We start from the raw sequence: 57,671 nt of genomic DNA, 5'->3' as shown, positions 1-57,671 counted from the left end.
TCTGATGGTACTTGCTCAATGGCTGAGTAACCTGCAAGATGCCTGGAAAGTTCAACCATACCCTGAAGCTTATCGAGAAACCAACGATCAATTCTTGTGATTGCATTAATATCCTCCGCACTCCATCCTTGCTCAAATGCTTGGGCAATGGCAAAAATCCTTTGATCAGTAGGATTCTCAAGCATCTGTTTAAGGTCCGACGGGTTAAAATGCTGATTTGCTACAAGCCCATGCATTCCCTGCCCTATCATCCTAAGGCCTTTTTGAATGGCTTCCTCAAATGAACGGCCTATGGCCATAACCTCTCCCACGCTCTTCATAGCCGACCCAATTTGGCGCGATGCCCCCTTAAACTTAGCCAAATCCCATCGGGGTATTTTTACCACAACATAGTCGAGGGCAGGCTCAAAGAATGCAGTTGTTTTCTGGGTAACGGAGTTTTTTAGCTCAAACAGGCCATAGCCTAAACCTAACTTGGCAGCTACAAATGCCAGTGGGTAACCGGTAGCTTTGGATGCCAAAGCCGATGAGCGCGATAAGCGAGCGTTTACCTCAATCACTCTGTAATTCTCACTACTAGGATCGAGCGCAAACTGAACATTACACTCCCCTACAATTCCCAGGTGACGAACGATTTTAATTGAGAGTGCCCGTAATTTATGGTACTCGGAGTTTGATAGCGTTTGCGAAGGCGCAACTACTATGCTTTCGCCAGTATGAATGCCTAATGGGTCGAAGTTTTCCATATTGCAAACTGTTATGCAATTATCAAACCTATCGCGTACCACCTCGTACTCAACCTCTTTCCAGCCCTTTAGCGATTCTTCAACCAGTATTTGTGGTGCATAAGTGAGCGCATTGGTTGCTAAAGCCTTTAACTCTTGTGGATTTGAGCAGAATCCGCTACCCTGCCCTCCCAGAGTAAAGGCAGCACGAACAATAACCGGGTAGCCAATTTGTTGAGCGGCATCAACCGCTTCATTCACTGTATTCACGGCAATGCTTCGCGGAGTGCTCACCCCAATTTGGTTTAACTCTTTAACAAAGAGTTCCCTATCCTCAGTGCTGATAATAGTGCTAACTGGCGTACCAAGCACTTCAACATTGAAATCCCGGAGTGTACCATTCAGGTAAAGTTCCACCCCGCAGTTTAGTGCGGTTTGTCCACCAAAAGAGAGGAATATTCCATCAGGGTGTTCCTTCTCAATGATTTGTCGCACCGTTTCGGGTTTTACTGGTTCAAAGTAGATGGTATCGGCCACATCCTGGCTGGTTTGAACCGTGGCAATGTTGGGATTTACCAGGACTGTTGCTATTCCCTCCTCCTTTAGTGCCTTTAGCGCCTGTGAACCGCTGTAGTCGAATTCGCCGGCCTCGCCAATCTTAAGCGCTCCCGAACCAAGCACCAAAACTTTACTGTATTTGCGTACAAGTGGCATATAAATCTATTTTACTTGTTGTCAATTAGGTTAATAAACTCATCGAACAGGAACTCGGTATCGTTTGGTCCTCCCGAAGCCTCCGGATGAAACTGAACTGCAAAAAAAGGCTTGGCTTTATGCCTTAAACCCTCGCAGGTTCCATCGTTTAGGTTTTCAAACATCACCTCCCATTCATCGGAAAGGGTCGATGGCTCAATTGCAAAACCATGGTTTTGCGAGGTAACAAAGCAGCGGTCAGTTCCTTTAAGCCTCACAGGCTGATTATGCCCCCTATGGCCATAGGGAAGCTTGTAGGTATTTGCCCCTGAGGCCAAAGCCAAAAGCTGATTACCCAGGCAAATTCCCATTACCGGTTTATCCATTTCAATTAGCCGACGAATATTCTCAATGGTTTCAAGGTTCACCTTGGGGTCGCCCGGACCATTGGAGATGAGAACACCATCGAATTTCTGGCTCAAAAAGTTATAGTTGTAAGGCACGCGAATAACCTGTACATCGCGTCTTAAAAGGCAACGCAGGATGTTGTTTTTTACTCCGCAATCAACCAGAACAATTGTTTTCTTTCCATTCCCATAGGTAATTGGTTTTGCTACCGATACATGTGCAACCGGGTTATCGGCATTGGGATCGTACCAATCCGTATCGCCATCAACAATAATTTTTCCCAACATACAACCCTTTTCGCGCAATTGTTTGGTAAGCTTGCGGGTATCAATACCACTTATTGCCGGAATCTTGTTTTCATTTAGCCATTGCCCCAGGCTTTTGTTCGCATTCCAGTGACTATAATTTTGGCTGTACTCGCACACCACTAAACCCTTAATGTGAATCCTGCCCGATTCCCAATTCTGTTCAATTCCTCCCAAAGGATTAGGTTCGGGTACCCCATAGTTGCCAACCAAGGGGAAAGTGGCCACAAGAATTTGTCCGAAGTACGACGGATCAGTTAAACTCTCGGGATATCCATTCATTGCCGTATTAAAAACAACCTCACCCGATGTGTTACCGGCATACCCAAACGAGTAACCAGTATAAACTGAGCCATCCTCCAGCACAAGCTTTGCTTTTTGTTGTTGATTCATTCTAGAATAATTTAAGAGATTTATAGTTTGAAGTTCGATAAATCAACTTTAAACTGAACGTTTGCAACCCTTTTCTGTAGGGCAAAAAAAAACCTGCCAAAACTGGCAGGTTATCAATGGAGTTAGCTGAAAGTATTGTTTGTTCGAAACCTGTATGCTTTACTGACAGCAATATTTTTTTAAGTGGAATCATGTCCTGAATGTTCATACAAAACTACAACTTTTTTCTAAAAATCAAAACTTTACAAAAAAGAACAGAAAGAGTTTGCATAATACAACTTTTGATTTTTAAATTTGAGATTCAATTTGAATAAAATGGAGAACGAAGTTAAGCAGGCGTACCTGAAGTATTTTGAAAATTATGTTCAACGCAAGCTCGAAGATACGCTTAATGCGTTTTCTCCTGATTTTAACATGATTGGAACCGGAGTAGATGAGTTCAGCGTAACATATCAGCACTCAACTGAACTATTTCGTCGGGAATTCGCCCAGGCGCCCGAACCTTTTACCTATCAGTTTAAAACTTTAAAGGTATGTCCCATTACACCCGATTCGGCCTATGTAATGGGTTTAGTTGACATGAAGTTCCTGCTCCCAACCGGCGAGTTTGAATACACAAACAATAGAACAACTGCCATTCTACGTAAAGAAAAGGGTGAGTGGAAAATTATTCACGGACATTGGTCGCAGCCCACAGAAATGCAACAGGAGGGCGAAAGTGTGCCCCTATCGGCTGTACTCAAGCAAAACAGGGAACTTAAGAATCAGCTTATTATCAAACAACAGGAGCTGGAAAAGCAGAACCAGCAGCTAAAAGAAATGAACCAATCGCTTTCAAAACTTTTCTCTATTGTGTCGCACGACCTTAAAAGTCCATTCAACGCCTTCCTGGGAATAACTGACCTTATGCTGATGAACTTTGAGGACGACTTTGAAAACAAGGAGTATTTTCAGCTTCGCCTTCAGCTGCTAAACGACCTTGCCCACAACCTTTACGATTTAACCGAGAATCTTCTAAACTGGGCAAAGCTAAACTCCAATGCCATTGAGCCCAAATACAGGGAAGTCCCAATAGACTCCCTGATACAAAAGCAGGTAAACGTTCTGCGCCCCATTTGGCAAAAAAAACGAATCACGCTAACAGAAGAAGTTCCCAGTGAACTTATGGTAAACACCGACCCCGATATGCTGGCTGTCATCATTCGTAATCTGGTTTCAAACGCTATAAAGTTCACTTACCCGGAAGGTGAAATAAAAATCCAGGTTAGCAATGAGCCCACCATCCTTTCCATCAAAATTGTTGATAATGGTATTGGTATGACAGCCGAACAGCTTAAAAATCTTTTTAAGAATTATCAATCAAGCAGAGGAACCGATAACGAAAAAGGTACTGGAATAGGTCTGTTTACCTGCAAAGAGTTAACCAACAAGCTAAAAGGCAACCTTAAATTTATCTCCGAACCAAACAAAGGGACAACAGTAATTGTTGAATTACCCAAATAACCATTTCCAGTAATGGCACCGATTCCAAAAATTGTTCGGTGGATTGAACTGGTTGCCCTTTTTGTTGGGCTACCTGTAGCTTTCTACTTTAACAACCTGAAACTACCCAAAAGCATTCCGCTTTTAGTAGTGTTTTTAATTGCACTATTTTATTTACTCACCACCAAATCGTTTAGTAAAAAATCGTTTGGATTTAATGGATACAAAAGCTGGAGAACGCTTAGCTTGCGTATTCTCATTTCGCTACTGGCAATAAGTTTACTGAGTGTTATCTTTCTTCCTGGTGAGCAACTTTTTTACTTACCATTACATAGGACAGAGCTTTGGCTACTAATCATGATTTTTTACCCCATTTGGTCAGCCTTTACGCAGGAAGTTATATACCGTGGGTTTTTCTTCCACCGATACACCCCCCTTTTCAAAAACGATAAAATTGTTGTCACATTAAATGGGGTTCTTTTTGGATTACTCCATATAATTTTTAGAAACTGGATAGCTGTTGCTGGAGCTACCATAATCGGTTTTGTTTGGGCATACAGCTACTTTAAACATCGCTCAATACTAGTAGTATCATTAGAGCATGCAATTGTTGGCAATTTCCTATTTACCATTGGATTAGGCTACTTCTTTTATGTACCCGATTTTTAGTGCTATTATAGAACTAGCCATATTTAAAACCATCAATTCAAGCCTGCACTGAATAGTTTTTACCCCAATGAGCGGATTTTCCCGTTTGCCGGTAACTGAAAATCGTTATAATAACATTAATGTATTTGCTCAGGATTAAAAAGAGCATTTATCGCATAGTTTACAAAAGGATATGAACATTAATAGTTTTTGTTGAGGTTAACTAACTTTCATTTTTTAAAACCAAACACCTTGCAGCTTGTTAATAAATAAATGCCTAAGGCATTTCTATTTAACAAACAAAAAATTAACTTTACAAACAGATTACTATGGCGACAACAATCTTAAAACCAGGCGATTTGGCTCCTGAATTCACTGGGAAGGATCAGGATGGTAAAACCATTAAACTATCGGATTTTAAGGGAAAAAAGTTGATCCTTTACTTTTACCCCAAGGACAACACCAGCGGTTGTACCGCTGAAGCTTGCAGCTTACGCGATGGTTATGATGATTTACAGAGCTTAGGCATGGAAGTGGTTGGCGTTAGCCCCGATTCCGAGAAATCGCACAAAAATTTTATCCATAAATACAACCTGCCTTTCCGCTTAATAGCCGACGAAGACCATGCGATTGCCGAAAAGTATAAAGCATGGGGTGAGAAAAAGATGTACGGTAAAGCATACTTTGGTATTCTCCGCACAACATATGTGATAAATGAAAATGGCACTATCACACATGTTTTTAATAAGGTTGATACCAAGGAACACGTAAAACAAATACTATCCGAAATAAATAAGTAAATGGAAGCAACTGAAAACAAGGAACGCAAGGAAATTAACAAGGAAAAGCTAAAGGCCCTTCAATCGACAATCGATAAAATTGAGAAGGATTTTGGTAAGGGTTCAATAATGAGGCTTGGCGATAAAGCCGTATCGGAAGTGCCAGTCATCTCATCAGGGTCAATAGCGCTCGATGTAGCCCTTGGGGTTGGTGGTTATCCCCGTGGGCGAGTGGTTGAAATCTACGGCCCCGAATCGTCGGGTAAGACCACTCTTGCCATCCACGCCATTGCCGAAGCTCAAAAGCAAGGCGGCCTTGCCGCCATCATCGATGCGGAACATGCTTTTGACCGCACCTATGCCGAGAAGCTTGGCGTTGATGTGGAGAATCTACTTTTTGCCCAGCCCGATAACGGTGAGCAAGCCCTTGAAATTGCCGATAACCTTATCCGCTCAGGCTCAATTGACATCATTGTCATCGACTCGGTGGCTGCCCTTACCCCTAAAGCTGAAATTGAAGGCGATATGGGCGATAGCAAGATGGGCCTTCAAGCCCGACTGATGTCGCAAGCGTTGCGTAAGCTCACTGCCACCATCAGCAAAACCAACACCTGCTGTATTTTCATCAACCAGCTACGCGACAAAATTGGCGTAATGTTTGGCAACCCTGAAACCACCACCGGTGGGAATGCCCTCAAGTTCTACGCTTCGGTTCGTGTTGATATCCGTAAGCTGAACCAGCTTAAGGATGGAGAGGAATCGACCGGTAACCGCGTTAGGGTTAAAATTGTTAAGAACAAGGTTGCGCCCCCATTCCGCAAAGCCGAGTTCGATATTATTTTTGGTGAGGGAATATCCAAAACAGGTGAAATCATTGACCTTGGCGTTGAACTGAATATCATCAAGAAAAGCGGTTCATGGTTCAGCTATGGCGAAACTAAACTTGGTCAAGGCCGCGATGCTGTTCGCCAGCTCCTGCTCGATAATCCAGAACTATCAAACGAGATTGAAGCAAAAATCAGGGAAACGCTCAAAGCGCAGTAAAACAAAACATTAACCACACGATACTGCCTTAAAAAGATAAAGGGCAACCGTTTTGAACCTATCTCAGCATTGCGTTCAATACTTAGCCTGAACAAAAAAATCTTTTTGAGGCAGTTTTCTTTTATTATTGCATAAAATCACAATTTACCCAACACCTTTAGGTTTGAATCGAAAAATTACTTACATTTATTTTTTGATTACAAACAGTTTACAACATGAAGAAGATTGTAACTATCAGCGCATTGCTGCTTATAATCCTTAGCTCCTGCGATACCATTCTTAACCGCCACCTCATCAAAGGCAGCGATAAACGCAAAGAGGTTCATGCCCAATTCGAGGAAAGGGTCAAGCTAATTGCCACCTACGATTCATCCATTTTTAAAATAATCAACTCAGAACTTACCACTAAAGAGCGCGAGGGGTTTGAGTTTCTTTACGCATACATGCCACTAAGCGATTTAGCGATGCACTCACCAGAGTATGTTCTGAAGAACGTTCAGCTAGCGCTAAAAGCGGGGAAAGAATTTAAGTGGGCAAGGAAAGTGCCAGCTGATATATTCCTTCACTTTGTCCTACCTTACAGGGTTAACAACGAGTACACCGATAACGCCCGCGAGATTTTCTTTGAGGAGCTAAAGGAGCGCCTTCTGGGCCTCGATACATACCAGGCTGCGCTTGAGGTTAATTACTGGTGTCACGAAAAGGTTACCTACCAATCGACCGATGAGCGCACATGTGGGCCCCTAACAGCCGTTCGTTCAGCCTTTGGCCGCTGTGGCGAGGAATCGACATTTGCAGTAGCAGCCTATCGTTCAGTAGGCATACCAGCACGTCAGGTCTACACACCCCGTTGGGCTCACACCGACGACAATCACGCCTGGGTGGAGATATGGGTCGATGGTAAATGGCACTTCTTAGGCGCATGCGAACCTGAGCCTGAACTTGACCGTGGATGGTTTGCAGGACCTGCCAAACGAGCCATGATGACACGTACTTTTGTTTTTGGCAAATACAATGGCCCTGAGGAACAACTTAAACAAACCAACTATTACACTGAGATTAACCTTATGCCTAACTATGCCCCTACCCGTAAACTCACCGTTACCGTAACCGATAGCACCGGAAACCCGGTTGAGGGCGCAAAGGTTGAATACCAGCTTTACAACTACGCCGAGTTTTACCCCATAGCCACCCTGCAAACCAATGCAAAAGGCTTTTGTACTTTGACCACAGGGTTTGGCGACTTGATGGTTTGGGCACAAAAGGATAACACCTATGCCTTTTCCAAGGCCGACAGAAACCAAAACGATATCTACCTGACACTCAAAAAGGAAATTCCTTTTACAAACCTTTCATTAACCCTTACCCCACCCGACGAACAAACTATTCCACCATACGATGAAAGTACAGCCGATGAACACAACCGCAGGGTTAAACAGGGGAATGAAATTCGTAGTAATTTCATAAGCACCTTTATTGACTCGGCTTCAGCAGCCAATTTGGCCATGGAAAAGGGTATCAGCATTGATGAAACATGGAAATGGCTTTCAAAAAGCCGCGGCAACTGGAATGAGATTTACAACTACATAAAGAACTTGGACACTAAAGACATCTCAGTTGGAGTGGCCTTGATTTCAACTCTTCGGGAAAAGGATTTACGCGATATTACCACCGATGTACTTTTCGACCACCTTTCACGAATCGATTCTTTCCCTGCCCTGCTTGAAAGCCGCATGGTTAAAGAGTTTGACAGCTACATTCTTTCGCCCCGGATTGGCCGAGAATTTATTACACCCTGGCGCAGTTTCTTGCAGGATGCCTTTACCTTTGAGGAGATTGGTTTTTTCCGAAACAATCCTCAAAACATTGCCCAATGGATTAAAGAGTTTGTAACACTTGACACCGAAAGCAATTACTACCGTGTGCCGTTAAGCCCTGAAAGCGTTTACCGGATTCGCCGCGCCGATGAATATTCCATGGCTATTTTCTTTGTAGCAGCATGTCGCAGTTTTGGAATAGCTGCCCGATTGGAGCCAGCATCAAAAAAACCTCAGTACTTCATGAAAGGGAAGTGGATTGATGTAAATATCGCCGATGTAAAAGAGACACAGGCCACAACACCAACCGGGATGCTAATTATCAACCTCGATAAAAACTCGGCTGTTGAACAGCCAAAGTACTACACACACTTCACCATTGCACGGTTCGAAAAGGGAAAGTACTCAACCCTTGATTATGAGGAAAGTCCTTTATTCAACAAATTCCCTGCAGCACTTGAACTCCCAGAGGGTTATTACCGGATAGTAACCGGTAACAGGCATAAATCGGGAGCAGTTAACTGCAATGTTTACTACGTCAGGGTTGAAAGTGGCAAAAAGATACAATTTACACTAACCATCCCATCAACCCAAACCGAGAAAATGGTTTTGGGAACCATTACCACCGATATCACCATACCTTTTATCCAGAACCCCCAAACAATTGAACAGATTACCAAGGATAAACCAGCAATAGTTGCCATTATCGACCCGCTTGCTGAACCTACAAAGCATTTGCTTCGCGATATCAGCAGCCTATGTAGCGAGTTTAGTGGCATAGGAAATAGTATTGCCCTTATTCTGGCAAGTGGCAAATCGGCAAAAACCGATTTGACATCCATTTTCGATGGAAAGCCCTACCCCAATACCATTACCCTCGGGAACGATATAAATGGTCAATTTGAGGCTAAGGTAGGGCAGGCAGTTGGCAAACAGCTGGAATACCCTGTTGTTCTTGTTGTGAACAACAACGGAGAGATAGTATATCATTCATCGGGTTATAGCATAAACCTTGGCGAACAGCTACTTTCAGCACTAAAGCAGTAAACGATGTTTACCCTTGAGGTTTGCGCCAACTCTGTAGAGAGTGCCATTAACGCTCAAAAAGGCGGAGCAAATCGAATAGAACTCTGTGAGAACCTTTACGTTGGGGGTACCACCCCATCGTTTGGATGCATTGCCGAAACCCTTAACCAGCTAAATATTCCGGTTCACGTTCTTATTCGTCCCCGCCCCGGCGACTTTGTGTACTCCGATATGGAATTCCGTCAAATGCTCCGCGATATTGAGGCATGCAAAAAACTTGGGGTAAAAGGGGTTGTTAGCGGTATACTCCGGGCGAATGGTACTCTTGATAAGGAAAGAACTAAAGAACTGGTTTGGGCAGCCAAACCAATGACCTTTACCTTTCACCGCGCCTTCGACATAATGCCCGAACCTTTCAAAGCACTAAATGAAATTATCGAATGTGGATGCAATTTCCTACTAACGTCAGGGCAAAAAAACAAGGCTGTTGATGGTTTAGACCTGATAAGGCAGTTAATTGCCGAGGGAGGTAACAAAATAGCCCTAATTGCCGGAGGAGGGATTAATCACAGCAATATCTTAGAGCTAGCACAGAATGGTGTAAACCAGTTCCATATGAGCGGCAGCGAAATTGTAGCCCGGTACAATACCAACCATACCGGACTTTCATTTGTTTCGGCATTGCTTCCGGAAAATACCGTTCAGCAAACCAATGCCGAAACCATTGCCAGCACTGTGGCAAAACTAAAACAATACTTCAACAAAAAGTAAATACTAACCAATGACTAGAGAAGAACTTGTAAAGCATGCAAAACTATTCCAGCGAGAGGAAATTACAGGCTACCAGGTTTATAAGAATCTGGCTAAATCAACAAACGACAAAAACAATAAAACTGTTTTAGCAAAAATTGCTGGTGAGGAACTTAAGCACTACAATATTTTCAAACAGATATCGGGGGTTGATGTTGCCCCTCAAAAAACTGTAGTATGGTTTTTCACCATTTGCGGGAAAATACTTGGGCTTACATTCGCCTTAAGGCTTATGGAGCGACAGGAGGCAAAAATTCAGGATGTTTACGAACGAGTAATACCCTACATGCCCGAAGCCGAAGCCGTAAAAAAATCCGAAGAGGAACATGAAGACCAGCTAATTGCATTAATTCAGGAAGAGAGACTTGATTATGCTGGCTCAATGGTTCTTGGGCTAAACGATGCGCTGGTTGAACTAACCGGCGCTTTAGCTGGCTTTAGCCTTGCCATGCAAAACACCCGACTCATTGCAGTTGCCGGACTTATTACGGGTATTGCCGCTTCGCTCTCAATGGCAGCATCGCAGTACCTTTCCGTTAAAACTGAAAATGATGACCGACACGCGGGTAAATCGGCAATTTATACTGGTTTGGCTTATATATTTACCGTTGCAATACTGATTAGCCCTTTTCTACTGCTCACAAGCTACATGCTAGCCCTAGCAACAACACTTCTGCTTGCAATAGCCATCATTTTCGCCTTCAACTTCTACATTGCAGTAGCTAAAAACCTCAACTTTAAGCATAGGTTCCTTGAAATGGTTGTTATTAGCTTAGGAGTTTCAGCGCTAACCTTTGGTATAGGCTTGCTGGTTCGAAACTACCTGGGAATTCCTATTGACTGAATTAAACAAAAATTGATATGGAACCAAGAAATTACAAGTTCATTTCGCCTTTCGAGTTAAATGAAAACACCTTCGACCTGCTCGACAATCAATGGATGCTAATACTTGCTGGCAGCAAGGATAAACATAACAGCATGACAGCCTCGTGGGGAGGATTTGGAATACTATGGAATAAACCGGTGGCATTTGTATTCATACGCCCTCAGCGCTACACATTGCAGTTTGTGGAGCAAAACGATTACTTTACCCTCAACTTTTTTGAAGAGAAATGGCGTTCGGCACTGGAGCTATGTGGCAGCAAATCGGGTCGCGATATCGATAAAACTAAGGCAGCGGGATTAACCATTGCCGAATCGCTTAAGGCCATAGCCTTTCAGGAGGCCCGACTGGTGATTGAATGCCGAAAACTTTATATCGATGATATCAAACCCGAGAACTTTCTCGATAAGGAAATCATCAGTAAGCACTACCCTAAAAGCGATTTCCATAGGCTATTTATCGCTGAAATCACATCGGTATTCAAAAAAGAGGGTTGATGGCTTAAAGGAAATGTAACAATACAGCAGCGAGTAATAGCTTGAATCAAAAGACTCCTTACTCATTGGATTCATCGTCGGCATCAGGCTCAAAGCTATCCCAATCAAAGCCCCCGAAACCGGAATCGAATAGTTCATCAATCTCGCGACGTTCCTTTTTTGTGGGGCGGCCTGTTCCGCGTTCGCGGTGTATGTTGAATGCCATGAACGATGGGTCAAGTTTCTGTAACTCCTCGGGAGGAGTTAAGTTTTCCATATACGATTCAACCAACTTGGCGCCAAGCCGGTTTTTGGGTAGGTCTTTCACCCTGAATGTATAGGTCACCGGGGGTTTTCGAACCTTTAATGTATCACCTACATTAATATCCTGCGAGGGTTTTACCTCAATCCCATTACGGGTTACCCGACCTTTGCGGCAATACTCGGTAGCAAGGGTTCTTGTTTTAAATACCCTCACAAACCACAACCACTTATCAACCCTCATGGTCGGCATTCTATCGGCTATTGTAAAGGTTCATGGAGCGTTCAATACCAATTGTGCCAAAGGCAAGCACAGCCTCGCCGGCCAACGTTAGCCGTTCGGGCAGTACCTTCAGCTCCTCATCGGTCCACTCACCCAAAACGTAATCGACCTGGCGGCCACGACTAAATCCATTACCAATTCCAAAACGAAGACGGGCATAATCCTGTGTGCCCAGCACGTCGTTTATATTCCTCAACCCGTTATGGCCACCGTCGCTACCTTTAGGTCTTAACCTTATTGCGCCAAGGGGTAAGGCAATATCGTCAACTACCACCAAGAGGTTTTCCAATGGGATATTTTCCTTTTGCAACCAGTAGTTTACCGCTTTACCGCTAAGGTTCATGTAGGTTGAGGGTTTAAGGAGTACAAATGTCCGCCCTTTGTGCTTGAGCTGAGCAACAAAGCCGTAGCGGGCATCGGCAAAAGTAATGTTGGACGCCTTAGCAAGAGCGTCCAACACCATAAATCCTACATTATGTCGGGTGTTGGAATACTCACTTCCAATATTCCCTAACCCGGTAATTAAATACTTCAATTCTGAACTACTTATTTAGCTTGTTCCTGCTGAGCTTCGCGAGCAGCACGGGTCGATTTAATGGTAGCAATTACCATGCTCTTAGGCTCAACCACAGTAAACTTATCAAAACTTAGTTCAGCTACCATAATGCTCTTGCCAATTCCAAGATGGGTAACATCAATGGAGATGGCATCGGGCAGGTCCTTAGCTAAACCTTTTACCCTAATTTTGCGCACTACCTGCAAAAGTTTTCCACCAGCCTTAACACCCTCAGCCTGTCCAACCAGGTTAACTGGTAAACCAATGGTTATAGGTTTGTTCTCCGAAACCTTAAGGAAGTCAACGTGTAGAATCTTATCGGTAACAGGATGGTACTGAACCTCTTTAATAATAGCATCGTGCATTTTACCATCAACGTTAAGCTTTACAAGGTAAACAATAGGTGTGTAAATCACCTTCTTGAGTTCCTTCTCGCCTAACGAAATCATAATGTTCTCACCAGCACCGTAAATAACGGCGGGTACAAGCTCCGACTTGCGGCTGTGCTTAGCAGCTTTTTTACCGGTTTCGGTTCTAGGGGCTGCTGAAAGTTCAATTGTTTTCATTTACTCTTGATAATTTTTGTTATTACTTAGGTACTACTCAGGGCTGTCCCTCAATTGCATAACCAGCCCCCCATCGTACCCTATCATGAGGGAAATGGGCTGCAAAGATAGTAAAAAAAATATTTAAAACTAAATGATGAACTTTTCGCTGATTGACTGGTAGTTGTAAACCTTATTGATAACGTCGGCAAAAAGCTCAGCAACCGAAAGCACCTTAATTTTGGAAGTATCCTTATCGGTACGCAGGGGTATGGTATCGGTAACAACCAGTTCGGTAAGCTTTGAGTCGCGAATGCGCTCATAGGCAGAGCCTGAAAGAACGGGATGCGTAGCAAAAGCTCGTACCGATGCCGCCCCTTTACCCATCATCAAATCGGCAGCCATGGTAAGGGTACCGGCGGTATCCACCATATCGTCCAGAATAATTACATGCTTACCCTCAATATCGCCAATAACAGTCATCTCACCTACCTGGTTTGCTTTCTCGCGGTTCTTGTGGCAAACAGCCAGCGATGAGTTTAGGAATCGAGAGTATGCGTTGGCTCGCTTTGCTCCACCCATATCGGGAGCTGCAATCGCAATGTTTTCCAAATTAAGACTCTTGATATAGGGGACAAATATTGATGACGCGTAAAGATGATCAACCGGCACATCGAAAAAGCCCTGAATCTGGTCGGCATGTAGGTCCATGGTCATTACACGATCGGCACCTGCTGCAACGAGCATATTGGCAACCAACTTTGCGCCAATGGCAACACGGGGTTTATCCTTACGATCCTGCCTTGCCCAACCAAAGTAAGGCATCACAGCCACCACCTTATACGCTGAGGCTCTATGAGCAGCATCAATCATCAGTAGCAACTCAAAAAGATTATCAACCGGTGGAAAGGTTGACTGAATGATAAAAACAGTACATCCCCTAACCGACTCATCGAATGAGGGTTGAAACTCACCATCGCTAAAAACGGTTAGGGTTGATTTTCCGAGTGGAATTCCAAAACTTTGAGCTATTCTTTCGGCAAGATAACGCGAGCTACGTCCGGTGAAGAACTTTATTTGGTGCTTGCTGTGCATTTTAGGATTTTTTTCCGTTAATGCTCGCAAATTTACAAATTTTATAGCTCATGTTCTACACCTGGCAATGAGTTATTTTTGCTTCCCGAAAAACCGAATCAATGTAATTAAGCACATCCTCACGTCCTGTGCGAGTTACACACGATGTTGTAAAAATTGGAGGTAGTTCCTCCCACGATTCATGTAGCACTTTTTTGTGCAGCTCAATGTTCTGCTCAAGCACCATGCTGGAAACCTTATCGGTTTTGGTGAAAACAAGGGCAAATGGAACCTGGTTAACTCCAAGCCAATTAATAAACTGGATGTCGATATCCTGAGGTTCAAGGCGGGAATCGATAAGAACAAAAAGCAGGTGCATATTCTCCCGCTTGAGTATGTAGTTAAGCACTATATCCGAGAACTTTTCGCGCTCACCCTTCGATACCTTAGCATAGCCATAACCTGGCAAATCGACCAGGTGCCATGAGTCGTTTATGAGGTAATAGTTGATGAGTTGTGTTTTGCCCGGTGTTTGCGAAACTTTAGCCAAGGCCTTGGTGCAGGTGAGCATGTTAATGAGCGACGATTTACCCACATTGGAACGACCGATAAATGCGTACTCAGGCAAATCGGTTTTTGGGCACTTTTGCACACTAGGATAACTAGCCACAAACTTAGCTGTTCGAATCACCATAGCTTAAAATTTTAGTTAAACAATTTGTCCCAGATCGGTTTCAAAGATACAACCCATCGGAAAGAAAATCAACTTTTTGTGAATAAAAAAAATTGTTTTAAAGTTTATATGGTAAATCATCAACTTTATTTATCATTAACATATTTTAACATTCTGAATCATGTTATAAAACATATTAATAAATTTGGCGCATTGATGCGGGGGGGGGGTAAATTTGCAACACAATACTACAATAATAATGTAAATGATTTGCATTATAGTATAATGTTTGCCAGATATTGATAAACAAAAGAATAATAAAAGAACATCACTTCAAATATTGTCATGTAAATCTATCTATTTACTAGAAATCTTTGATACGTATTCTCTTTTTAAGCAAAAACCTTGATAGGAATTTAAAAAACATTGAATATATGACAGAATTAAAAAGAGTTTTTCCTGGATTTGTTATACAAAATTCTGTAGAGGGTTATTTACATTCCATCTCGAAAAGAAGCAAAAAAATCTATTGGTTAATCATAATGATAATAATAGGAACTCTAGCATCTATGCCATTTATTTTGGTAGACGTTACTATTCGAACATCAGGATTGATTAAGCCAAGCATTGAAAAGCAGAATATTGTCTTACCATATGGGGGTAAGGTCATTTACACTAAACTAAAAAATAATTTAAGGGTAAGTGCAGGCGATACAATCCTAGTAATAGACACCATACCCATTAGTTCTAAAATTAAAACTTTAGAGTTTAATCTTGGTGAGTTAAAATCATATCAGAACGATTTGGGTTTACTTATTGAGCATAATTTTTTACTACAAAAGTTCAATCCAAAGAGTTTGGTAACTTCCAAATATATGCTTGAGGTAAGTAGTTTTCAGCGTCAAATATCAACACAAAGTAATCGGATTGAAAAGTTGAAAAAAGAACATAGCCGAAACACCCTTTTATACAAGCAAAAAATAATTGCCGAGGTCGATTATGAAACAAGTAAGTACAACTTGGACAATGAGATTTTACTTCGAAATCAATTTATAAGCCAGCAGTTAGCCAGCTGGCAAGCAAGCCTAGCCGAGATTACCAACCAAATTCCAAAGATTGAATCCGAAATAGAAACAGCATATAATGAACTTAGCAAGCATTTTATTACGGCGACTTTGAGCGGAACTATTCAACAATGTAATGAGTTGCAAGTAGGTAGTATTATTTATGCCAATCAAATAATTGCAGAGTTGTCGCCCGATTGCGAGTTAATTGCAGTTTGCTATGTGCAACCCAGCGACATCGGTTTTATACGGGTTAATCAGGATGTGAAAATACAGGTGGATGCTTTCAATTATAACCAATGGGGTTTGCTGCCTGCAACCATAAAGGAGGTTTCTGATGATATAGTAAGTGATGGGCAGAATAATATGTACTTTATTGTTAAGTGCAAATTATCAAAAAACTATTTAACACTTCAAAACGGTTTTAAAGGATACATAAAAAAGGGTATGACAATATCATCAAGAATAATAGTAACAGAGCGTAGTGTATATGATTTACTTTTTGATAAAGTTGATAGATGGTTTAATCCATACACTGAAATGAAATAGCGGAAATGAGAGTAAAACAAAGAGATATTACTGATTGTGGTGCAGCCTGTTTGGCTTCAGTTGCAGCGCATTATAAGTTGAATTTACCTATAGCAAAAATTCGTCAGTTCGCTGGTACCGATAGAAAAGGCACCAATGTTTTAGGAATGATAGAGGCGGCTCAAAAAATGGGTTTCCATGCAAAAGGCGTTAGAGGCGATTTCGATAGCCTTTTCAAGATACCAAAACCTTCAATCGCACATGTGGTTGTTAAAGAAGTTCTACAACATTTTGTTGTAATAACTAAAACAACCAAAAAATACATTGAAGTAATGGATCCCGGCGATGGTAGGTTCCATAAAATACCGCACGAAGAATTCAAAAAGTCATGGACAGGTGTATTAATCCTTCTTGTGCCAGGTGAAACATTTAAACCCAAATCCGAAAAAGTTTCATCATCTTTTAGATTCTGGAATCTTATAAAGCCTTACAAGGGCGTATTAACCCAAGCAATTATTGGAGCAGTTCTATATGCGGTTTTGGGCTTATCAACTTCAATTTATGTGGGGAAAATAGTTGATTATGCTATTCCAAGTAACAATGCAAATTTACTGAATCTTTTAGGGATTGCAATGCTAATAATAATTGGGGTAAGGTTCTTGCTAAACATATTCCAGTCGGTTTTTGTTTTAAAAATTGGGCAGAGGATAGATGCTACGCTAATTCTGGGATACTACCAGCATTTGCTAAGGCTGCCTCAGTCCTTTTTCGACACAATGAGAGTTGGCGAAATAATATCAAGAATTAATGATGCAGTGAAAATTCGGTTATTTGTGAACGAGGTAACCGTTAATCTAATTGTAAACGTTTTAATTCTAATTGCATCGTTTATGCTGATGTTCACATTTTACTGGAAGTTGGCTGTAATTATGCTTTTAGTAATGCCGCTATATATCATTACCTATATGATAATTAATAGGCTAAACCGTAAGGTACAAAGGAGCATTATGGAAAATTCAGCAGAGTTAGAATCGCACTTGGTTGAATCCCTAAATTCTATATCAACTATAAAGAGGTTTGGGCTTGAAGGTTACTCCAACTTAAAAACCGAAATGCGATTTGTTAATTTGCTAAAACCATTATATAAATCCGGAATTAACTCAATATATTCCAACAATGTTTCAGGTTTAATATCACAGGTAATTACCATTGTTCTGCTTTGGGTTGGTGCTGGTTTTGTTCTAGAAAGCACAATTACCCCTGGCGAACTTCTTTCATTTTACTCCTTAATAGGCTATCTTACTTCTCCAGTAACCAGTATTATTGGTTTTAATAAAACTTACCAAGATGCTAAAATTGCATCGGATAGGTTGTTCGAAATTTTTGACTTAGAAGTGGAGGATGAAAAAAACAAAATAGAATTCACCGCTGAGCACGTTGGCGATATTACCTTTAAAAATGTTGATTTCCGCTACGGAACAAGGGTGGAGGTTTTTAAGGCGTTAAACCTGCATATACCAAAGGGAAAAGTTACCGCTGTAGTTGGCGAGAGTGGTTCAGGGAAAACTACCCTAACATCGCTGTTGCAGAATATATATCCATTACAAAGCGGAAATATTTACATAGGAAAGTTTGATTTACGGTACTTTACCAACGAATCGTTACGCGATGCAGTGGTGGCTGTACCGCAAAATATCGACTTATTTGCAGGAACAATAGTTGAGAATATTGCAGTGGGGGAGTTTAACCCAAACATTCAGAGGATTATTGAGATTTGCACCCAGCTAGGTATGATTGAGTTTATAGAGAGCCTACCCAATAGGTTTAATACCTACATTGGCGAGCACGGTACATCATTGTCGGGCGGGCAAAAGCAGCGCATTGCCATTGCCCGTGCACTATATAAAAATCCTGAGATACTAATACTCGACGAAGCAACCTCATCGCTGGACTCCATTGCCGAAAGTTTTGTGCAGCATACCGTTGAGTTGATGAGGCAAAAAGGGAAAACCGTAATTGTTATTGCCCATAGGCTATCAACCATTGCTATGGCCGATAATATTATAGTTCTTGACAATGGCAAGGTCGTAGAGCAAGGAGTATTTAAGGAACTAATACATAGTAATGGGCAGTTTTGCCGCATGTGGCAACATCAAACAGTTGAAAAACATATAATTGAAAATTAAAAAAGTTATGAAATTTTTTGAGTACTTAGTGCGTATCGAAAAAATGCACTGCTTAATTAAGGAACAGCGAACCGGCACTCCTGATGAGTTTGCTGCAAAACTAGGAATAAGTCGAACAAGGCTTTACGAAGTTATTGATGAGTTAAAATCGCGAGGAGCTCCAATTGTGTACTCTAAGTCACGTGAAACTTTTTTCTATGAGTACTCTTTTGATATATCGTTGAAATGCACCATGAAACCCCTTAGCCGAAAAGAATTAGTTGAAAAAAATGGGGGCGCTTCACTTCCGTTCCTGTTTTCCGGACGGAACGCACCTAACTTTGCAACTGTAACGTTACAAAAACACAACCAAATTTGGATGGCAAAATTACTAACCTTTTAAAACTAAATTAAAATGGAACAACTATCTTTGAACAAATTTGGCGTACAACAATTAAATGCCAAAGAAATTGTTGAGATTGAAGGGGGTAACCCTTTGTTGTGGTTATTAGCAGGAGTTATTGTAAGCGAACTTCTGGACAGGAACGCACCTGCAGATTTTTGGGAAGGATGGAATGATGCTAAACAAAATAAAAAATAAATAGGTATGAACACACAAAAGAACCCCACATTGCAAAAAATTAAAGCAAGAGAAATGCAGTATTTGGAACCACTTAATGCTACAGATATGTTAAACATTAATGGTGGGACATGGTTATCATACTGGCTTGGTTATATATTATCTTCAATAGATAACAATGTACCAAATGAAGATCAAACCAGATATGGAGGTGCATATTTAGAAACGATAAGTGGTCGAAGTTCAATTATGTAATTTTTTTCATTTCAGATAATTTTTCATTATTTTTGAAAAATTATCTGATTTTATAAACCAAAACCCACATTGTAAATGAAAAATAAATCACTTCAAATTATCATCATATGCCTGCTAATAGTAGCAATAATATTTTGGCAAATATATTTTTACGAAAGAAATTTTTACTCCGTAATATTTTTCTTCATTACTATGTTAATTTACTTAGGCGTGTCGCTGTTTAACGCAAAGAGAGCCCTCTCCTCTGTAGTTTTTGTTGCAATTGGCATAGTCATTAGTATTCTGTTAAGACGGAATTTTGATATTAACGAGTTATCGTGGTCTTTATTGGCATTATCATTAGGCGTATTGGTTTCATATTTATCATATAAGAGCGTAAATCGATAAAATAAAAACTGAAAATGCCACGTTAAGTCACTGCTGTAAAAAAATAAAAAGGAACGAACCCTCGCTCGGCGAAGTTTAGAGTAGCGTAACTTCGACGAGCATGGGCACATATGAGTTTACTACACTACTAGGAATAAGTCGAACAAGGCTTTACGAAGTTATTGATGAGTTAAAATCGAATGGTGCGCCAATTGCATACTCCAAGACAAGCACAACCTTTTATTACGAGTACCCTTTCGATATTTCGTTGGGTTGTACCATGAAACCCCTTAGCCAAAAAGAATTAGTTGAAAAAAATGGGGGTGTTTCACTTCCGTTCTTGTTTTCCGTACGGAACACTCCTAATTTTGCAACTGTAACGTTACACTGCTAACCTCGGCAGGATAAAGAAAGAGGGTTTGATTTTTTAACAATAAAAAGTATTTTTGCTATGGTTAATATAGAATGTTATGGTGTTCAGGAATTGAGCACGGTTGAAAAAAATAGTACAGAAGGTGGCAATATTTGGGTTTTCTTTGCGGGAGCAATAGTTGGTGGCATTGTTTATGATGCTGCAAAAGCGGCGTATATTGCAGCAGTAGAAGGATACATTAATGCTTCTGCTAATGGGACATATGAAGGTATGCCAAGTCCAAGTTTTAGACATTAAGTATAATTAATAATAATGCTGTGAGTTTTATATATCACAGCATTATTTAAATTTATGTACTATGAAATTTTTAATAGTGGAGCCAATTGAAGATAAAAGCTTAGTTCAAAAAAATGAGGGATGGATTTTATCAGAAAAAATTGAAACTGGCAAGGGGTTATATGCGGCCGGAATTGTCTTAGGGATTATTTTAGCAGGTATCTTTTCTTTTATCATTAAAACAACAACCTTATGTAAGACACTTGATTTTTACGTATATAAAAAAATTATTTTGTTTCTTCTTGTAATACCTTTACATGAAATTTCTCATATAATATTTTTTCCATCCTTAAACAATACTGTTATAGGTTTTTCATGGAAAAAAGGTGTATTCTATGTGTCTTCAAGTGAAATTTTTAGCAAAAAAAGACTTTTAATTACAATAATTTTGCCATTCTTGCTTTTAACGATAATCCCATACTTTTTCCTTTATTTTATTAATAGTGAAACTATTGCTTATATTTCATTGTATAATCTTATAGGCTCAGGTATAGATTTAATTACTTTTTTTAAAATATTAAGTATAACAGAAGGTAATCAATTTAGATATAATGGTACTAATCTTTATTTTAGAAAGGTTTCAAAGGAATAACTTTACAATATCTGAACCCTTACAATATAAATTGTGCTAAACGTTAAACACAGAATCATAGAGCAGAGTTTTATTGTTAAGTAATTTTAGCATCCAGTTATAATCAAATTAACTATTTTGTACCCCCTACTATTTCATACATAATTAGTCGGCCCATATTTACACATTAACATATTGACTGTTAATAATATAATAGGTGTTTTTCGGTAAAATATTTGCAAGATTTAGTAAATTTGACTCATAAACCTTGCAATACTTTTTAATATGGCACAAAAGGGAAAAGATCAAAGTCAGGGGAGCTTGTTTTTCTCGTCAAGGGATACCCTAAACCCCAAACACCCCCTATTTTTACTGGCCAACCAGATCCAGTGGGATACTTTCGAGAAGGCCTTCAGAGGGCTGTACTGTGCGGATAATGGGCGACCAGCCAAACCCATTCGCTTAATGGTGGGCCTTCTCATCCTGAAGCATGTATGCAACCTGTCGGATTAGTCGGTGGTGGGGCAATGGAGCGAAAACAGCTATTTCCAATACTTTACGGGCGAGAATTCATTTGTACCGACAGTGCCATGTGAAGCCTCTGAGCTAGTGCATTTTAGAAAGCGGATAGGCGAAAGCGGGGTGGAGCTGATTTTAAAGGAGAGCATTCGGGTCAACGGTAAGGATTCCCTGGACTCAAACGTAAACGTGGACACCACCGTTCAGGAGAAAAACATCACATTCCCCACGGATGCGAAGCTGCACAGGAAGATCATACAGAAATGCAAGGCCATTGCCCAGAAGGAGGGTATTGAGTTACGGCAGAGCTACAGCAGGACACTCAAAAAGCTAGGCCAGGCGCAACGGTTCAGGAACCACCCCCGGAACAGATCGAAGGCGCAGAAAGCCGATAGGAAGGTGAGGACGATAGCCGGTCGCCTGGTGCGGGAGCTGGAACGGAAACTTACACCCAACAGCAGGTATCAAGCAGATTTACAGCTATTTTCGCAGGTTTTGATGCAACGGAAGGACAGTAAGAAAAAGGTTTACTCCATCCATGAGCCCGAGGTGGTGTGCATTTCCAAGGGGAAGGAGCACAAGAAGTATGAGTTTGGCAACAAGGCATCGTTTGCAAAGACCGACAGCGGGGTTATAGTGGGGGCGCTAGGGTTCAGGGACCAGTACGATGGGCATACGCTAAAGCCAACGCTTGAGCAGGTAGAACGGCTAACGGGAAGAATGCCGCAAAGGGTGAAGGTAGACAGGGGGTACAAGTGCTGTAAACAGCTAGGGGATACGGAGGTTCTAATTCCGTCAACCCCATGCAGGTCAGCGAGTTACTACCAGCGCAGAAAGCTAAGCGAAAGGCACAAGAAACGTGCCGGGATTGAGCCCATCATAGGACACCTGAAGGCCGATCATCGCCTCAGCCGCAACTTTTACAAGGGGGTATTAGGCGATAACATCAATATCATGCTGGCAGCCGCAGCATTTAACTTCAAAAGGGTTATGAACAGGTGGAAGAAAAAAATTTCCCATTTCTTCCAAACACTATTTTTCTTTTTACATGCACTCCTTTCCCCTTTCCATGTTTTTCTATTCTCAAGAAAAAATTTAAATCCGACTTTTTAAGGGGCGACTAGTTAAGGAACAGCGAACCAGCACTCCTGATGAGTTTGCTACAAAACTAGGAATAAGTCGAACAAGGCTTTACGAAGTTATTGATGAGTTAAAATCGAATGGTGCGCCAATTGCATACTCCAAGACAAGCACAACCTTTTATTACGAGTACCCTTTCGATATTTCGTTGGGTTGTACCATGAAACCCCTAAGCCAAAAAGAATTAGTTGAAAAAAATGGGGGTGTTTCACTTCCGTTCTTGTTTTCCGTACGGAACACTCCTAATTTTGCAACTGTAACGTTACACTGCTAACCTCGGCAGGATAAAGAAAGAGGGTTTGCCATTTTTAAACACTATTAATTTCTATTAATATGGAACAAACAAAAATTACTGAATTATCCCAAGTCGAAAAAAAGGATATAAATGGGGGTAATGTACCTGTGTCTTGGTATATGGATAGCAGTTCAATTTCAGCAAATGCTAAAGTAATTGATGCATACGGTTCTTTTTGGGGTGGCTTTATTGCTGGTCTTTTTGGTTTCTAACGTAATTTTTTTACCATGAAAAATCTAACTAAAGAAGAACTTATTGAAATAACTGGCGGCAATGAAAAGACTTATAACTTAGGTCATGAAATTGGTGTTGGTATAAGAAAAGGGTTAGAAGCTATTGGTATTTTCCTTCTCTTTTGGTAAAACAAAATGGTATCCCATCAAGGAATACCATTTTTATTAATTTTGTCATAATTTTATTATTATGTCCCATTTTATTGAATTTTTAAAAAAACCATACATTGTAAACAAACAAAATAAAATAGATTGGAAATATTTTTTTACTTTATTATTTTCCTACTATTTAATATTGTTGCCAGTGGGGGTTTTTATTAAAATCATAAATTCTATTTTTAATATAACCCAAAAACAGGTGAATTTAGAATTATTTCCCAAAATAGTGCTTGCATTGTTTATAGTCCCTATTATTGAAGAATTACTTTTTAGATTAATATTAATAATAAATAAAAGAAATTTAATTATTTTTTCATCTATCACACTTATTTTGAGCACTTACAATCTGTTAAAGTCAAACTATTATTTCAGTATAATATTATTTACTTTATCAATATTAGCAGTGTTATTTTTATCAAGATCATTTGAAATAAGAAGTATAATTACAAAATATTATTCAATTTACTTCTATGCAATTGCAATAATTTTTGGTTTAATGCATTTCAAAAACTATAATGGTATCGATGGCTTTTTGTATTTATGGATACCATTTCTAGTGTTTCCACAAATTTTAATGGGCGCGTTTTTTGGTTATATTAGAATAAAATTCGGAATAATTTATTCCATCATATTTCACATGATCATTAATTTATTTGCTATTGGTACAATATAAATCAATAATATTTCAATGCAATTTGAGTAAGGGAATCACTATTAACTGACAAAAGTCGAGATTTTAAGTTTCACTCTCTTTAATGCTCAGTTTATGGGTTATTAATTTTTTTTAAATAGGTCCCCTGTCTAAATCAGGTTTAATCGGAGCAGACCGGGAGGTCCTCCAGCCTGTATTTTGTATATCCTGTTTGTGCTACGAAGTAGTTCGACCATATCGGTCATACTTTAGATGTATTCTTATCGATGATGCCACAACGTAAAATGCCTTTTTTGGTGGCTTAATGGACATATTTCAGGCTTACATATTGTTTAACTCCAATAAATATCGAACTTTGGAGGATTTGAAAGCCTTGAATGAAAAATTTGCTTTTATTGCAAAGGTTCAAGTCGAAAACATAAAGAAGAGCTTTTAAATGAGTTTTATAAGGCATCAGTTCTTGGGATAGTCAATATTAATGGCTAACAGGTGCCAGCCTTCATGAACAATTCAGTCTATATGGGTATTCCTTACAGGCTACTCCCCAGACAAGCACGTTTATGCTTAGCAGATATTTAAATGTATGACTATTAACTATAAGTTTTTTTTGAAAATCACTAAAAATAAAATAGCCTGAATTTTGTCCATTTCGCCTACATCTGAACAACCCATTTCTGCAAGTCATTTTGCAAGTTAACTCTGTTCAGTTTGGCTTCGTTTGAGTTTCTGCTCTCCTTGTTTGCCAATTGATTGTAGGTCCATTTTGGTTCTATTCCCCTTGCTCGGAAGTTTTCAGCATAATAATCTTCATCGTATATAAATTTCCGTCTCAAACATTAGGAAATTCAACTCTAATTGAAATAATTTACATATACCCTAAACGGAAAACTTACCGATTGTAAAGTATGTGGGCAGAGTCCGCCACTTATGGATTAAAAAAATCGCAGATTTTGAGCGAGGGAAGAACTGTATATATACTAATCAATATCTTAAAATTTGTTTGAAACATTTTACCTGAATTGTTGTTTAAGCCAAAAATATGTCGTATGTTTACGACATAAATACAATGGTATGAATAAGTCAGAAGTTTTTGACGAGAAGCTGCAGGAATTGGCAAGGTTTGCCAGGGCCATTTCGCATCCAGCTCGGTTGGCAATACTCCAGTACCTTGCCGAAACCAGGACATGCATATCGGGCGATATTTCGCAGAACCTGCCGCTTAGCCGCACTACCGTTTCGCAGCATTTAAAGGAGCTAAAGGAACTAGGGCTCATACATGGCGAAATTGATGGACTACGGATAAACTACTGCCTCTGCTCGGAGAGCATACATAAATACCTCGATGAGTTTGACTCCTTTTTCGGTAAAGTAAGGAGCGCATCAGTAAATTGTGAGATTTAATCCATAAATAATTTAACTATGAAACTATCAGTAAAAGCAAAGGAAGAACTATTAAAGGTTTTAGAAACCATTGATGAAAACTCAAAGGGAATCCGTATATACAGCACGCAGGGATGCTGTGGCCCTTCAGTGCAAATGGATGTTGCAAGCGCACCACAGCCCGGCGAAACTGCCACTAGCATCGATGGTGTAGATTTCTACATTGAAGATTCATTAGCTGAAACCCTTGCCGAGGTTACCCTCGACCATAACGGGTTTGGATTCCTGATGAATGGCCTGAAAAAAAGCGGTAGTTGCTGCGGCTAAAAACAGAATGCCATGGAAGCCAATCCCTTTTCCGGTAATGGTTTTATGAGCGGAGGTTTTCTCAACCTAACCCCACGCGATGCTTACTACGAGGCTAAAACGGGGAAAGCCATAATTGTTGATGTTAGGGAAGAGAACCTTACAGGCTACAAACGCTTCGACGTACCCAAGGTTATCTACTTACCTTTAAGTGAGCTAAAGCAGAACCTAGGGTTACTTCCCACTGATTTCCCGCTAGTAATTGCCGACTCAACAGGGTTGCGAAGCCACGAAGCAATGGAAATACTTATTGCCAGAGGTTTCACATTAATTGCTAACCTTGCCGGCGGTATTGTTGAGTGGGAACGCGATGGGCTTCCATTAGTAATCAACAACAAGGAACGCCTCGATGGCTCCTGTATGTGTCAGCTAAGGCCAAGGTTTAAGTAAACTTTATATCAAAATGACAAGAATACTGATTTTATGCACAGGCAACAGCTGTCGAAGCCAGATGGCTGAAGGATTTCTGAAATCGTTCGATAAACAGCTAACCGTTGAATCGGCCGGAACAGAACCGGCCGCACAGGTAAACCCAAACGCCGTAAAGGTGATGGCCGAGGTGGGCATTGATATTAGCAAAAACAAACCCAAACTGGTTGACCAGTTTATTGGCCAGGAATGGGATTACGTGATTACGGTTTGCGATAATGCCAAGGAAACCTGTCCGGCATTCCTGGGTAAAGTAAAGCATAGGCTTCACATTGGTTTTGAGGATCCGGCCGAAGCAAAAGGAACACCTGAGGAGGTAATGGCGGTATTCCGAAAAGTTAGAGACGAGATTAAGGATAGGTTTAGTGAGTTTACTAAAACAATTTGATTCATGAAAAAACGTCTGAAGTTTCTGGACAGGTACTTAACCCTGTGGATTTTTTTGGCAATGGCCATAGGTGTACTAAGTGGCCACTTTTTCCCGGGAATAGCTGATTTTTGGGATTCATTGAAACCTTCGCCCGAAAGCACAACCAATATTCCCATTGCAATTGGACTAATACTAATGATGTATCCGCCCCTTGCTAAAGTAAAGTATGAGGAGCTTGGCGATGTTTTCCGAAATTACAGAATTCTTTCGCTTTCGCTTGTTCAGAATTGGCTCATAGGGCCAGTACTCATGTTTGCACTAGCAATAACTTTTTACAAGCTGTTCCCCAGCGAAACCAACCTGCAATACATGTACGGCATCATAATGATAGGGCTTGCACGTTGCATTGCTATGGTTATTGTTTGGAACGATTTGGCCAAAGGCGATACTGAGTATGCGGCTGGCTTGGTTGCTTTTAACTCTATCTTTCAGGTTCTCTTTTACTCAGTATACGCTTATGTATTTATAGCCATACTACCCGGCTGGTTTGGAATACCCACCAACAACTCTGTTGAACAAATTACCATTGGCCAAATAGCTGAAAGTGTTTTTATTTACCTTGGGATACCTTTCATTGCTGGTTTTATTACACGTTTTACCCTAGTTAGGTTAAAGGGCGATAATTGGTTTAACACCAAATTTATACCTAAAATAAGCCCATTAACTTTAATTGCGTTACTCTTTACGATTTTTGTAATGTTCTCCCTTAAAGGGGAATACATAGTAAAAATCCCCATGGATGTTGTGCTTATTGCTATTCCTCTGCTCGCATATTTCGTAATAATGTTCCTTGTATCCTTCTTCATGAGCCGAAAAGCAGGTGCCACGTACGAGCAAACCACCACTCTCTCCTTTACTGCTGCTAGCAACAATTTTGAGCTTGCCATAGCCGTTGCCATTGCTGTTTTTGGTATCAGTTCAGGCGAAGCCTTTGCTGCCGTAATTGGCCCACTGGTTGAAGTTCCTGTGATGATTGGACTTGTAAATGTTGCATTCTACTTCAAAAAAAGATTTTTTTAACCCACAAAAAGCTATATAAGGCCCGCTATATGGGCGGGCTTTTTTTATTTTTACTGTATGGAAATTGAGCGTAAATTTTTGGTTGATCTCCCTAAATGGGAGAAACTAGACAAACCAAACCCTATAAGAATTGTACAGGGTTATCTTAGCACAAACCCTGAGCAAACTATAAGGGTAAGAGTTTGGGCCGATAAAGCCTTTATGACCATTAAAGGCAAAGTTCAAGGGATATCCCGCGAGGAGATTGAGTTTGAAATACCTACCGGTAAGGCCAATGAACTGCTTACCAAGTTTTGTAAAGCAGTTATCAAAAAAAACAGATACCTAATTGTTCATAATAGCAAAACCTGGGAGGTTGATGTGTTTGAAGGCGAAAACGCTGGACTAGTACTTGCAGAGATTGAACTTGGCTCAGAGGACGAAAAATTTACGGTACCCCACTGGATAACCATTGAAGTAACCGACGATTATAGATATTACAATTCGTATCTATCTGAAAACCCATACTCTAGCTGGAAAAAATGATTGACCATGATAATCATTGAGATACCCGGTAGAAAAACTCTACGGATTGAGCACTTGGTGCTCGACTTTAACGGCACTCTTGCCATTGATGGCAAATTGATTGAAGGGGTAAGAGAACGCTTGCAGCAATTATCAACTCAGCTGATGGTTCATGTGATTACCGCCGATACCTTTGGTACTGCAACCCACGAACTAAGAGGTATTGACTGTAAAGTTAAGGTACTTGAAAAGGGGCGGCAGGACAAGCAGAAAAAAATCTACATAAATGAGCTTGGGAAAAATAAATGCGCCACTATTGGCAATGGTTACAACGATTGGCAAATGCTAAAGCATGCCGCCTTGAGTATTGCAACAATTCAAGCAGAAGGTGCTTCAACGCTTTCCCTGAAGCAGGCTTCAATTGTATGCTACAATGTAAACCACGCACTCGATCTTTTACTTAATCCCAACCGTTTGGTAGCTACTCTTAGAAGGTAAACGCAATTAATCAATCCAACTCCAGCATTTGTCAACCATTAGTCCTTTTCGGTAAAAAACACACCAAAAAGGAGCCTTAAATTTGTTAATAAACGTAAAAATACCATATATTACACGCATGAAAAACTAATAGGAGTTGGCATCGAAGGTTGCGTTACTTATTATTAATCAGATTCTTCCGGTTGATAAATTTGAAACAATACTGGAAGCAAAGGGTTATTCGTGCCTAACCTTGGATAGAATTTCCTCCGATATTGAGCTACCTATCTTTAATATTGCCATAGTAGGTCTGGACAATGAAAAAACGTACCTAAAACTAAAAGAGAAAACTGACGACTACGACGGGGTGATACTTTTCTTTTCCGGAAAACATTACAATGAAATTGCCAGCCAAATAGCAAAACTGCCTGAGAGTTTACACATTGAGCCTAATTTTTCAGGGAAAGAACTAGAGCTCGCTATTCAGCTACAGCTGCTCAAAAAGCAGATACAAAAAGCTGAAAGTTTTGCCAGCAGCAACTTTGACACAAACCATGTCAGGCTTAAAAAGATTATAACCGAGGAACAGGCTTGGAGAATAATCTTTGAGCAATCGCCTAACGGCGTTCTCCTCAGCGACGATGAAGGGAACATAATATACACCAATTCTGCCGCTACCGATATTTTAGGCTACACTCGCGACGAGTTCCTAAAAATGCGCTTTCACGACCTTGCGCCCAAGGAGCTAGCGGAGCAGGTAGATACCAATATCAAAAAGATACTGCGAGGCGAATCCCTAATCACTGAGGTCTATAACATTCGAAAAGACGGCAGTAAGCGCTATGTCCAACTTCACGAAACCAGGGTTATTTTTCCAAACGGGAAGTATGGCATAATGGTTATTTCAACCGATATAAGCCGAGCCAAGCAAGCCGAAGAGGCCCTTAAGGAATCGATGGAGATGTATAGGATTCTAGTTGAACACTCCAACGATGGTATTGTATTTGTAAAGGAAGGAATCGTAATCTACGGGAATCCCCGTATCATTGAGATTCTAAAGGCCAAACCCGAAGAGTTCCTTAACCAACCAATAACTAAGTTTATACATCCAAGCCAGAAAGAATTTCTGCTCCAGCGATATAAAAACCGCCTTGCGGGTAACCCTGAGCCAACAATTTACGAAACCATTCTCGTGTCGAGCCAAAATGAGGAAATTAATGTTGAATTTAACGTAAATTTAGTCGATCAGGCGGGTGAAAAGATCGATATTGTTTTCATCCGCGATATCACCATAAGAAAACAGGCCGAAAAGGCCATAAAAGAGAGCGAGGAAAGCTACAAGGGATTATTCAACAACTCAAGCGAAGGCATTCTTATTATTGACTCAAGCGGCGTAATTCTTGATGCCAATAAAAGCGGACTAATACTCTTCGGATACAGCAAGGATGAACTACTCGGAAAAACTATTCATGAAATTACCGATAATACACAAACATCGCTCGAGGAGGTTACCCGTTCTGTAAGGCTTGCATACCAGGGTCATACCCAAAAAATGGAATTTTGGGGGATTAAGAAAAACAATGATCATGTTCCTATTGATATGGTTTTTAACCGAGGCGACTACTTTGGGCTATCGGTTATTTTTGCCATGTGTCACGATATAACCGACCGGAAAAATGCCGAGGCAGTGCTCCGCGAAAGCGAGGAAAAGTACCGTACACTTACTGAGCAGATTCCTGTGGGTCTTTACCGAATTCTTAGCAACGGGCAAATTGTTTACTGCAATCCCGCATTTGCTGAAATTTTTGGGTTTAGTAGCTCACAAGCGGCCACCGGCAGTAATATTAAATCGTTCCTTAGAGATTTTGACAAGTGGTTGGTTGACTGCTCAACTGCCAAACTACCCATTGAGGTTGAAATGTTGAGGGCCGACGGCTCCACCATATGGGTTCAAAATATTCTCCAGCCCAATGTTACCGAAAACCCCGATGCCACATACTTTGATGGTATGCTGACAGACGTAACCGATCGTAAAGTTGCCATAGATGAACTTACTGAAAGCGAGGCTAAGTTCAGAGCCATGCTCTTAGCAATACCTGACCATCTGTTCCGGCTTAACCGCGAAGGCATCCTTATCGACTTTGCCCCAACCGATACAGCATTTTATCCAGAAATAACAAACCTTCACCTGGGCAAAAGCATTGCGGAAATTTTCCCATCATCCATTTACGAAAAATACTCCGAGGCGCTTAGCTATGCTTCAATAACCGGGAAACTTCAAAGGTTTGAGTACTCGTTCAAGCAAGAAAATTCCATATTTTACTACGAGGCTCGCATAGTTCCTGCCGGTGAAAAGATATTCCTGGTACTGCTGCGCGATATCACCCAACAAAAGAAATTCGAGGAGGAGATACGGATTCTGGCACAAACCATAATGAATGCCAACGACAGCATATCAATCACTGACCTCGATGGGAATTTTATATACGTCAATCCTGCCTTCACTAAAGTTTATGGCTATAGCCAAACGGAAATACTGGGAAAAAACATTAACTTAATCAGACCAATAGGTTTCGACTCCGACCTCAGCAAGGAGATTCATTCAGCTACCCAGAAAGGGGGATGGAAAGGCGAGATTCTTAATGTGCGAAAGGATGGAACAATCTTCCCAATATTCCTCTCCACCTCACCGGTATACAACGAGTTCAACGAGCCAATTGCATCGGTGGGAATTGCTAACGATATTACTGAGCGCAAGTTAATTGAACAGGAGCTTATAAGGGCTAAGGAACAGGCCGAGGAGTCGGACAGGTTAAAAACGGCGTTCCTCTCAAACATGAGCCACGAAATCCGCTCGCCCATGAATGCAGTGCTTGGATTTATCCAACTGCTTAAAGCAGAGGAAAGTATTACTGAAACCGGAAAGCAATACATTGAACTGATTGAAAATAGCGGAAACCAGCTTCTTGCCTTAATTGAAGACATTATTGATATCTCAAAGATTCAGTCCAACCAAATAAGAATCAACAAAACTTCATTCGATTTTAACGAACTTTTGCAGGAGCTCTACACCATTTACTCCAACCAGCTCACACGGAAAGCCGATCAAAAAACCCTCCTGTTTAAGCCCGAAATGCCACAGGAATCACCATTTACTGTATATTCCGATCCCGTGAGGGTAAGGCAAGTCCTTAACAATTTGCTGAGCAATGCCATTAAGTTTACACCAGCTGGCCATATCCGATTTGGATATACCCTCATGATAGATGAAGATATGCCCTACATCCAGTGCTATGTTCAGGATACTGGAATTGGTATATCGCCCGAAAAACAGGCTCTTATTTTTGAGCGTTTCCGGCAAGCCGACGATACCTATACCCGTATTTACGGTGGTAGCGGATTAGGATTAGCCATATCCAAAGGATTAGTCGACCTACTAGGAGGACATATTTGGGTAGAAAGCGCTGAGGGTCAAGGCTCAACATTCTACTTCACAATTCCTTTTCAGGAAGGTACAGAGAGTGGTAAGAGCTTAAAAAAAGAGGAACAAAAAAACCTATCGTCGGAGTTGCTAAAAGGCAAAAAGATATTAGTTGTGGAAGATATCAGTGAGATTAGGCTTTACTTTGAACGCTTACTTGAACCAACTGGTGCAAAAACTCTTTTTGCACATAATGCACGCGAGGCACGAGTGCTATTCAAAAAGCATAAGGATATTAGCGTTGTTCTGCTCGACATCAGGCTTCCCGATGCCGATGGTTACACAATAGCTGCGGAGTTCAAACGCCTGCGCCCCGATTTGCCCATTATTGCCCAAACAGCGTATGCGCTCCAGTCAGAGTTTAACAAGAGTATAGAGAGCGGCTGCGACGATTACGTAACCAAACCCATCGACTCACCCCTGCTCATCCAGAAAATTTTAAACTTAATAGAAAAGAAATCCGATAATCACTAAGGAGCTAAGCGCTCAATTTTCCATTGATTATTTATCAGCGTGTACTGTATCCTGTCGTGTAAACGGTTGGGACGCCCCTGCCAGAATTCAAAAAGTGTAGGCACTAGATTGTATCCACCCCAGTTGGGCGGGCGTTTTACGGTTTTCCCTTTAAATTCTTCCTCAAAATCGGCCATTAAGCGTTCCAGATACTTGCGGTTGGGAATCACTGAGCTCTGAGGCGATGCCCAAGCCCCAATTTTGCTGGCTTCGGGTCGTGTCTTAAAGTACCTGTCGCTTTCGGCATCGGTAGCCTTGTGGATTTTACCTTCAATCCTTACCTGTCGCTCAAGCTCAGGCCAGTAAAATACAAGGGCACCGTATGGGTTCTGCAATATATTTTTTGCCTTTCGGCTTTCATAGTTTGTAAAAAAGGACATTCCTTTATCATCGTAATGCTTAAGCAGAACCACTCTTGCCGAAGGCTTGCCATCGAAGGTTGAGGTGGCAAGGGTCATGGCGTTAGGCTCAGGAACTCCAGATTCAATTGCCTGGCTAAGCCAAAGGTCGAATTGTTCAATGGGTGTAGGCTTAACATCGTTCTCGCTGAGCGACTTCAAGGAATACTCGTGTCTGAGTGCGTTAAGGTCTTTAGGGCTCATGACATCATCATTAAAATTAATCCATCTGTATGTCGATTCGCTGCCTACGACCATTAATGGCGCTTCTGATACTGGCATTTAGGTCGAAACCAAGTATCAACCCAAATGCATTAAAGTAGAGCCAAAGCTGAAAAGCTATTAGCCCTCCCAGTGAACCATAAAACTTATTATACTGTCCAAAACGGTTCACATAGTATGAAAAGGCAAAGGAGGTAAGAATTATGAGTACGGTTGCAAGTATGGCTCCGGGTGAGAAAAAGCTAAACTTGTCCTTGCGCGACGGGGCAAGGTAATATACCAGCGATATGCCAAAAAAGAAAACCAGCACGGCAAGCAACCACTTAATAATCATAGCGATAAACAAAATCGACGATGAATGTAAAACACCCCAGTTGCCCAAAATGTTCAATAGGGTCTCCCCAAAAAACAGCAGCACAATACCAAGTATCACTATTAATGGCAACAGAAAGGTTAAAAGCAGTGCAATTAGGTGTTGCTCAACAAAGCTACGGGTTTCAATTGTATGGTATGTGGCATTGAACGCATCAATAAGGGCGCTTACACCGTTGTGGCTGAAAAATATGGCCGCAAGGAAACCAAACGAAAGTAAACCGGAACTCTTAGTGGTAACCACCTCAACCAAAGTTGCCTCAACCGTTTGGTAGGCGTAGGTTGGCATAATCCCCTTTGCCAGCTGTAGCAGCTGAAACTGAAAATTTTCAAGTGGTAGGTATGGAATAAGCGTGAAGATAAAAATTAGCAGGGGAACCGTTGCCAGAAAAAAGCTAAAGGCCACGGCCGATGCCCTTGTAGTAATAGCACCATTTACAATGCCGCGGAAAAAATATCGAATTACATCTACCACCGGAACCCCGTGTAGGCTTGGCACCGTAAAACGTTTTAACCTTCCCCGGAACAAGACAGCCCAAATACGCAACACTTTCCCCATTGCGCTGATTTTCCCGAAAGGTTTTGCCATACCCTATTCCACTTTTTTGAGGTTCATGTCGATACTTTTAATTTGATGAGTTATTGCCCCCACCGAAATGTAATCGACCCCACAGAGAGCGTAATCACGGATTGTAGATAGATTTATACCCCCTGACGACTCCGTTTCAAAACGTCCATTAACCATTTCAACCGCTTTGCGGGTATCGCTAACTGTAAAATTATCGAGCATAATACGACGCACTCCACCAACGCGCAGCACAGTTTCCACGTCGTTTAAACTACGTGTTTCAACCTCAATATCCAGGTTCCGTCCGGTTTTGGCAAGGTATTCATTAGCCATACTAATTGCTTGCTCAATCCCTCCTGCAAAGTCGATATGGTTATCCTTAAGCATAATCATATCAAAAAGTCCCATCCTGTGATTCAAACCGCCACCAATGGCAACGGCCATTTTATCGAGAATACGCATACCGGGAGTGGTTTTGCGGGTATCGAGCACTTTAGCTTTTGTGCCCTCGCAAAGTTTAACATACTCCCGGGTTTGGGTAGCAACGCCGCTCATACGCTGAAGCACATTAAGCACAATCCTCTCAGCCTGTAAAAGTGCATGAACCCTGCCGTAAGCCCTAAAAGCGATATCGCCAGGTTGGAGAAATTCGCCATCGGATTTTAAAAAGTTAATGCTGATATTTCCATCAATACGCTTGTATATGCGCTCAGCAACCCGTAAGCCTGCAATTACACCCTCCTGCTTCATCATGAGCTGCACAGCACCCACCGCATCGTATGGTATACAGGAAAGGGAAGAGTGGTCGCCATCGCCTAAGTCCTCAGCAATGGCTAAGTCAATTAGCCTATCAATAAGTTGGTCGTATGGGGTCATGATCTTACTTTGGATTAATGGCTGTTTCTGGCTCAATTCGGAACTGATGAATATAGGTTTTACCCTGCTCAGTTTTCATGAATATAGATACCCGGAATAGCCCGTTCTTACACTGAAGTGTACCAATAGCAAAAGCTGTCAAATCCTTTGCTCCCTGATGGTTTACGGTAAACTTAACCGGAATATTCTTTTCAAAGAATGATCGTAGCAGTAAAACCGCTTGAGCTTGGCTGTAAAAGTTTTCATCGCCAAGCAAATCAATCTCAACAGTTTTGAAAAAATATCGGGTTAAGTTATCAACATCGCCCTTTTCAAGGGCCTCGGCGCTCTTTTTAACAATTGTTTCAGGTGAATCCTGATAAACTAAAGTATCGGCCTTTGAAGCCATGAGAAGCAAAGCCGATATGAAATAAACTAATGATTTACGTAACATGTGCGGTATTTTCATTTCAACATTTTCCCAAAAATTTGAACTCATTTCAGCATTCGATAGCTACAAATTGTAAGCCAAATAAAAGCATAATCAAATAAAAATACAAGAACAAATCCAAAGTTAAACAATTTTAAGGAGAATGGAAACTCCTGGGAATTCAACCTATGGATTTGATACCAGTAAGGCAACGGAATAAAACTTCCACCGTTTTGAATTTCCACACACTCAAAACTATCTATTACCTTTGCGGAAATTGATTCTTATGCTGCCACAGGGTTGTAATCCGGAATGCAGGGGGTGTAGCCACAGGGATTGGTCCATGACCGATAGCCTTGAGCAAAAAAGAGCATTCATCAAGGGGAAGTTACCGGAATGGGCTAGCTGCGTTGAACCCGTGCGTTCAGTTACCGAAGATAAGCGTTGGGGATATCGCACTAAAACAACCCTAAGTGCAAGGTTTAATGGAAATGTTTGGGAGTTTGGAATGTGGCGGCGCGATGAGTTCATCCCTATTCCCAACTGCCCTGTACATGCCCCAGAGTTGAACAAAACACTTGCCCTGCTTGCGGATTCATTTCCACGGGAACACTTATTTGCGCTTGCATACATTGTAATTTCAGGCGCACAGGCTGTTTTGGTAATCAAATCGAAACATGAGCCAACGTTGAGTTGGCTAAGCGAAGAGGTTGTAAAAGGCCTTGCCAGCTTAGGGATTGAGGGTTTATGGTACCACATGAATCCTTCAACAGGCCGAAGGATTTTTGAGAAATCCGGATGGAGGTTAATATGGGGGAAGCCCCGTTCAACCGATTACAATGGATTACTTTACGGCCCAGCCGCATTTCAACAACTAATTCCAGAACTATACAACCAGTCGCTACTCGAGGCTGAAAACTTCCTAAATCCGAGCATCCAAAGCGCTGTAATTGACCTTTACTGCGGCACAGGTAACTCCATGCTGCGTTGGGCTAACCAAAATGCCGATGTTTTAGGTATTGAGCTTGGAGGTGAGGCTGTAGAGTGCGCCCGTTTGAATGTCCCCCAAGCAATGGTTTTGCGGGGTGCTTGCAGGCAAAGGGTCCCTCAAATTGCTGATTGGGCTGATAAAAAACGCAGTCAAGGAAAAGAAATACTGCTTTACGTAAACCCCCCACGCACGGGGCTTGAAACTGAGGTTACAGATTGGATTACTAAGCAGGGGCTTCCCATTCGAATTGCCTACCTATCGTGTAGCCCGGGTACCCTCTCAAAGAATTTGAAATTGCTCTGCACAAGCGGTTACCGTTTAGTGCGGTGCGTGCCATTCGATTTCTTCCCGCAAACGCACCATGTGGAAACGCTTGCTTTACTTGAGAAAGTCAGCGCTGATAGGCATTAGCATCGACACTTAAACAGCTAAAGCTCTCCCTAAGCGATGTCTTATCCTCAGCAACAATAATAAGCTTATCGTTTGGTTCAATTACCGTTGCACCGGTAGGGGAAATGTACCTATCGTTGCGCTGAATAAGAACAATTAGCGATTTTTCAGGAAAATTAAGGTCAACTATTCGTTTCCCAACTACACAGCTATCGTCAGGTATGTCAACCTCAACCATTTCGGTGCTAATATTTTCCCTGAGCATAACATCAACAGGGGTAATTTGCTTAACCCTTTGTGGTAGCAAAACCCTAAACCACTTTGCAACTCGAATAAGCGATGTACCCTGAATTAACACCGAAGTCAAGGTGATAAAGAATACAATATTGAATATCTCCTGAGCCTTAGCCATTCCAGCAATCAAGGGGTATGTGGCAAGTACAATTGGCACTGCGCCACGCAATCCTACCCAGGCAATGTACCACCGCTCACGGTTTTTCATCCTGTAAGGGGAAAGACTAATGAAAACGCTCAATGGCCTTGCAACAAACATTAACCCAAAGGCTATAAGCAACCCGTTCCCTATGTGCGGAATAATTTCACCCGCATTCACCAGTAAACCAAGTGTAATGAAAAGGATTATTTGCATAAGCCAAGCCAACCCATCGAACATTTTCAGGATAGTCTTTTTATGTATTAAGTGACTGTTTCCCAGAAATATTGCCGATAAGTAAACAGCCAAAAATCCATTCCCTCCAATAAAATCGGTTAGGGAAAAGGTTAGCAACATCAGGGTAATTGCTAATACAGGGTATAACCCTTCATATTCAAGCTTGATATTGTTAATTATGTATTTACTTGCATACCCAAAACCCACTCCCATACCAATGCCAATTATTATCTGGCTTAGAAAGAGTTTTACAACCTCCCAGAATGACAAAGCGGGGCTTGTAGCAAGTCCAAGAAAAATGATGGTCAATAGATAGGCCATAGGGTCGTTACTGCCGCTCTCAAGCTCAAGGGTTGGCCTCAGATTACCCTTTAGGGCTAAATTTTTAGAGCGAAGTATTGAGAAAACAGCAGCTGCATCGGTTGACGATATAATTGAGCCAATTAAAAAGCTTTCCGTAACACTAAAATCAGTTACTAGCCAGGTTATAAACCCCGAGAAAAGAGCCGTTAACACCACCCCCAGGGTGGAAAGGGTTATACCATGCCGTAAAATCGGCTTAATGCTAATCCAGTTTGTTTCGAACCCCCCTGCAAATAGAATAAAGTTTAAGGCAACAACCCCAATAAACTGAGCCGTAAGGGCATCGTTAAAAACAACCAGTCCTGAAAAAGACGTACCCGCAAGCATTCCAACAAACAGGAAAAAGATGAGCGTTGGAACACCCAAGCGGAACGAAGTTTTTCCAGCTATCAAGCTAATGAATAGCAGCAAAGAACCAATCAGTAAAAAGTTCTCAGTGGTAAAGTTCATTGGCCTAATACAATTCGTTCAGAATTTTTCCTTCACTTAAAAACGATACCCCCTGCCCACTGGTTAAGCTTACCATGATGGTCTCAACCAGGGGCTCGTTTACAGCAGAATCGGCCATCCACTCCAGAATGAAATTTGCGCCCACTCCGCTCCTGTCGCTTTCCGGGACAAAGTAGTTAACTGACTGCATGGGCATTACTGTATCAACTCTCGATTGCAAGAAGTCCTTTATCAGGTTCCCATTGGTATCGAGGTAGTAGACGCTAATAATGTAAATTGGATTATTAAAATCGGTATTGTGAACAGCCATAAATGCGCTTAACCCATAAAACGATTTTCCCTCAGCAAATGGTATGCTGGAGTAAACCGGTAAGTAGAGCGTTTGTGCCCTAACCTTTTTAACGGGGTTCTTCACCTTAATGTGAATTGGGTCAAATTTAACCAGTTCAACGGTCTGTGTTTCATGGTGTTTACAGCCAAAAAAAACACCTATAGCCAGGGTAATGCTTATCATAGCGTATCTCATACCCAACATGGTTTAGTTTTACAATTATTTCATATCTTGCAATATAAAAATTTTATTAAATCTTTTAAGAAAATTCAACCATGAAAAGGTATGTATTTTTAATTGGTTTAACCCTTGCAGCCTTTCAGGCTTTAACTTGCACAACAGCCATTATCAGCGGCAAGGCAACCCCCGATGGTCGCCCTTTGCTATGGAAACACCGCGATGCCGATGACTTTAACAACAAGGTGATATTTGAGGTTGGCCCACGGTTTAAATACTTAGCGCTCATCAACTCAAACGACCCTGAGCGCCATGCCTGGGCTGGCACCAACAGCGCCGGATTTGCCATAATGAACTCAGCATCGTACAATATCAAGCCAAAGTCCGATTCAACAAGGATTGAGGACATGGAAGGCTACATCATGAAGTTAGCCCTTGGCAGGTGTGCCACCATTACCGATTTTGCCCAAATGCTCGATACGCTTCCAAAGCCCTGGGGTTTATCGGCCAACTTTGGCATAATCGATGCCAAGGGAGGAGCCGGCTACTTTGAGGTTAACAACTTCAGCTACCGCTTTTACGATGCCAATAGTTCAACCGATGCCCCGGAAGGGTACCTTATCCGTTCAAACTTCTCGGTTTCGGGTGAACCCAACAAGGGCGCAGGATACATTCGCTTTAGCACAGCCTCAAACCTAATTGAGGAGGCTAAAAAAAACGGTCAGCTTACCGCCGAATTCTTCCTAACCAAAGCCACGGTTAGCCTCCGACAGGATATCACCGGAATTGATTTATCAAAGGAGATAGCTAAGGCTGAAAAGATTTACCCGCTCCGCGATTTTATTGTTCGGTACTACTCATCATCAACAGTGGTTATCCAGGGAGTACTGCCCAAGGAACCTACCGATTTTGCAACCATGTGGGTAAAGCTGGGCTTTCAGCCTGCATCGGTTGCTATTCCTCTATGGGTTGGTGCAGGTGGCATGCTGCCCGAAATTATTACTGCCCCCGATGGACTAAACGCCAAGCTATGCGATTTCACACTTAAACTAAAAAAGGATTGCTTCCCGCTTAGCTCATGGGCCGAAGGGGAAAACTACGTGCTGCTAAGCAAACTTATCAACAAGGAGCAAACCGGACTTATACAGCTCACCAATATTTTCGACAAGGAAATTATTGCCCGTACCAAAACGCTTTACGACAAGTGGACTAAGTTTGAGTTCAATCCCACTGAAGCGTACAATTTCTACTTAACACTTAACAGGGATGTTGAAAATTTCTATAAAATCCATTTCGATTTATGACCACACGTAAACGACTGATAGTTCTCACGGGAGCAGGCATAAGTGCCGAAAGCGGAATACGTACTTTTCGCGATATGGGAGGGCTCTGGGAAGAGTATGACGTTATGGAGGTGGCAAGCATCGATGGATGGAAGAAAAACCCACAGCTTGTGCTGGAATTTTACAACCAACGCCGACGACAACTATCAACCGTTGAGCCCAATTCAGCCCACAAAGCGCTCGCCGATGCCCAAAACCTCTTCAATGTATTTGTAATCACCCAGAATGTTGATAACCTACACGAGCGTGCAGGAAGCAAGAATGTGCTTCACCTGCACGGTGAGCTAACCAAAGCCCGACCAACAGGAAACCCCAATAGGATAATCGATATTGGATATAAAGACATTAACTGGGGCGACACCCTTGATGGGTACCAACTACGGCCCCATATTGTATGGTTTGGCGAGGAGGTGCCCATGATGAACGAGGCCATTAAACTGGTTCAAACTGCCGAGATTTTTGCTGTTATTGGCACCTCGCTGAATGTTTACCCCGCAGCCGGACTGCTCGATTATGCCCCTAAGGGTTGTCCCATATACCTTATTGACCCAAACGACATAAATATCTGGCGACGCGATGTTACTGTTATAAAAGAAAAAGCATCGGTAGGTGTTCCAAAGTTTATTGAGATGATTAAGAATGAATAAACCGATATTCATTGGACTAATTCCATTACTCCTAAGCCTTAACCAGGCCAATGCACAGAACTTTAAAGGAGGACTGCTTGCCGGAATAGCTGCAACCCAGGTTGATGGCGATACCTATGGTGGTTACAACAAGGCTGGCCCCATTGCAGGCATTTGGGTTGAACGCAACTTTCTGCCAGACTGGTTTTTCCGCATCAGCTTTCGTTATATCCAAAAGGGCAGCTATGCCAAAGACCGCACCTCCGACTCGCCCGACTTTTACCGTATGCGGCTTAACTACTTTGACCTACCAGTTGTTGCTGGCTACCGGTTTGTTAACGGATTCAATGCCGTTTTGGGCCTATCGGCTGGTTACCTAAGCAAGGCAACTGAGGAGAACTCACTTGGTCCCTTCCCCCCCGAAGAGGTATCGGCCTTCAACAAGTTTGAGATAGCCGGTATTGCTGGGATGGAGTACAACTACAGTGCAAAGTGGCGTTTCGGCTTAAACATAACCTACTCCATATTCCCCGTTCGACCCTACAGGGATAATATTTCGTATCGGCTAAACAAGGGTCAATACAACCGGGTTTTGGAGTTTGTGGCTATTTATAGGATTCAGTGATGTTATCAAACGCCAAGCGAATTTTAACGATAGCTATAGCTGCAATAGCTGTAAACCATGTTTGCCTTGCGCAGGAGGGAAAGTACAGCATCGACCTAAAATTGCGACCAGGCTTTATTATACCCCATCATGGCTACATGGCCTACTTCCTTTCAGAAAATGTTAATGCAATTCAGCTAAATCTTGGCATAACAACCGATGGTAGCAAATTCTGGCACAAGGAGTACAGCTATCCTATTATTGGCTTAGGAATACATCATTCCGGGTTAGGAAACGACACCCTTTACGGGAATCTAACCGGGTTATACTTTTTTATCAACCGTTTCTTTTTAAACGCCAATAGAAGGTTTAACATCAGCAACAGCCTATCGGTAGGCTTGAGCTACGCATCAAAGTGGCACAGCCCTGGAAACAGAACTAACATGGTACTGAGTACACCACTAAATGTTTTTTTTCAGTACGAACTGGGAGTAAACTACAAACTAACCACCAACCATAACATCTCCGCAAGCGTTGGGCTTGCACATGCTTCCAACGGAAGCATTAAGGAACCAAATTTAGGGTTTAATATCTTTACCACCTCGCTGGGCTATAGGTACTCCTTTGGCAAACCCAATCCGGTAAAAAACGAGTTTCCAACCGATAACACACCTTACACAACCTGGAGTGTAGGCATATTTTCCAGCGTAAAATCGGTTAATGCATTTACAGGTAAGCAGTACGGCATTATAGGATTTTCGGCCGAAAAGCTATACCGATTTGCACCGCTCTCCATGCTTGGTTTGGAGTTCAGCGCATACTGCGATAACTCCATACCCTACTTGGTGAAAGACAAAAGCGATATTCCAATTACAACCGACAGGTACGACAACTTAGCCATGGCTATTAATGCCTCTTACCTAATGGGGTTCGAGCGCATTAGTATTGCATTCCAACCCGGAATTTATCTACGAAACCGTTTTTATGGTTTTGGAGCTGTTACCAACAAGGTAGGAATACGCTTCAACTTGTATAAGGGCATAAGTGCAGCAATAGCTATAAAGGCCCACTGGCTCGCCCAGGCCGATTTTGTGGAGTTTGGTATTAAATACTCTTTTATCAAGAATGAGAAATAGACTGTATATACTGATTCTTTTTGCTTGGATTTCCCAATCGTGTAGCCTGATAGACGATTACACTCTGGGTGATATGGCTGAACGCCGAATAAGCCTTCCCCTTACCCTTGAGAAATTCGACATAAAGGGTTCATTTAGCATAACCCTTCTTCAGGACACTGTGGGATTCCTTGTTGTTAAATGCCACGATAAGGTTATACACGATGTTGATGTTAAAATTCAAAATGATGTTTTACTCTTGCGTGAAAATGTGAAAAGCCGATGGTTAAAGGACTACCCCATAATCAACATTGAGCTGCACTTGGCTGAAATACCCATGATAGAAGTCCGACAACCCTGTAAGCTAACCATACCAAACAATTTCAAAAGCCACAGCTTTTACCTGGTGGACTGGGGTAACTATGTAGATTGCAGTGCTTACGTAGATGTGGATATACTTAGGATTGATGTATCGGGCGAAAGTTTTGGTACATACAGGTGCAAGGGATACGCTGAGTATGCAACCCTGAATGCACATGGCGCCGCACTAATCGACCTTTCGCAAACCCAAGTTAAGTACTGCACGGCTAATCAGGGCTCAACGGAAACCATGCATATTTGGGTAACTGACCACCTTAAGGCAAATATTACCACGGCAGGGAACATTCACTTAAGCGGCAACCCTCTAATAGAGCTAATCCGCCAGGGTTCAGGCGAATTGGTTAGAGTTCCTTAGCAAATGGACACAAGAAAATAGGCTGCCCTGTAAGCAGCCTACTTATTTTTACCTTACTGGTTACGTTTCTTGAACTCCTCAACGCCTTTATCCAGGAACTGAATAAAGGCCTCCACATCGAGGTCGAATCCACGAGGCTCAGCAAGCACCTTCTCCTGGTTATCGAGCAACACGTAGTATGGTTGACCATTCACATTGAACCGTGTAGCCTGAAAATCGGAATTCTTTTTTCCAATTGTCTTTTTAACCTTGCCATCGCGGGCCGAAGTTACCCATTCGCTCTCGGGCAACTCGGTTCTATCGTCAACGTAAAGGGCTACAATAATGTAATCGCGACGCAACCTCTCCAGTACTCGGGGATCGCTCCAAACCTGCGCCTCCATTACCTTACAGTTAGCACAGGTATGCCCAACAAAATCGATAAACAAGGGCTTTTTCTTTTCCCGTGCGCAACGCAAAGCCTGGTCGTAATCAAAATAACCATTTAGGCCATGAGGGAGATGAAGGAAATCGGCAAAGCGAGGCTCCTCGCATAGCGAGTTTTCGTCGGCAATAGGGGTTGTGGTCTGGCTAATAATTACCTGATTCGACTTCAAGTCAAAGCTTTGGCTGCTTTGCGGGGGTAATAAACCGGAAATGGTTTTAAGCGGCGCCCCAAATAACCCGGGAAGAAGATAAAAAACAAAGGCAAAACTGGCTATGGCCAGGAATAAACGGAAAATACCCACATGTTGAAGATCGGAATCGAACTTGAATTTGATTTTGCCTAACAGGTATAGCCCCAGCAATGTGAAAATAGCCATCCAGACAGCAATGTAGCCCTCGCGGCTAATGAGGTTAAGCTGGTATCCCTGATCGATGGTAAGTAAGAATTTTAGCGAGAAGGCAAGCACGATGAATCCCAGAAAAACTTTCACTGAATTCATCCAGCCACCGCTCCGGGGCAGCGAGTTAAGCCACGACGGGAAAATTGCAAACAGGGTGAACGGTATGGAGAAAGCTAGCGAAAAGCCAAACATCCCCACAATGGGTTTTGCACCCAACCCCGATGCAGCCTCAACTAGCAGCGCACCAACAATGGGGCCTACGCACGAAAGGCTTACTATAACTGTGGTTAAAGCCAAAAAGAACGAGCCAATTAGTCCTCCCCTATCGGCCTTGCTATCGGTTTTGTTTGCCAGGCTGCCCGGTAACACTATCTCAAAAAGTCCAAAGAACGATGCCGCAAAGGCAATGAAAAGGATAAAAAATATTGAGTTGGTTATCCAGTGCGAGGTTAGGGTGTTTGCAAAATCGGAACCTAGGCTGAATAACGAAACTATCAACCCCAGCGATGTGTATATTGCTACTATTGAAATGCCAAACACAAAGGCGTTAAGTATGGCGTTAGCCCTGTTCTGTTGCTTACCCATGAAGAACGAAACGGTCATGGGAATCATGGGGAATACGCATGGGGTTAGCAATCCGGCTAGTCCGGCAGCAAACGAAACAAGGAAAAACCACCACAGCGATTGCTCCTCTGTTTTACCGGTATCGGTTGTACCCTCTACCCCTGTTTTCATGGTTTGAACGCTATCGGCTACTGCTTTTTGTTCGCTTCCCTGCCCCTCAATACCTGTAACTGCTCCCTCAATGGGCGCCGAAGACTTTGCTACTGTGCTAATGCTCTTTTCCAGATAGATACATTTATCGGCGTAGCAAGCCTGGTATTCAACCGTAATATTTATTGGTGCCTCTTCGGATTCAAGCTCTATAAGCTGTGAGAAAACTGCTTCACCTTCAAAGTACGAAAGGTCAAGGTTGAAGATTTCATCGTGTTCGGTCTTGCTCTTGGATACCTCCTTGATATTGCCTATCAGCTTATAACCAACCGGTTTCTCAAAGGAAAAGTTGGTGGGCAACGGCCCGCCCTCGGGCAGCTTGGTTGAGTAAAGGTGCCACCCCTCATCGATGCTGGCACTTATCACCACCTCAAATTTGCTGGCGTCAATCCTTTTGGCGGTTGCCGACCACTGAACCGGATCGTCCATCTGCGCATGCGCATGACCCAATGCAAGCAACCCAAACAGGAATAGACCTAATGATTTTAAAAGAGCTATTCGCTTCATGATGCAATTATTTTTATGTTTTTGCAAATATAGCTTTTTAATGATGAAGTAATGGAGGTATAGAATTAGCGGATGGACATTGTGAATGGTTTGCGAACCTTTAAACGGGAAAAATGGAGAATATTTGGAATTTAGAGAAATATGAGACGTTAAACGTGAATCGTTAGCCGGTAAACGGGATAGAAGGAGAATGGATAAAGGATAAAGACTAAAGGATAAAGGCTAGATGTTTAGGGTTCAGGCTCATTTACGAACAACCTTTCCAGCCCTGTAGGGGCTAAACATTTTTAACCCCATGACTAATCCCTCATGTATTGCGATTGCTTGTAAACCAGTCAAAAGGGATTAAGGTTTAAAGGTACAAAGAGATGCTTCGGCAGTGCTCAGCATGACAAAGGAAGTGAGAGAGCCAATGGTATTGTCATTCCGAGCTAGTCGAGGAATCTCATTAATGAAAAGAGTTGTAGGTTCAATGATATGCTTCGACGGGGCACAGCATGACAATCGTTTCGTGAACTGAGCAACAGCAAGTATCACAGAGTTGCACAGTGTTTCACGATGTTACACTGTGTAACTCTGCGTATTCTGTGTTATAGCAAACCCAAAACCATCAACTTCCTTTAGAACGATTAAAAATAATCAAACGAACGTTTTACCGAAAGTGTTGATTTAAAACGTTTGCAGCAAAAACAAGCATGCTATATAATTATGCCGAACAACATATTTGTATAAAAATGCTTGCACAAAAAATATTTTTTTCTATACCTTTGCCTCGGATTCATATCTGGGACAACTATGATTAAAAAAGTATTAATTGCTAACCGGGGCGAAATTGCAGTCCGGGTTATCCGCTCATGCCGCGAGATGGGGATACTCTCCGTTGCGGTTTACTCCGATGCCGACCGACGTGCACTCCATGTGCGCTATGCCGATGAGGCATATCACATTGGGCCATCGCCCTCGCGCGAAAGCTACCTGAATGGCGATAAGATTATTGAGGTTGCCCTTAAGGCAGGCGCCGATGCCATTCACCCGGGCTACGGTTTCCTTTCGGAAAACGCTGAGTTTGCCCGTAAATGCGCTGCCGCAGGCATAACCTTTATTGGGCCCGACCCCGATGCCATTAACCAAATGGGCGATAAGATAACCGCCCGCCAAACCATGATTGCTGCCGGCGTACCCGTGGTACCCGGAACCCAGCAAAAGGTTTCGGACATGGAAACTGTTCGCAAAATTGTTGATGAGATTGGTTTACCCGTTATAATTAAAGCCTCGGCCGGTGGTGGAGGCAAGGGAATGCGACTGGTTCGCCGTCCCGAAGATCTTATTTCGGCCGTTAAAATGGCTCAATCGGAGGCATTGTCGGCCTTTGGCGACGATACAGTGTATATTGAGAAGTATGTTGAATCGCCCCACCACATCGAGTTTCAGATACTTGCCGATAGGCATGGGAATACTGTTCACCTTTTTGAGCGCGAGTGCTCCATACAGCGCCGCCACCAAAAGGTGATTGAGGAGACCCCATCGCCATTCCTTACCCCTGAGCTTAGGGAGGAAATGGGGAAAGCTGCCGTGGCTGCCGCTAAAGCGGTAAACTATGTTGGTGCAGGTACCATTGAGTTCCTAGTTGATGGCAACCGCAACTTCTACTTCCTTGAAATGAACACCCGTCTACAGGTTGAACACCCCATTACCGAGCGTGTAACCGGAATCGACCTTGTTAAGGAGCAAATCCGAATTGCTTCCGGATTACCAATATCGTTCAGGCAGGATGAGATAGCCCAGCACGGGCATGCCATTGAGTGCCGCATACTTGCCGAGGATCCATTCAACAACTTTATGCCATCACCCGGCCTTATCAGACACATCAGCGAGCCCAATGGGCTTGGCGTTAGAACCGATGGCTATGCTTACGAGGGCTACGAAATTCCTATTTACTACGACCCCATGATTAGCAAGCTAATTACTTGGGGGCGCGACCGTACCGAGGCCATCAACCGAATGAAACGGGCTCTGTTTGAGTACAAAATCACCGGGGTGAAAACATCCATCCGCTTCCTTGAGCGTATCATGGATAACCACGACTTTAGGATGGGTAACTACAACACCCACTTCATACCCGAACACCTTGATGAGCTGATGGATATTCAGCCTCGTGGTAGTAAAATCTTTGAGGATATGGCAATAATTGCAGCCTATTTCGATTTTATCACCAAGATGGAAAAGGTGGCCATGAGCGATTTTACCGTAACCCACTCCGACAACTGGAAAACATACGGGTTAAAGCGCAGCTTGCTTCCTTACTAAACAAACATGCTTGAACAAATGGGACTTGAAGTTAGAATTGGCGATCGCATAGCCGAGGTTAAGCTGGTGCGCCGCGATGAAAATATTGCCGTTTTTGAGGTTGACGGCGTTGAGTACGAGGTGGACATTGCCCAGGTTGAGAACGGCGTTTTTTCCATAATCCATAATGGCAAATCGTTTAACATTGAGATTATTCCTGGCGATGGGCCAAAAAATTACTACGTGAATACCTTTTACAACTCCCACGAGGTGGAAATAATTGATGCCCAAAGCCGATATCAACGAAGCCGAAAGGCTCTCGACGATCATGCTGCCGACAAGATAATCTCAACACCCATGCCCGGTAGGGTGGTTAAGATTCCAGTATCCGAAGGCGAAACCGTTTCAAAAGGAACAACGGTGATTGTTATATCGGCCATGAAAATGGAAAGCGAGTACAAAAGCCCCGTTGATGGGATTGTAAAGAAGATATACGTGGCTGAGGGCGATAATATCAATGCTAACCAACCGCTTGTTGAGATTGAGTAAATTCTATCCTTTAACCTTTATTATTCTTTTCCATGAAAACACTTGATGAGCTATATCAGGAGTTAGAGCGTCGCAATGCCATAGCCGAGCAGGCTGGCGGACCCGACCGTATTGCCAAACAACACGAAAGTGGGAAAAAAACTGCAAGGGAGCGTATTGTTGAACTGCTCGACCCCGGTACTTTCAATGAATTTGACAAGTTTGTAACCCACCGTACCAACGATTTTGGCATGGATAAGAACCGAATACCCGGCGACGGCGTGGTAACCGGTTATGGCAAAATTGACGGACGGTTGGTTTACGTTTATGCATACGATTTTACTGTTTTTGGCGGTACGCTTAGTAGGGCTAATGCCGATAAGATTATCAAGCTTCAGCAGCTGGCCACCCGTATGGGCGCACCAATTATTGGGTTGAACGACTCGGGTGGTGCACGCATTCAGGAAGGTGTTCAGAGTTTGGCTGGCTATGCCGAGATATTCTACAACAACGTTCGTAGTTCAGGGGTTATCCCACAAGTAACCTGCATAATGGGACCTTGCGCGGGTGGTGCAGTGTACTCACCAGCCCTAACCGATTTTATAATTATGGTTAAGGATTCCAGCTACATGTTTGTTACCGGACCCGATGTGATAAAAGCCGTTACACACGAGGATGTTACCAAGGATGAGCTGGGCGGAGCCGTTACCCATAATGCCAAAAGCGGCGTAGCGCACTTCATTGCCGAAAACGACGAACAGGCACTTATGCTTGTTAGGGAGCTAATGAGTTTTCTACCCGTTAACAACATGGAGGAGCCACCCGTTTTCCCAACCACCGACGATCCGCTCCGCGAGGACGAAAGTCTACAAACCCTAATCCCGGCCGACCCAAATAAACCCTACGATATCAAGGAATTAATCCTAACCGTGGTTGACGATAAAAACTTTCTGGAGGTTCAGCCGCTCTTTGCCAAAAACATTGTTGTTGGCTTTGCACGTATGGCGGGGCACACCGTTGGCATAGTTGCCAACCAGCCTGCCCATCTTGCCGGCGTGCTCGATATCGACGCATCGGTTAAGGGCGCCCGCTTTATTCGCTTCTGCGATTCGTTCAACATTCCCATTGTAACCTTTGTTGATGTTCCGGGATTTCTGCCGGGTGTTAATCAGGAATCGAATGGTATTATTCGCCATGGAGCAAAGCTGCTATACGCTTACTCGGAAGCAACAGTTCCTAAAATTGCGGTAATCACCCGCAAGGCATACGGTGGTGCATACTGTGTAATGTCCAGCAAGCAGGTTGGCGCCGATGTTAACTACGCCTATCCCATGGCTGAGATTGCTGTTATGGGCCCCGAGGGAGCAGTAAACATACTATACAGGAATAAAATTGATAGCGAGGAAACCCGTCAGGAACTAATTGATGAGTACCGCGAGACATTTGCAAACCCATACCGTGCTGCTGAACTGGGCTATATCGATGAGGTTATCTACCCAAAACAAACTCGTGCCAAGCTGATTCAGGCATTGGAGATGACCCGTACCAAGAGTCAGCAGAACCCACCCCGCAAGCATGGCAATATTGTTTTGTAGCTCATGGACATCAAAAAGGTTTTTGAGATTAACAGGAACTGGGCTGAAGCGCGCAAGCGCGTTAACCCCAGTTTCTTTCGAAACCTTTCGCTAAACCAGCAACCCAAAATGCTTTACATTGGCTGTTCCGATAGCCGGGTTACAGCTGAAGAACTTATGGGGGCAAATCCGGGCGATGTTTTTGTTTACCGCAATATTGCCAACCTTGTTCCCGCTGGCGACCTTGCCTCAATGGCAATAATAAACTATGCTGTAACGGTTCTGAGGGTTGAACATATTGTAGTTTGCGGTCACTACCTCTGTGGAGGCATTGAGGCTGCACTGCAGCCTAAAGATATGGGTATACTCAATCCCTGGCTACGAAATATCCGTGATATTTATCGCCACCATCGGCATGAAATTGAAACAAACAACTCAATTACCGATAGGCAAAGACGTCTGGTAGAACTGAACGTAAGGGAGCAATGCGTAAACGTTATCAAGGCCCCAGAAGTTCAAAAAGCTATCCGTTCCAAAACACTCAACGTGCATGGTTGGGTTTTCGATATGGAAACGGGCCTACTGAAAGATTTAAAGGTCGATACCGATGCTATACTTAAGGAAATTATGTCGATATATCGCCTTGAATAGATATTTTCTTTGCAGATAAATCATAGCAAACGAAGCCAGGATTACCGGCTTCGCTAGTTCAGTAGGGGTTACTACTTGTTGTTAAGGTTGACCATTATTCCCTGTCCATTCCCCATCATGTATGTGGGAAGCTGACCATTCCACTTATTGATCCATTCAAGTTCAATGATCTTAGGATTGCTACTAATGGACTGACCCTTGATTTTAAGAGCCTCCGACTCTCCCTTAGCTTTCTCAATGGCAATATTCTTATCGATAGTAGCCTGCTTGAGCTGCTCTTCCTTTTGTTTGGTTACCTCAATTAACCTTAAGGCTTCCTGCTCGGCCAATTTCTTAGCATTAATGGCCTTTTCATACTCCTCGTTATAGTAAACCTCGCGCACATCCACGTTATCAATTATTATTCTATACTGCTTGCATTCATCCTTAATGCGGTTAAGGATTTCCTGTTGGATGTCGTTCCGCTTGGTGCTGTATGCCTCAATGGGAGTATAACCCGAAACGGTTAGAGCTAATGCCGATTTCAGCTTTGCGCGGATTACATTCTCCTCAAGCCAAAGGTAACGTCCCGATCGGCCACCGTCGTTTTCCGTAACGTTTTGGTATATCCAAGGAGCTTCATTGGCATCAATGCGCCACGAAACGGATACATCAAAACCAAGCTTTATACCGTCCTTGGTAGGCGCCCAAATGGCATCGGAGTTAGGTTTTTCGCCCTCGCCAACGGCATTGGCACAGGTGTAAACCCAAACAGTTTTATCCATGTAGTGAATATCGTTCCAGGGGGCTATTACATGCCATCCGGTGTGCAGAGGTTCAGAGCGGACACCACTTGGTGTGGTAACCACAGCAACCTCCTGCGGCCCAACAACCACTATTAGCGAAAGCATCACTACAAGTATAGCCCCAGCCAAAATGGCTGGCAAAGCAAAGGGAAGGTCAAACCCCGATGGCCTTGCCTTTTTGGCAACCAATGCAATTATGCCATAAACAAGGATTAACCACGCAACAACTTTAAAGAGTACCATACACTTATGCATTTTAAGTTAGATTAGGAAAGGTAGGAAAAACAATTGAATTGACAATCAAGTGATGCGCCCATTTGTTGGAATTAGCTAATCTATCTATCTTTAACAAAAATTTTTACATGAGTCAAACATCGCGCAAAAGGGTACTGATAGTAACATACTACTGGCCTCCATCGGGTGGTGTTGCCGTGCAACGTTGGCTTAAGTTTGTAAAGTACCTTCGCGATTTTGGCTGGGAGCCAATTGTTTACACCCCTGAAAACCCTGAATCCTTTTACGACGACCATTCCCTGTTTAAAGATATCCCCGAGAACATTGAGGTAATTAAACGGCCAATTTGGGAACCCTACGACATTTACAAATGGATAACAGGGCGAAAAGGGAAAAAACTAGGGCTTGGCTTTGCCGACGATAGCGATAAAAAAGGGGGTTTGGCAAAGCTGATGGTCTGGATACGGGGTAACATTTTGATTCCCGATCCGCGCGTATTCTGGGTTAGGCCATCGGTAAAGTTTTTAAAGCGTTACCTTAAGCAACACCCAGTTGATGCCATTGTTACCACAGGGCCACCTCACTCCATGCATCTAATTGGACTTAATCTGAAGCGTAAACTCAATATACCATGGCTTGCCGATTTCCGAGACCCATGGACAAATATCGATTTTTACCACGAGCTGAGGCTTACCAAGTTTGCTAACTGGTATCACCATAGGCTTGAGCGGAAAGTTGTACAAACTGCCGATTACGTTGTTGTAGTATCGCAGCAAATGAAGCGGGAATTTGAAAGCTTAGGCAGCAATAAAGTTTTGGTTCTTACCAACGGCTTTGATACGGATGACATCCCTGCTGGTGAAACCCAAAGAAACGATAGCTTTTCCATTTGCTATGTGGGAACCATGAACTCAGCCCGTAACCCGCATGTTTTATGGCAAGCGTTAAGTAGGATATGCGCAGAAAACGCTGAGTTTGCCCAAAAATTGAGGATACAAATGGCTGGCCAGATTGATATCTCGGTTACAACAGCCATAAAGAGTTATGGGCTTGAAAAGAACTTTGAGCATCATGGCCTACTCCCACACGACCGGGCATTGGCGCTTCAAAAAAACGCTCAAATTCTACTGCTTGTCATCAATAATACCCCAAACGCAAAGGGAATTGTGACTGGAAAATTCTTTGAGTACCTTGCTGTTGGCAAGCAAATTCTTACCATAGGCCCCACCGATAGCGATATAGCAGAAATTGTGCACGAAACGGCCTCTGGCGATGTTATTGATTATACCGATGTTGATGGGGCCACTCAAACACTCGTCAAATACTTTAACTTATTCAAGCAGGGCAACCTTACTCCCGAGCCCAAGGGTATTGAGAAATACTCCCGTAAAGCCCTTACCGGCAGGTTGTCCGAGATTTTAAACCAAATCACAAATGGGTAGTAAAAAGGTAATTCTTACTGTTCTTGGGGCACGCCCTCAGTTTGTTAAGGCGGCGGCTGTTAGCCGCCAACTGCAGGCATTTGGCATTCCCGAGATAATAGTTCACACCGGTCAGCATTTTGACCAAAACATGTCCGATGTGTTTTTCAGCGAGATGAGCATACCGGAACCTGCCTATAACCTGAACATCAACAGCCTTAACCATGGGGCAATGACCGGGCGGATGCTCGAGCAGGTTGAAGAGGTAATCCTGAAGGAGAAGCCATCGGCTGTTATGGTTTATGGCGATACAAACTCAACCCTTGCCGGAGCGCTTGCTGCTGTTAAGTTGCATGTAAGGGTAATCCACGTTGAAGCCGGTTTACGCTCGTTCAACATGGCCATGCCCGAGGAGGTGAACAGGATACTTACCGACCGCATTTCAAGCCTTCTATTCTGCCCAACCGATGCCGCGGTTGCCAACCTTAAAGCCGAAGGCTTTGATGGCTTTAAAGCGCAAATTGTTAAGTGTGGCGATGTAATGCAGGATGCGGCCTACTTCTACCTCGACAAAGCAAAACGTGAATCGAAAATATTAAAAGAGCTTTCGCTCAGCAACGACTTTGTTTTAGCAACCATTCACAGGCAGGAGAACACCGATGATCCTTCAAACCTCAAAAACATTATTGATGGGCTGAATAGGATTAACCGTGAAACACGTGTAGTGGTTCCATTGCATCCAAGAACCAGGAAAATACTTGAGCAAATGGGAATTTCCCCTGAGTTTACGGTTATTAATCCGGTTGGGTATTTTGATATGCTGATGCTTATTAGCAATTGCAAGCTGGTTATGACCGATAGCGGAGGGTTACAGAAAGAGGCTTTCTTTTTTGGTAAACACTGCATTACCCTGCGCGAACAAACCGAGTGGGTTGAACTGGTTGAGCATGGCTTTAATCGATTAGCAGGCCCCAATGCCGATACCATTTACCTTGCTTACAGTGAAATGATAAATAAAAAATCGAACTTCGATATCGATTTGTATGGAAATGGGAAAGCATCGCAAAATATTGCGGAACAACTCAAGCAGTGGCTTTAATATACTTTGGGCAGCTCTTATACTTTTTACCTTACAGCCAAGCAGATTAAATGCTCAATGGTACGCTGAGGCCTCTGGTGGGGGTGTTTATAATCTGCCAATGCCGCTAACTATTTATCAGGATGGCACACCAACAATTACAATGACAGCCCGATTTAAAACTGAGCCTTTCACTTTACCAGTTTATTGGGATGTCCGACTTGGAAAAATAGTTGGGAAAAGGATTTATGAAACTGAGTTAATACACCACAAGCTGTACCTGAAAAACACTACAGCCGAAGTGCAAAAGTTTAACGTTTCGCATGGGTTCAACATGCTGATTTTTAACTACGGAATTGAAAGGGGTAAATACCGGTACAGAGCAGGGCTAGGGCTTGTAATTGCACACCCGGAGTCGAAAATTCGTGGACTTGAGTTCGGAAACTCAACCGATGATTGGGATATGGGTTACTACCTTACAGGGCCTGTAGTTTCAGCCAGCGCTGAGCGTAAAATCGACATTTCAAAGCACGTTTACCTTTTATTTGGGGCAAAAACTACAGTTGCACTCGCCAAAGTACCTATCAATGATGGTCATGCAAGGTTTGCGAACGTCGCAGGGCATCTGAACCTTGGAGTTGGGTTGAGAAAATAAAAAAATGCCGATCCAATAGGGTCGGCATTGATATATTCCCTGAAATGTTAAGCAATATGTAGGAACTGCGATACCAACTTGGCTATTTCGGCGTTATTTCCGTATAGTTTCTCGCTTAGCCCCTTATCGTTAAAAGCTTTCAGCTTTGAAATAATTGAGTCGATCATGCCGTGGGGGTAGATACCGTCCTTTTCAAACTTTTGCCTTTTGGCCTCAAGCGCCTCGGCCGATTCCCAGCACGATGCAGGTAATTGCTTGAGGCTGGCAAGCCTCTCCTTGAACTCAGGCCTGAAGATATTAACATCAACATATAGCTTTTCGGCTAGTTCAAGTGCATCGGGGCGACGAAGCCCATCGAGCGCAGCAACAATAAGGCCGGCAACAGTTAGGTAAGGGTTAGCTGATCCATCGGCAACACGATACTCAACGGTTTGCTTACTTTCTTTAGCCTCGTATACGCTGCAATCGTTGGGGTTGGCATGTTGAACCATGTGCTCAGCGCCAATCCATCCGAGCGGGACACGTATTACAACTGAACGGTTGCGCTCGCCCCAGCAGATGTTAGTAGGTGCTTCCTGGTGTGGAACAAGGCGCAGGTACGATATGGGTATGGTATTACCAAAGGCGGTAAGGGCATCGGCTGCATCGAGGATTCCGGCAACCATTTTCTTGGCGGTATTGCTAAGCTTACCGTTTTCAACCATCATGTTTTTGCCATCTTTTTCCACCATCATGTGGAAATGTAAGCCGCTCCCTGCCTTTCCTACAGTGATTTTTGGGGCAAAGCTAATATCTACACCATAACGATAGCCAAGCATTCGAACAATCCACTTGGCAATAATCAGCTGTTCAACAGCCTCCTCAGCAGGCATGGGAAGGAACTCTATCTCGTGCTGTTCATAAAGGTTATCATCGGTCATGAAGCAGCCAACCTCTGAGTGGCCATACTTAACCTTGCCTCCAGCGCTGGCTATGTAAATAAGAGCCTCGCGACGCAGGTTTTCCCACTTTGCAAATGGTTCCGAGGCGTGGTAACCCTTTTGATCGACACCCGGGTAAAAATCTTCGCGTTCGCTAATCACGTAGTACTCCAGTTCTGCAAGTGCCTTAAAGGTCATGCCCGTTTCGCTCTTGAATAAATCGTGAGCTTTGCGTAGCACGTTTTCAGGAGCACTTTCAAGGGGCTTACCGGTGCTATCGTAAAATGAGCAAAGAATGTCAATTGTAGGAACATCGGAAAAGGGATTCACAAAAGCGGTACGGTAACGTGGTATAACGTAAAGGTCGCTACTCCCGGCCTCAATGAACGAGAACAAGCTAGAACCATCAACCCTCTCTCCGGCCGATAGAACGGAATCGAGGTGCTCCTTTGATGATATTACAAAGTTCAGGGTTTTTAGCTTGCCATCCTCGGCCACATAGCGGAAGTTAACCATTTGAATGTTGTTAGCCTCGCAAAAGCGAATAATATCGTTCTTGGTAAACTCCGATGCGGGTTTCTTCAGAAAGCGAACCAGCTCATTAGGGTTCATCAGGATTTCAGAATCGTTCATGTGTTCCTAATTTTTTATTTTGCCAAAGCTACAAAATCAATCGACATCGCATTCGTTTGCGGCTATGTTTATCAACATCATTTTATAGCATTTTTCCTAAAAGTAGAAATATTTTCAGCAACCAACACAATGAATAGACGTTTATTCTAAAACCAAAGGCTTTATCTCGATATATTTCTGCCGAATGTGAGTTCGAGTCAATTTTTGAATTGGTTAGGCGATTAGATATGTTTGGGTATCTTTCCCACGGTTCACAGATGCCTTTAAAGTATTGCTGCTAGCAGAGGCTAATCCCATATAATTTAATTTCAGGCAAAACCACAGCAATGGACAATAATTTCGTTAAATTGCACTGTTAACTTTTAACTTTAACTAATAAAGGTGGAAAATATCTGTCACTGTATGAAATATAAACCTTTACCCATAATCATAGCTGTTCTAACTACGGTAATGTTGGTAAATACATTGTCCGCCCAGCAGAAGAGAACAAACTGGTTGCAGGAGAAAAACGAGTACACAGGCCGTTGGCGTGTTGGTGTTGGTGCCAATATTGTTGAGCCAACAGCGGTGGATGTTCAGTTTTACCGTTTGAGCAAGATCTGCACAAGCCAATTTGCCATTAACAAGAAAATTGCCATTGGTATTTGGGCTGGTATGGAAGGTTTGCTGTTAGGCTCTCTGATAGAAAGGCAGAATAACGAGACCTGGGAGAAAGGGAGCATACGCTACGGAATAGATACTAAGTTCTACCTGCCAATACTGCTAAACCCCTACATTGGTTTTGGCATTGAGGGCGGTAAAAGAAAGCTTGACGGGGAAAGTTCTTTTTCGCCTGACTTTGTTGCGCGCATTGGGCTTGAACAAAAGATTGCCGGAATTAAACTATCCACGCGGTCGGCGCTGAACATCACCTTCTTTATAGATGGGAAGCTAAATAAATGCCTGAATGCCGATTTTGTTTACATCATGCCAAGCCTTGGATTGCGTTTTCACTGGATTTAGTGCATTAGAAAAATGTTTGGAATGTAAAATTTATTCAATATCGTTAAGATAGGGATATTTGTCATGCTGAGCTAGCCGAAGCATCTCTCTGTCATGCTGAGGGCTGCCGAAGCATCTCTTTGTACTTTCATCCCTTTAATGAGTTTCCTCGACTAGCTCGGAATGACAATACCCCTTGCCTCCTTACGCTCTTTGTCATGCTGAGCTCGTCGAAGCATCCCTTAGTACCTTCAACTCTACTTTAATGCGATTCCTCAACCATCACGGAGCCATTCGCAGAGGCATAAAAGCCTGACCCGGCAATGGGTCGGGGGTGGAACGTGGCGGTGGGCTTAGTAAGCGATACCATATGAGTCACGCCGCAGGCGTGGCGAATAGTATCGCGTAGCAGTTCCACCCACGGGGCATCCATCGGGTCGGGCTTTTCAGCCTTGATCT

General features: G+C 42.7%; 58 protein-coding genes and 1 pseudogene (1 of these 59 running past the window's edge). 42 read left to right on the top strand and 17 right to left on the bottom strand.

The genetic code is table 11. The annotated features are described in order from the left end of the window. Both carB and carA read right to left on the bottom strand, forming a co-directional pair. Positions 1-1,439, bottom strand: the 5' end (the start) of a protein-coding gene (carB, locus tag WHS63_RS01600; RefSeq protein ID WP_445203589.1) for a carbamoyl-phosphate synthase (glutamine-hydrolyzing) large subunit. The gene continues 1,795 nt to the left of window position 1, outside the view; the window shows 1,439 of its 3,234 coding nt (coding positions 1-1,439); its start codon is at positions 1,437-1,439; the stop codon falls past the left edge of the window. 11 nt (positions 1,440-1,450) lie between these two features. After that, positions 1,451-2,524, bottom strand: a complete 1,074-nt coding sequence (carA, locus tag WHS63_RS01595) for a glutamine-hydrolyzing carbamoyl-phosphate synthase small subunit (protein ID WP_445203588.1) — start codon at positions 2,522-2,524, stop codon at positions 1,451-1,453. 315 nt (positions 2,525-2,839) lie between these two features. Here carA and WHS63_RS01590 point away from each other — a divergent pair, with 315 nt between their 5' ends. From WHS63_RS01590 to WHS63_RS01555, 8 genes are all read left to right on the top strand, one after another. Next, positions 2,840-4,027, top strand: a complete 1,188-nt coding sequence (locus WHS63_RS01590; RefSeq protein WP_445203587.1) for an ATP-binding protein — start codon at positions 2,840-2,842, stop codon at positions 4,025-4,027. Between the two features lie 12 nt (positions 4,028-4,039). Then, positions 4,040-4,675: a CPBP family intramembrane glutamic endopeptidase gene (locus tag WHS63_RS01585; protein WP_445203586.1), complete on the top strand. Its 636-nt coding sequence runs from the start codon at positions 4,040-4,042 to the stop codon at positions 4,673-4,675. Positions 4,676-4,983: 308 nt separating this feature from the next. After that, a complete protein-coding gene (gene bcp / locus WHS63_RS01580) occupies positions 4,984-5,454 on the top strand; it encodes a thioredoxin-dependent thiol peroxidase (protein WP_445203585.1) in 471 nt (156 codons plus the stop codon). After that, positions 5,455-6,477 (top strand): recombinase RecA, encoded by a 1,023-nt coding sequence (gene recA / locus WHS63_RS01575; RefSeq protein ID WP_445203584.1) that lies wholly within the window; start codon positions 5,455-5,457, stop codon positions 6,475-6,477. A 215-nt stretch (positions 6,478-6,692) separates the two neighbouring features. Continuing rightward, positions 6,693-9,341, top strand: a complete 2,649-nt coding sequence (locus tag WHS63_RS01570; protein ID WP_445203583.1) for a transglutaminase domain-containing protein — start codon at positions 6,693-6,695, stop codon at positions 9,339-9,341. Positions 9,342-9,344: 3 nt separating this feature from the next. Beyond that, positions 9,345-10,091: a copper homeostasis protein CutC gene (locus WHS63_RS01565; protein WP_445198658.1), complete on the top strand. Its 747-nt coding sequence runs from the start codon at positions 9,345-9,347 to the stop codon at positions 10,089-10,091. Between the two features lie 10 nt (positions 10,092-10,101). Further along, positions 10,102-10,974, top strand: a complete 873-nt coding sequence (locus WHS63_RS01560) for a VIT1/CCC1 transporter family protein (RefSeq protein ID WP_369489285.1) — start codon at positions 10,102-10,104, stop codon at positions 10,972-10,974. A gap of 17 nt (positions 10,975-10,991) precedes the next feature. Further along, positions 10,992-11,510: a flavin reductase family protein gene (locus tag WHS63_RS01555; protein WP_445203582.1), complete on the top strand. Its 519-nt coding sequence runs from the start codon at positions 10,992-10,994 to the stop codon at positions 11,508-11,510. Positions 11,511-11,568: 58 nt separating this feature from the next. Here WHS63_RS01555 and WHS63_RS01550 read toward each other — a convergent pair whose 3' ends face one another. The 5 genes from WHS63_RS01550 to yihA form a co-directional block, all read right to left on the bottom strand. Next, positions 11,569-11,994: an RNA-binding S4 domain-containing protein gene (locus WHS63_RS01550; protein ID WP_445198656.1), complete on the bottom strand. Its 426-nt coding sequence runs from the start codon at positions 11,992-11,994 to the stop codon at positions 11,569-11,571. A gap of 10 nt (positions 11,995-12,004) precedes the next feature. Next, positions 12,005-12,568: an aminoacyl-tRNA hydrolase gene (gene pth, locus WHS63_RS01545; protein ID WP_445198655.1), complete on the bottom strand. Its 564-nt coding sequence runs from the start codon at positions 12,566-12,568 to the stop codon at positions 12,005-12,007. A gap of 11 nt (positions 12,569-12,579) precedes the next feature. Then, on the bottom strand, positions 12,580-13,155 hold the full coding sequence (locus WHS63_RS01540) for a 50S ribosomal protein L25/general stress protein Ctc (protein WP_369489281.1): 576 nt from the start codon (positions 13,153-13,155) through the stop codon (positions 12,580-12,582). A gap of 129 nt (positions 13,156-13,284) precedes the next feature. Continuing rightward, positions 13,285-14,229 carry a ribose-phosphate diphosphokinase gene (locus WHS63_RS01535; RefSeq protein ID WP_445198654.1) on the bottom strand — a complete coding sequence of 315 codons (945 nt, stop codon included), beginning with the start codon at positions 14,227-14,229 and terminating at the stop codon, positions 13,285-13,287. A 55-nt stretch (positions 14,230-14,284) separates the two neighbouring features. After that, positions 14,285-14,902, bottom strand: coding sequence for a ribosome biogenesis GTP-binding protein YihA/YsxC (yihA, locus tag WHS63_RS01530; protein WP_445203581.1), 618 nt, complete (start codon positions 14,900-14,902; stop codon positions 14,285-14,287). A gap of 413 nt (positions 14,903-15,315) precedes the next feature. Between yihA and WHS63_RS01525 the strand changes: the two genes are divergently transcribed. From WHS63_RS01525 to WHS63_RS01430, 20 genes and pseudogenes are all read left to right on the top strand, one after another. Beyond that, positions 15,316-16,494, top strand: coding sequence for an HlyD family secretion protein (locus WHS63_RS01525; protein ID WP_445198652.1), 1,179 nt, complete (start codon positions 15,316-15,318; stop codon positions 16,492-16,494). Between the two features lie 5 nt (positions 16,495-16,499). Then, positions 16,500-18,659, top strand: coding sequence for a peptidase domain-containing ABC transporter (locus tag WHS63_RS01520; protein WP_445198651.1), 2,160 nt, complete (start codon positions 16,500-16,502; stop codon positions 18,657-18,659). A gap of 7 nt (positions 18,660-18,666) precedes the next feature. Then, on the top strand, positions 18,667-19,041 hold the full coding sequence (locus WHS63_RS01515; protein ID WP_445198650.1) for an HTH domain-containing protein: 375 nt from the start codon (positions 18,667-18,669) through the stop codon (positions 19,039-19,041). A 12-nt stretch (positions 19,042-19,053) separates the two neighbouring features. Further along, complete coding sequence (locus tag WHS63_RS01510) at positions 19,054-19,239, top strand: hypothetical protein (RefSeq protein WP_445198649.1); 186 nt, start codon at positions 19,054-19,056, stop codon at positions 19,237-19,239. Positions 19,240-19,245: 6 nt separating this feature from the next. Continuing rightward, positions 19,246-19,473 carry a hypothetical protein gene (locus tag WHS63_RS01505; protein WP_445198648.1) on the top strand — a complete coding sequence of 76 codons (228 nt, stop codon included), beginning with the start codon at positions 19,246-19,248 and terminating at the stop codon, positions 19,471-19,473. Between the two features lie 487 nt (positions 19,474-19,960). Beyond that, the gene (locus tag WHS63_RS01500) at positions 19,961-20,233 is read left to right on the top strand and encodes a hypothetical protein (protein ID WP_445203580.1); all 273 of its coding nucleotides are present in this window, start codon (positions 19,961-19,963) and stop codon (positions 20,231-20,233) included. Between the two features lie 57 nt (positions 20,234-20,290). Next, positions 20,291-20,509, top strand: coding sequence for a hypothetical protein (locus WHS63_RS01495; protein WP_445203579.1), 219 nt, complete (start codon positions 20,291-20,293; stop codon positions 20,507-20,509). A gap of 61 nt (positions 20,510-20,570) precedes the next feature. Continuing rightward, on the top strand, positions 20,571-21,140 hold the full coding sequence (locus WHS63_RS01490; protein ID WP_445203578.1) for a DUF3267 domain-containing protein: 570 nt from the start codon (positions 20,571-20,573) through the stop codon (positions 21,138-21,140). Between the two features lie 264 nt (positions 21,141-21,404). Next, positions 21,405-22,751, top strand: a pseudogene (locus WHS63_RS01485) (IS5 family transposase). Between the two features lie 360 nt (positions 22,752-23,111). Next, a complete protein-coding gene (locus WHS63_RS01480) occupies positions 23,112-23,285 on the top strand; it encodes a hypothetical protein (protein ID WP_445201997.1) in 174 nt (57 codons plus the stop codon). Positions 23,286-23,300: 15 nt separating this feature from the next. Beyond that, positions 23,301-23,435, top strand: a complete 135-nt coding sequence (locus WHS63_RS01475) for a bacteriocin (protein WP_445201996.1) — start codon at positions 23,301-23,303, stop codon at positions 23,433-23,435. Between the two features lie 61 nt (positions 23,436-23,496). After that, the gene (locus WHS63_RS01470; RefSeq protein ID WP_445201995.1) at positions 23,497-24,138 is read left to right on the top strand and encodes a CPBP family glutamic-type intramembrane protease; all 642 of its coding nucleotides are present in this window, start codon (positions 23,497-23,499) and stop codon (positions 24,136-24,138) included. A 1,050-nt stretch (positions 24,139-25,188) separates the two neighbouring features. Next, positions 25,189-25,518, top strand: coding sequence for an ArsR/SmtB family transcription factor (locus tag WHS63_RS01465; RefSeq protein ID WP_445199628.1), 330 nt, complete (start codon positions 25,189-25,191; stop codon positions 25,516-25,518). Between the two features lie 18 nt (positions 25,519-25,536). Then, the gene (locus WHS63_RS01460; protein ID WP_445199627.1) at positions 25,537-25,824 is read left to right on the top strand and encodes a hypothetical protein; all 288 of its coding nucleotides are present in this window, start codon (positions 25,537-25,539) and stop codon (positions 25,822-25,824) included. Positions 25,825-25,836: 12 nt separating this feature from the next. Beyond that, positions 25,837-26,253, top strand: coding sequence for a rhodanese-like domain-containing protein (locus WHS63_RS01455; RefSeq protein ID WP_445199626.1), 417 nt, complete (start codon positions 25,837-25,839; stop codon positions 26,251-26,253). Positions 26,254-26,266: 13 nt separating this feature from the next. Then, positions 26,267-26,680 carry an arsenate reductase ArsC gene (locus WHS63_RS01450; protein ID WP_445199625.1) on the top strand — a complete coding sequence of 138 codons (414 nt, stop codon included), beginning with the start codon at positions 26,267-26,269 and terminating at the stop codon, positions 26,678-26,680. Between the two features lie 3 nt (positions 26,681-26,683). Further along, positions 26,684-27,742, top strand: a complete 1,059-nt coding sequence (gene arsB, locus WHS63_RS01445; protein ID WP_445201609.1) for an ACR3 family arsenite efflux transporter — start codon at positions 26,684-26,686, stop codon at positions 27,740-27,742. Between the two features lie 57 nt (positions 27,743-27,799). Next, complete coding sequence (locus tag WHS63_RS01440) at positions 27,800-28,267, top strand: CYTH domain-containing protein (protein WP_445199623.1); 468 nt, start codon at positions 27,800-27,802, stop codon at positions 28,265-28,267. Between the two features lie 6 nt (positions 28,268-28,273). After that, positions 28,274-28,744, top strand: coding sequence for an HAD family hydrolase (locus WHS63_RS01435; RefSeq protein ID WP_445199622.1), 471 nt, complete (start codon positions 28,274-28,276; stop codon positions 28,742-28,744). 136 nt (positions 28,745-28,880) lie between these two features. Next, positions 28,881-32,678 (top strand): PAS domain S-box protein, encoded by a 3,798-nt coding sequence (locus tag WHS63_RS01430; protein WP_445203577.1) that lies wholly within the window; start codon positions 28,881-28,883, stop codon positions 32,676-32,678. Here the strand turns inward: WHS63_RS01430 and pdxH are convergent. The 4 genes from pdxH to WHS63_RS01410 are packed head-to-tail and all read right to left on the bottom strand — an operon-like array spanning position 32,675 to position 35,586. Next, the gene (pdxH, locus tag WHS63_RS01425; RefSeq protein ID WP_445203576.1) at positions 32,675-33,319 is read right to left on the bottom strand and encodes a pyridoxamine 5'-phosphate oxidase; all 645 of its coding nucleotides are present in this window, start codon (positions 33,317-33,319) and stop codon (positions 32,675-32,677) included. The genes WHS63_RS01430 and pdxH overlap by 4 nt on opposite strands. A 16-nt stretch (positions 33,320-33,335) precedes the next feature. Then, positions 33,336-34,298 carry a YihY/virulence factor BrkB family protein gene (locus WHS63_RS01420; protein ID WP_445203575.1) on the bottom strand — a complete coding sequence of 321 codons (963 nt, stop codon included), beginning with the start codon at positions 34,296-34,298 and terminating at the stop codon, positions 33,336-33,338. A 3-nt stretch (positions 34,299-34,301) separates the two neighbouring features. Beyond that, positions 34,302-35,153, bottom strand: a complete 852-nt coding sequence (gene nadC / locus WHS63_RS01415; protein ID WP_445203574.1) for a carboxylating nicotinate-nucleotide diphosphorylase — start codon at positions 35,151-35,153, stop codon at positions 34,302-34,304. A gap of 4 nt (positions 35,154-35,157) precedes the next feature. Continuing rightward, entirely contained in the window at positions 35,158-35,586 is a 429-nt protein-coding gene (locus WHS63_RS01410; RefSeq protein ID WP_445203573.1) for a DUF4783 domain-containing protein, read from the bottom strand. Positions 35,587-35,830: 244 nt separating this feature from the next. Here WHS63_RS01410 and WHS63_RS01405 point away from each other — a divergent pair, with 244 nt between their 5' ends. Next, the gene (locus WHS63_RS01405) at positions 35,831-36,964 is read left to right on the top strand and encodes a class I SAM-dependent RNA methyltransferase (protein ID WP_445203572.1); all 1,134 of its coding nucleotides are present in this window, start codon (positions 35,831-35,833) and stop codon (positions 36,962-36,964) included. Here the strand turns inward: WHS63_RS01405 and WHS63_RS01400 are convergent. Beyond that, the gene (locus WHS63_RS01400; RefSeq protein ID WP_445203571.1) at positions 36,945-38,426 is read right to left on the bottom strand and encodes a potassium/proton antiporter; all 1,482 of its coding nucleotides are present in this window, start codon (positions 38,424-38,426) and stop codon (positions 36,945-36,947) included. The genes WHS63_RS01405 and WHS63_RS01400 overlap by 20 nt on opposite strands. A 4-nt stretch (positions 38,427-38,430) precedes the next feature. Then, positions 38,431-38,952 (bottom strand): DUF3124 domain-containing protein, encoded by a 522-nt coding sequence (locus WHS63_RS01395; protein ID WP_445203570.1) that lies wholly within the window; start codon positions 38,950-38,952, stop codon positions 38,431-38,433. Between the two features lie 80 nt (positions 38,953-39,032). On the opposite strand from WHS63_RS01395, the gene WHS63_RS01390 reads away from it, so the two are divergent. Genes WHS63_RS01390 through WHS63_RS01370 form a run of 5 tightly spaced genes read left to right on the top strand, consistent with a single transcriptional unit; the run spans position 39,033 to position 43,358 of the window. Further along, positions 39,033-40,238, top strand: a complete 1,206-nt coding sequence (locus tag WHS63_RS01390) for a hypothetical protein (protein WP_445203569.1) — start codon at positions 39,033-39,035, stop codon at positions 40,236-40,238. Continuing rightward, positions 40,235-40,924: an SIR2 family NAD-dependent protein deacylase gene (locus WHS63_RS01385; protein WP_445203568.1), complete on the top strand. Its 690-nt coding sequence runs from the start codon at positions 40,235-40,237 to the stop codon at positions 40,922-40,924. The genes WHS63_RS01390 and WHS63_RS01385 overlap by 4 nt, the downstream gene beginning before the upstream one ends. Then, the gene (locus tag WHS63_RS01380) at positions 40,917-41,528 is read left to right on the top strand and encodes a porin family protein (RefSeq protein WP_445203567.1); all 612 of its coding nucleotides are present in this window, start codon (positions 40,917-40,919) and stop codon (positions 41,526-41,528) included. Before WHS63_RS01385 ends, WHS63_RS01380 begins: the two co-directional genes overlap by 8 nt. Beyond that, the gene (locus tag WHS63_RS01375; RefSeq protein WP_445203566.1) at positions 41,528-42,643 is read left to right on the top strand and encodes an acyloxyacyl hydrolase; all 1,116 of its coding nucleotides are present in this window, start codon (positions 41,528-41,530) and stop codon (positions 42,641-42,643) included. Before WHS63_RS01380 ends, WHS63_RS01375 begins: the two co-directional genes overlap by 1 nt. Further along, positions 42,633-43,358: a GIN domain-containing protein gene (locus WHS63_RS01370; RefSeq protein WP_445203565.1), complete on the top strand. Its 726-nt coding sequence runs from the start codon at positions 42,633-42,635 to the stop codon at positions 43,356-43,358. Before WHS63_RS01375 ends, WHS63_RS01370 begins: the two co-directional genes overlap by 11 nt. 53 nt (positions 43,359-43,411) lie before the next feature. Here the strand turns inward: WHS63_RS01370 and WHS63_RS01365 are convergent, their stop codons facing one another. Next, positions 43,412-45,466 (bottom strand): cytochrome c biogenesis protein CcdA, encoded by a 2,055-nt coding sequence (locus WHS63_RS01365; RefSeq protein WP_445203564.1) that lies wholly within the window; start codon positions 45,464-45,466, stop codon positions 43,412-43,414. Positions 45,467-46,261: 795 nt separating this feature from the next. On the opposite strand from WHS63_RS01365, the gene accC reads away from it, so the two are divergent. From accC to WHS63_RS01345, 4 genes are read left to right on the top strand one after another with little or no spacing between them, the layout of a single operon-like run. Further along, positions 46,262-47,773 carry an acetyl-CoA carboxylase biotin carboxylase subunit gene (gene accC / locus WHS63_RS01360; protein WP_369489256.1) on the top strand — a complete coding sequence of 504 codons (1,512 nt, stop codon included), beginning with the start codon at positions 46,262-46,264 and terminating at the stop codon, positions 47,771-47,773. 18 nt (positions 47,774-47,791) lie between these two features. Then, positions 47,792-48,301: a biotin/lipoyl-containing protein gene (locus WHS63_RS01355; protein WP_445199801.1), complete on the top strand. Its 510-nt coding sequence runs from the start codon at positions 47,792-47,794 to the stop codon at positions 48,299-48,301. Positions 48,302-48,333: 32 nt separating this feature from the next. Next, positions 48,334-49,875: an acyl-CoA carboxylase subunit beta gene (locus WHS63_RS01350; RefSeq protein WP_445203563.1), complete on the top strand. Its 1,542-nt coding sequence runs from the start codon at positions 48,334-48,336 to the stop codon at positions 49,873-49,875. A gap of 3 nt (positions 49,876-49,878) precedes the next feature. Next, the gene (locus tag WHS63_RS01345; RefSeq protein ID WP_445203562.1) at positions 49,879-50,505 is read left to right on the top strand and encodes a carbonic anhydrase; all 627 of its coding nucleotides are present in this window, start codon (positions 49,879-49,881) and stop codon (positions 50,503-50,505) included. 71 nt (positions 50,506-50,576) lie between these two features. Here the strand turns inward: WHS63_RS01345 and WHS63_RS01340 are convergent, their stop codons facing one another. Continuing rightward, positions 50,577-51,533, bottom strand: a complete 957-nt coding sequence (locus WHS63_RS01340) for a prohibitin family protein (RefSeq protein ID WP_445203561.1) — start codon at positions 51,531-51,533, stop codon at positions 50,577-50,579. A 119-nt stretch (positions 51,534-51,652) separates the two neighbouring features. Here WHS63_RS01340 and WHS63_RS01335 point away from each other — a divergent pair, with 119 nt between their 5' ends. The 3 genes from WHS63_RS01335 to WHS63_RS01325 are packed head-to-tail and all read left to right on the top strand — an operon-like array spanning position 51,653 to position 54,678. Next, on the top strand, positions 51,653-52,966 hold the full coding sequence (locus WHS63_RS01335) for a glycosyltransferase family 4 protein (protein WP_445203560.1): 1,314 nt from the start codon (positions 51,653-51,655) through the stop codon (positions 52,964-52,966). After that, on the top strand, positions 52,959-54,044 hold the full coding sequence (gene wecB, locus WHS63_RS01330) for a non-hydrolyzing UDP-N-acetylglucosamine 2-epimerase (protein WP_445203559.1): 1,086 nt from the start codon (positions 52,959-52,961) through the stop codon (positions 54,042-54,044). Before WHS63_RS01335 ends, wecB begins: the two co-directional genes overlap by 8 nt. Then, entirely contained in the window at positions 53,989-54,678 is a 690-nt protein-coding gene (locus WHS63_RS01325; protein WP_445203558.1) for a hypothetical protein, read from the top strand. The genes wecB and WHS63_RS01325 overlap by 56 nt, the downstream gene beginning before the upstream one ends. 47 nt (positions 54,679-54,725) lie before the next feature. On the opposite strand, the gene WHS63_RS01320 is transcribed toward WHS63_RS01325, so the two are convergent. Beyond that, complete coding sequence (locus WHS63_RS01320; RefSeq protein WP_445203557.1) at positions 54,726-56,231, bottom strand: glutamine synthetase family protein; 1,506 nt, start codon at positions 56,229-56,231, stop codon at positions 54,726-54,728. A gap of 402 nt (positions 56,232-56,633) precedes the next feature. On the opposite strand from WHS63_RS01320, the gene WHS63_RS01315 reads away from it, so the two are divergent. After that, positions 56,634-57,233 (top strand): hypothetical protein, encoded by a 600-nt coding sequence (locus WHS63_RS01315; RefSeq protein ID WP_445203556.1) that lies wholly within the window; start codon positions 56,634-56,636, stop codon positions 57,231-57,233. 241 nt (positions 57,234-57,474) lie between these two features. Here WHS63_RS01315 and WHS63_RS01310 read toward each other — a convergent pair. Further along, positions 57,475-57,671 (bottom strand): hypothetical protein (locus WHS63_RS01310; protein ID WP_445203555.1); only part of this gene is annotated, 197 nt, incomplete at its 5' end.

This window comes from Tenuifilum sp., from assembly GCF_037481895.1.
Classification (GTDB): domain Bacteria; phylum Bacteroidota; class Bacteroidia; order Bacteroidales; family Tenuifilaceae; genus Tenuifilum; species Tenuifilum osseticum.
The sequence above is the reverse complement of the archived record's forward strand: the minus strand, read 5'-3'. Positions and strand labels throughout refer to the sequence as shown.

What these genes read in the sequence shown, in the direction of transcription:
- carA (WP_445203588.1), bottom strand. Translation starts at nt 2,524, where the DNA reads ATGAATCAACAACAAAAAGCAAAGCTTGTGCTGGAGGATGGCTCAGTT.
- WHS63_RS01590 (WP_445203587.1), top strand. Translation starts at nt 2,840, where the DNA reads ATGGAGAACGAAGTTAAGCAGGCGTACCTGAAGTATTTTGAAAATTAT.
- WHS63_RS01585 (WP_445203586.1), top strand. Translation starts at nt 4,040, where the DNA reads ATGGCACCGATTCCAAAAATTGTTCGGTGGATTGAACTGGTTGCCCTT.
- bcp (WP_445203585.1), top strand. Translation starts at nt 4,984, where the DNA reads ATGGCGACAACAATCTTAAAACCAGGCGATTTGGCTCCTGAATTCACT.
- recA (WP_445203584.1), top strand. Translation starts at nt 5,455, where the DNA reads ATGGAAGCAACTGAAAACAAGGAACGCAAGGAAATTAACAAGGAAAAG.
- WHS63_RS01570 (WP_445203583.1), top strand. Translation starts at nt 6,693, where the DNA reads ATGAAGAAGATTGTAACTATCAGCGCATTGCTGCTTATAATCCTTAGC.
- WHS63_RS01565 (WP_445198658.1), top strand. Translation starts at nt 9,345, where the DNA reads ATGTTTACCCTTGAGGTTTGCGCCAACTCTGTAGAGAGTGCCATTAAC.
- WHS63_RS01560 (WP_369489285.1), top strand. Translation starts at nt 10,102, where the DNA reads ATGACTAGAGAAGAACTTGTAAAGCATGCAAAACTATTCCAGCGAGAG.
- WHS63_RS01555 (WP_445203582.1), top strand. Translation starts at nt 10,992, where the DNA reads ATGGAACCAAGAAATTACAAGTTCATTTCGCCTTTCGAGTTAAATGAA.
- WHS63_RS01550 (WP_445198656.1), bottom strand. Translation starts at nt 11,994, where the DNA reads ATGAGGGTTGATAAGTGGTTGTGGTTTGTGAGGGTATTTAAAACAAGA.
- WHS63_RS01540 (WP_369489281.1), bottom strand. Translation starts at nt 13,155, where the DNA reads ATGAAAACAATTGAACTTTCAGCAGCCCCTAGAACCGAAACCGGTAAA.
- WHS63_RS01535 (WP_445198654.1), bottom strand. Translation starts at nt 14,229, where the DNA reads ATGCACAGCAAGCACCAAATAAAGTTCTTCACCGGACGTAGCTCGCGT.
- yihA (WP_445203581.1), bottom strand. Translation starts at nt 14,902, where the DNA reads ATGGTGATTCGAACAGCTAAGTTTGTGGCTAGTTATCCTAGTGTGCAA.
- WHS63_RS01525 (WP_445198652.1), top strand. Translation starts at nt 15,316, where the DNA reads ATGACAGAATTAAAAAGAGTTTTTCCTGGATTTGTTATACAAAATTCT.
- WHS63_RS01520 (WP_445198651.1), top strand. Translation starts at nt 16,500, where the DNA reads ATGAGAGTAAAACAAAGAGATATTACTGATTGTGGTGCAGCCTGTTTG.
- WHS63_RS01515 (WP_445198650.1), top strand. Translation starts at nt 18,667, where the DNA reads ATGAAATTTTTTGAGTACTTAGTGCGTATCGAAAAAATGCACTGCTTA.
- WHS63_RS01510 (WP_445198649.1), top strand. Translation starts at nt 19,054, where the DNA reads ATGGAACAACTATCTTTGAACAAATTTGGCGTACAACAATTAAATGCC.
- WHS63_RS01505 (WP_445198648.1), top strand. Translation starts at nt 19,246, where the DNA reads ATGAACACACAAAAGAACCCCACATTGCAAAAAATTAAAGCAAGAGAA.
- WHS63_RS01500 (WP_445203580.1), top strand. Translation starts at nt 19,961, where the DNA reads ATGGGCACATATGAGTTTACTACACTACTAGGAATAAGTCGAACAAGG.
- WHS63_RS01495 (WP_445203579.1), top strand. Translation starts at nt 20,291, where the DNA reads ATGGTTAATATAGAATGTTATGGTGTTCAGGAATTGAGCACGGTTGAA.
- WHS63_RS01490 (WP_445203578.1), top strand. Translation starts at nt 20,571, where the DNA reads ATGAAATTTTTAATAGTGGAGCCAATTGAAGATAAAAGCTTAGTTCAA.
- WHS63_RS01480 (WP_445201997.1), top strand. Translation starts at nt 23,112, where the DNA reads ATGGAACAAACAAAAATTACTGAATTATCCCAAGTCGAAAAAAAGGAT.
- WHS63_RS01475 (WP_445201996.1), top strand. Translation starts at nt 23,301, where the DNA reads ATGAAAAATCTAACTAAAGAAGAACTTATTGAAATAACTGGCGGCAAT.
- WHS63_RS01470 (WP_445201995.1), top strand. Translation starts at nt 23,497, where the DNA reads ATGTCCCATTTTATTGAATTTTTAAAAAAACCATACATTGTAAACAAA.
- WHS63_RS01465 (WP_445199628.1), top strand. Translation starts at nt 25,189, where the DNA reads ATGAATAAGTCAGAAGTTTTTGACGAGAAGCTGCAGGAATTGGCAAGG.
- WHS63_RS01460 (WP_445199627.1), top strand. Translation starts at nt 25,537, where the DNA reads ATGAAACTATCAGTAAAAGCAAAGGAAGAACTATTAAAGGTTTTAGAA.
- WHS63_RS01455 (WP_445199626.1), top strand. Translation starts at nt 25,837, where the DNA reads ATGGAAGCCAATCCCTTTTCCGGTAATGGTTTTATGAGCGGAGGTTTT.
- WHS63_RS01450 (WP_445199625.1), top strand. Translation starts at nt 26,267, where the DNA reads ATGACAAGAATACTGATTTTATGCACAGGCAACAGCTGTCGAAGCCAG.
- arsB (WP_445201609.1), top strand. Translation starts at nt 26,684, where the DNA reads ATGAAAAAACGTCTGAAGTTTCTGGACAGGTACTTAACCCTGTGGATT.
- WHS63_RS01440 (WP_445199623.1), top strand. Translation starts at nt 27,800, where the DNA reads ATGGAAATTGAGCGTAAATTTTTGGTTGATCTCCCTAAATGGGAGAAA.
- WHS63_RS01435 (WP_445199622.1), top strand. Translation starts at nt 28,274, where the DNA reads ATGATAATCATTGAGATACCCGGTAGAAAAACTCTACGGATTGAGCAC.
- pdxH (WP_445203576.1), bottom strand. Translation starts at nt 33,319, where the DNA reads ATGAGCCCTAAAGACCTTAACGCACTCAGACACGAGTATTCCTTGAAG.
- WHS63_RS01420 (WP_445203575.1), bottom strand. Translation starts at nt 34,298, where the DNA reads ATGGCAAAACCTTTCGGGAAAATCAGCGCAATGGGGAAAGTGTTGCGT.
- nadC (WP_445203574.1), bottom strand. Translation starts at nt 35,153, where the DNA reads ATGACCCCATACGACCAACTTATTGATAGGCTAATTGACTTAGCCATT.
- WHS63_RS01410 (WP_445203573.1), bottom strand. Translation starts at nt 35,586, where the DNA reads ATGTTACGTAAATCATTAGTTTATTTCATATCGGCTTTGCTTCTCATG.
- WHS63_RS01400 (WP_445203571.1), bottom strand. Translation starts at nt 38,426, where the DNA reads ATGAACTTTACCACTGAGAACTTTTTACTGATTGGTTCTTTGCTGCTA.
- WHS63_RS01395 (WP_445203570.1), bottom strand. Translation starts at nt 38,952, where the DNA reads ATGAGATACGCTATGATAAGCATTACCCTGGCTATAGGTGTTTTTTTT.
- WHS63_RS01390 (WP_445203569.1), top strand. Translation starts at nt 39,033, where the DNA reads ATGAAAAGGTATGTATTTTTAATTGGTTTAACCCTTGCAGCCTTTCAG.
- WHS63_RS01385 (WP_445203568.1), top strand. Translation starts at nt 40,235, where the DNA reads ATGACCACACGTAAACGACTGATAGTTCTCACGGGAGCAGGCATAAGT.
- WHS63_RS01380 (WP_445203567.1), top strand. Translation starts at nt 40,917, where the DNA reads ATGAATAAACCGATATTCATTGGACTAATTCCATTACTCCTAAGCCTT.
- WHS63_RS01375 (WP_445203566.1), top strand. Translation starts at nt 41,528, where the DNA reads ATGTTATCAAACGCCAAGCGAATTTTAACGATAGCTATAGCTGCAATA.
- WHS63_RS01370 (WP_445203565.1), top strand. Translation starts at nt 42,633, where the DNA reads ATGAGAAATAGACTGTATATACTGATTCTTTTTGCTTGGATTTCCCAA.
- WHS63_RS01365 (WP_445203564.1), bottom strand. Translation starts at nt 45,466, where the DNA reads ATGAAGCGAATAGCTCTTTTAAAATCATTAGGTCTATTCCTGTTTGGG.
- accC (WP_369489256.1), top strand. Translation starts at nt 46,262, where the DNA reads ATGATTAAAAAAGTATTAATTGCTAACCGGGGCGAAATTGCAGTCCGG.
- WHS63_RS01355 (WP_445199801.1), top strand. Translation starts at nt 47,792, where the DNA reads ATGGGACTTGAAGTTAGAATTGGCGATCGCATAGCCGAGGTTAAGCTG.
- WHS63_RS01350 (WP_445203563.1), top strand. Translation starts at nt 48,334, where the DNA reads ATGAAAACACTTGATGAGCTATATCAGGAGTTAGAGCGTCGCAATGCC.
- WHS63_RS01345 (WP_445203562.1), top strand. Translation starts at nt 49,879, where the DNA reads ATGGACATCAAAAAGGTTTTTGAGATTAACAGGAACTGGGCTGAAGCG.
- WHS63_RS01340 (WP_445203561.1), bottom strand. Translation starts at nt 51,533, where the DNA reads ATGGTACTCTTTAAAGTTGTTGCGTGGTTAATCCTTGTTTATGGCATA.
- WHS63_RS01335 (WP_445203560.1), top strand. Translation starts at nt 51,653, where the DNA reads ATGAGTCAAACATCGCGCAAAAGGGTACTGATAGTAACATACTACTGG.
- wecB (WP_445203559.1), top strand. Translation starts at nt 52,959, where the DNA reads ATGGGTAGTAAAAAGGTAATTCTTACTGTTCTTGGGGCACGCCCTCAG.
- WHS63_RS01325 (WP_445203558.1), top strand. Translation starts at nt 53,989, where the DNA reads ATGGAAATGGGAAAGCATCGCAAAATATTGCGGAACAACTCAAGCAGT.
- WHS63_RS01320 (WP_445203557.1), bottom strand. Translation starts at nt 56,231, where the DNA reads ATGAACGATTCTGAAATCCTGATGAACCCTAATGAGCTGGTTCGCTTT.
- WHS63_RS01315 (WP_445203556.1), top strand. Translation starts at nt 56,634, where the DNA reads ATGAAATATAAACCTTTACCCATAATCATAGCTGTTCTAACTACGGTA.